The organism is Candidatus Roizmanbacteria bacterium CG_4_9_14_0_2_um_filter_38_17, from assembly GCA_002788855.1.
Classification (GTDB): Bacteria; Patescibacteriota; Microgenomatia.
Genome location: PFSB01000024.1, coordinates 1 through 44,598, shown reverse-complemented (window position 1 = coordinate 44,598; position 44,598 = coordinate 1). Strand labels below are relative to the sequence as shown.

Below are 44,598 nucleotides of genomic sequence, written 5' to 3'. Positions count from 1 at the left end.
TTCCCAAACTCTTTGCTATCAACTTCGAGAACCCGCTTCTCGAAGTGGTTGTTATTGAGTGATGTTTTCATAGTAGTCAATTGTTTCACTGGATAGGAGGATAGATATGATATCAAACTGGTATGAAGAATTAGTGTAGTTATGCTGCACGAGAAAAGCTTGGGCTGTGCGCAGGAGCTTAGCTAATTTACGCCGGTCAACTGCCTCATAACCATATCCGTGACTATTGCTTTTACGGGTTTTAACCTCAACAAAATGTAAAGTGTTATTTTTTAGAGTGATAATATCTATTTCACCAAAACGCTTATAGTGGTAGTTGGTTGCAATAATCTTATGATTTTGTTTAATTAAATATTGAGCAGCGAGTTTTTCGCCTTGCTCGCCTGTATTTTCAATGCTCATTTTTGCGGTATTGGAGGGCTTCGGCGATGTGCTCAGTTTCTATACTTGTGGACCCCTCCAGATCAGCAATCGTGCGAGATACTTTAAGAATGCGATTAATGGTGCGAGCAGAGAGCTTGTAAGTATTGCCGGCATCGGTGAGAATGGATTTTGCTGTATCATCGATGGCACAGTAGTCTTTAATTTTAGAAATTGGTATTTCTGAATTGGTAATTGCACGGTCTCGAGCAAAACGCTTCTCTTGATGGCGACGCGCCAGGCTTACTCTTTTACGGATCAAGTCTGAAGGCTCAGCGTGATTAGCATCATCAAAGTTTAGGAGCTTTTCAATTTTAACTGGGTCAAGGCTAATAAACATATCAATCCTGTCAATTAAGGGACCGGATACACGGGCGCGGTAGCGATTAACGGCAGAAAGTGAACAATGACATTCTTTGATGTTGGTGCCATAGTAACCGCAGGGACAGGGATTTTGACTGGCTACAAGCATAAATTTAGTGGGAAAAGTTATGTTGCCCATGACACGACTGATTGTTACTTCACCATCTTCCATAGGCTGGCGGAGACTTTCGAGAACTGCTCTTGGAAATTCAGGAAACTCGTCTAGGTAGAGTACTCCTCGATGGGCGAGTGAAATTTCACCTGGCTTAATGCGTGTACCTCCTCCAATAAGCCCAGCTTTACTAATGGAGTGATGAGGTGCACGCACAGGACGAGTAGAAAGAATACCATCCTTGTTCAATCCAACAATCGAATGAATACTAGAAACCTCCAATTGCTCCTCATGGTTTAGGTCGGGGAGAATGGTAGGAAGGGCTTTTGCGAGTAAACTTTTACCACAACCTGGAGGACCATCAAGTAGTATGTTGTGTCCTCCGGCAGCAGCAATTTCAATCGCACGCTTGGCAAGTTCCTGACCGTGAATATATTTAAAGTCTATATCATCTTTGGCAGATTTTACATAATTATGATTTTTCCCTGTTGCCTGGGCATATTCCAAAGTATCCTCTTTAAGGAAATTAACAAGCTCAGACAAGCTGTTTGTTGCAACATAGGTTAATCCACGTACTATTTCTAATTCGCTTAAGTTAGCTGTTGGGGCAACCATTGTTAACTGTTTTTGGTGGCAATACACGCTCGCTGGCAGTACCCCATGAATACCGCGAATATCACCGCTTAAGGAGAGCTCACCCAAAAAGACATGGTTATTGATTGAGGATTGAAACAGCTGTTCGCTGGCCACAAGAATTCCAAGGGCAATGGGCAGATCATAAATAGGGCCTTCTTTGGGGATATCTGCTGGAGCAAGATTGACTACGATTTTCTGGTTAGGAAACTCAAATCCACTGGACTTAATTGCTGAACGTACACGCTCACGTGCTTCTTCAACAGCCTTACCCGGTAATCCAACTATCTCAAAACGAGGAAGAGCTTTACTCTCAATATTCACCTCAACATCAATAAGATTAGGAGTTAGACCTACCACCGCAACCGAATTTACTTTGGCAAACTTCATAATATTATCTCACTTCGAGAACCCGCTTCTCGAAGCGGTCTATAGTATTAATTTTAGAACTGACAAATTTTTCGTAAACTTCTGGTTTAATCAAGCCCCAAAGCAGTTCATGATTGCATATTTTATTATCGCGCTTGCCAATTGCATCAAGATAAGAAGACCACGGATACTCCTCAATGCGGCGGATGTTTAGTTTGGTGCTCACGATGGGATTAAGGTGAATATAGCGGCTAACCTGTAAAAATGCTTCATCTGTATCAACTAATTTAGCCTTAAACCTCCCTAACCACAGAGTGCCGATACGGTTGGCGTCCTTGTTATAAATGTGAGTAAATGACTTGGATAATCTCTCAAGGTATTTACTAATGCCATTATCCGAGAGTTGCTTAATTAGGAGGTGATAGTGATTAGGCATAATGCAATAAGAAAGAATCTCAACAGGAGTCACTTCGAGAACCCGCTTCTCCATATTTTTGTAGCTTAAGTGCTCTGAGAAAGGAATATTAAATTTATTGTAGTGACCAACTAATTTTAGAAACAAACTAGAATTTCTCGAATTAGAAAATGGAGAAATACCATCAATAGTACAATTATAGACATGATAAATTCCGTCTACAGCAAGCGTGTCGTTACCGATACCTTGACCAAGTCGAGTGGGCATTATATATATTCTAGCACATATACCTCAACTAAGGATCTGATACTTAGTTACTTTGATGATAAACTAAAGTTTAGTGGTTTCACTATCTAGAGATTTTAGCTCGGTCTCATAATCACCAGCGTTGAGACTATTTAATTCTGCATCAATTACTTCTAAGCTTGTGTCATCGGATACCGTAGGAACTTGTTCAATCGTAGGCGTTGCCTGTGGCACTGGTGTACCCGTAGGTGGTATATCTATTCCTTCCATTGACTCATTATCAGATGAACCTACTCCACTAAATACTGTTTGTTGAAGTATAAAGTAGCCACCAACAAGTACAAATATTAACAGAACTGCTACAACCACCCAGATTAAAGGACTAATGCCTTTTTTTTCTGGAATTTCCTCAACAGAACTACTTTCCATTGGCTCTTCAATAATAGGTGGAGGAGGCTCCACGGGTCCAGTCTCTTCAACTGGCAAGGGTATTGGCTGAGTTGGTTCGACAACAGGGTTTAGATCTGCTTGGGAAGAAGGGGCAGTATCTTCTGCTATTTGTGGCTGTAAATTTGTTGGTGGGTTTGGTTGATTATTTGGATCCATATTGTTTATTTAATAATATCATCCACAGCTGACTCGCTGGCAGATGGTTGTATTGGTGCTTGTTTTATCAACGCTCTAGCAGCTTGAACCGCCTCTCTTGCAGACTTTACCGCTTCACGAGCTACTCCCAGATCTGATCTCAACTGTTGATTAGATACCTGCGCAGCGCTCCTTAAATTTGACTCATCAGTAATAGTAATCACATAGCTCTGCAATGATTGATTGTCCACAGCGATACGCGCTGAGGTAATCGCCTTGGAAGCTGCAGCTGTATCTGCACTATGAGTAGCAATCTTAGCTAGAACTTCTTCCAATCTATCTAAAACTTGGCTAAAGTGTGTCGTCCAGCGCTCGTTAATATTTGGGTATCTATTGTTTAAGTTTTCTAATATTGTGGCTTTTTGCTGGTCTTTCATCTCTGCCAGTTTAGCTTGAAAACTAGCTCTTCTAGCTTCTTGCGTAGTTTTTAGTTCTAAACGTTTTGCATCTATTACGACTTTTCGCTCATTTGCTCTTACAGCGCGGTTTGCTCGAACCTCATCCAGTTTTGCGGAGCGACTAGCTATACCATCTTGAGCGTAGACAACAGTTAAAATGGGAAAAGTAGCAAGAATCAATATAGTTAAAGATATAGGCAGAACTCTTCTCATGTATTCATGATAACAAAGTCTGACGGGTGAGTCAATAGGCTATTTTGTAACCATTCACGATTTAACAAAGAGAAGGATATTTCTCACTAACTCCTTGGCAAATTGCCTCTTTCAGTTGTACAAAGAAGTCAGCTTCTTTATCTCTGTAGATTGTCTGCACTACACTGGCTAGTATGGCTGTTGTCTCCATACCAGAGTAGGTATCTGATCCAAATGATACTTTCCTAGATAGTACCAGTTGGCGGAGTTCTCTTTCTGCTAGATTATTAGTTCCATTTGGGCTATAGAGAAGGGCATTTATTAGTCCTTCTTTTTGGAATCTTACTCTGTTTTGTACCTTTATTGCGGATTCTTTTGTGAGCTTCTTTTTAAGTACTGCTTCTATTCGTAGAAGTAATTCTGTCTTTTGTAGTGTGTTCTTAAGATGGTAAATATCTACCAGCTCATCTTTGAGTTTTACTACTTGTGAGCCTTTTTTTTCTTTGTATGCTTCCTCATGAGCAAAGCGTAATAGGTGGGACCAGCAGTACATAGTCTTATCTTTAGAGATTTTGCTATACGAGCAATATCCATCATGCATTGAGTAAGAAGAACTATTACCATACATATCCTCAAATATTCCCTTACCTCTGGATTCAGCAGAGTGGTAAATGGTGACATTTTCATTTGCCATTATCCAGATCCAGGCTGGTTTGGCTCTAACTTTCCAGCCTGTTTCATCGTTGTACATGATGTGTCCCTTTTTAACTATCTCTTTTAACTTGTTATATCTGCTTTTAAGATACCTCTTTGCTTGTTTAAGAAGACTTTCTACTCCTGATGTTGAGATGGTAAGTCCATAGCCTACTTTTAGCACCATTGCTATTTTTGACAGTGATAGACAGCATCTGTACCTTAGCAAGAGAACCATCATGAATGTATTAATGCCGTATTCCGTAAATGGAAGACTGCGCTCATCTCTGGCAGAAACCTCATTCTGGCAGTTCCCACACCACTGTCTTTCAGAATCTAGTATTAGTTTTACAAGGTTGGGATTTATTACTATATCTAAAAGGATTTTAGCTCTAGTACTGTTTGTGCGGTTTAAGGGATTTTTGCATTTAGTACAGTGGGTTGCAAACAATCGCTTATGCTGGTAACTGGAGTAATCCTCATGCATTTCTCTGTTGGTATTATTGTGCCCCTCTTGTCCTCCTTTTAATTTCTTTGAAATATTGGGGGTTTTAAAGTTGCCGTGGTCAAAGAGAGAAACTTGGTATCTGTTATTTGTTTTAGTTAGCTTTTCTATCTCTTGTTTTAAAAAATCATTTTCTTTGCGTATCTTACGTAGTTCTTCCTGGAGCTTCTTATTTTTTTCATCCAAGGTACAAGCCTTCTCTCTCCAGTGGTCTTGCCATCTTATGGCATCAGTAATCTGTCTTCGTAAGGGCTTTAGCTCCATTCTGTACTTATTCAGTACTCCCATACAATAGTTAACTTGCTCTTTTTGGGGAATATGACTTGGTAGAGTAAATGGAGTAATTTGCATGGCTTATTGAAGCCTAACACAATTTACCACAGGTCTGTCAAGTCTGCATTGGTGTTAAGGCTGATTTAAGGCTGGTTTTGTTAAATCGTGAATGGTTACGCTATTTTTTACTGTAGCGGGTGATCTTGAGCATTGAGAAGATCAGCACAACAGCGCCAATGATCTGGGTTGGTGAGAGAACTGTTCCACGGATAACAAAATCTAAAACTATAGCAGATAGAGGCCAGGTTAGCTCATAAATAGTAGATCGTCTTGCCGGAATTTTTTGTAGCCCCTTATAGTACAGCGTTAGCGCAACTAAACCAGTAGATAATGTAATTGCCAACAGCATCAATACTTGCATAACTGAGATCTGTGACAACATTTCGCTGGATCCTGTAGCAAAAACCAAAGCTAAAGCAATCGGAACAGTAAAGAAAAAACGCATGCCTGTCGCAAATACGAAGCTTGCTTTTTTGAGAACATGTTTAGACAGTGCCGTCGAGCTACCCCAAAAAAATGCAGCTACTAAACTTAAACCAGCTGCAATTAATGTTTCAGTTCCAGATCCAAGGTTAACGTGTAAGTTAGGAAAGCTTACAAAGTATACAGCTATAACTGCAAGTAGTGCATATTTTATAAAATAGGATGTTAATCGCTCCTTAAGCAAAATTGTTGCCAGTAGTATCGCAAAAAATGGCTGGGTTTGCTGAAGTAGAACTACGACAGAGAAAGGAATAAAATTAATTTTGACAAGTGCCGCTGTATAAGCTAGGGTACCAAGTGTACCCGAAAACAGTGCAATAGCTATCATTATAAGCCAGTCTCGTTTTGTAAATATGCGCCCACCATATCTATGGGGAATTAAAAAGGGCGAAATTATTATCGCGCCAAATAGTGCTTCATAGAAAATAATAATAGTAGGGGGCAGAACATATAGGGATTGGCGCAAAACTCCATCAAAGCTCCATAGCAAAGCCGCCAGTATAACTAGTAGTGCTCCAAAGATGTGCGGCATTTTAAATCTTTCTATCATATGTACTTATTCCAATTATGATTACATTATATGAAAGCTGAAATCCATAGTCAATCTAAGCGAAACAAGGCGAGGCCTTTCATGCAATGGATGGCCTCGCCTTAAGTTGAGCGTAAAATTATGTAAGTATAGGGAATTGCCCCTTCCAAATGGGTCTCTTTTGAGACGACGCTCCTAAAGGCGCTGTAAGGCGGGAAATAAGCATCAGCTGTAGGATCACTCATGTCCACCAATGTTAAAAATAACCGATCAGCCAGATCTATAAATTGCTCATAGACTTTAGCTCCACCAATCACAAATATCTCATCAAAGCCAGGTGATTGCTTGGCAATTTCAAGTGCGCTGCTAATATTTGTAGCAAATATCAAATCTTGCTGTTTGCTGTTTGCTGTTTGCAGTTTGCTAGTTAAAACTATATTAGTTCTTTCTGGTAAAACTCTTCCAATCGACTCATAGGTCTTTCTTCCCATGATAACTGGATGATGACTTGTAAGCTGTTTAAAACGTGGGAGTTCTCCAGGTATGTGCCATAATAATTTATTATCTTTACCAAGTTCGCGATTATTACCAATAGCTGCAATTATGTTAAGCATAAACGTATTTTATCAACATCTTTTTGAATTTGCTCAATTAAAAGCTCTGGAGAATCAAATAATTCAACTTTACGGATGAACTTAACAATCTCAACTTTCAGACTAATTGGTTTCAAATCGCTTTTAATATCTATTAAATGGACTTCCAAAGAAGGTTTTGTCTGGTCAAACACAGGAGCAGGTCCGTAGTGCAAAGCCCCCATAAAGTGTCTATCGTCACACCTCACCCAGCAAGCGTGTACACCTTCTGCAAGGTCAAACCCTGTTGGAATTTGCATATTTAAGGTCGGAAAACCCAGTTCTTTACCACGGCTTGCACCTTTTATTACCTTTGCCCTAAATTTTACATGCGCATTCACTATGTAAATTTACCACACATGGGTGATATAATAAACCCATGAGGAACTGGAATACAGATATAAGTAAATTTAAGTCCAAAAAAGATAAAAAAGTATGGGAACTTGTTCAGAAAATCGAGTATGGGCTTGAGGGAAAACCACTCTTAAAAAAGGAAGTTATAGTATACTGGAATAGTATTAAAAATAGCATTTCGTCTGAAAATAGACGCCTATTTGAATTTTATTTATGGGGAAAAGCATACTCACTACCAACCAATCTAAACTTTTGGAATCGGCCTCAACCTCTGAATTAATTACGTGGAAGTTTTAAAACCCGGTTTTAAAATTATGAACCCGCAGGGTCAAACCCTACGGAGTCAGTAAGCATATACATAGGCAAATTCAACCAGCCCTTTGATATCGGTCTCAACCTGTTTATCTATAATCGTTGATCAAGAAACTCAACATATTTCTCTATTTGCTCTGTTGTAAAAAAGTCCTTAAGATCAGTACCAGGATAGTCACCGTTCGGGTCAGTACAAAGCTGAAGTTCGCGCAGAACTGTTGCAGGATAAAAACAGGCGGGATGCGAGAATACAACAATTTCACCGACATCTGGACTCTGCATGACTCTGATCATTGCCAATGGCAGATCTGCTTGGTGAAGCTGTAAGCTTAAGTGGTGCCTTTTGCCTGCTCCAAGTGTCAAATTTTGATATTCCCAAGCGGCAACACAGTCAGGCATAAATTTTTTGTAATATTGTACAATATCAGGTCTCACTCTAAGTCCTTGAATCAATTTTTTTATATTCTGTGAATCTGGTGGCCTGCTTTGTTCTTGATTGAATACAAACAGTCTTGTTGAATTAGGCATCATAACAACTGTACTGTCTAGAGCAGCACTGTTAATAATGATATTGGCAGTGCGTCGATCATCTGGGTCTGCATACAGATGATCCATGAGCTTGGGTGTTTCAGGTGTGTCAATAATCCATGAATGAAAATGGTGTTTGTATCTTGCTACACGGTCAGATAGAGGGGCAGTATCAACACGATGCATATCTTTAAAAATTAATTGGGTAGCTCTATTCACTGAGTCTCCAACAGGAATAAGGTCAACATATCTATCGGGTTTGGGTATATCAACTAAAGTTGATTGAGATTTAATGTTAAATAACTCGATAATTTGTTGCACAAACACCGAATCGGTCTTAATTCTACTTTGCATCTCGTCAGAAGTCATTTTACCTAGAAGCGACACAAAATCACTTTGGATTCCAAGTACGTCAGGCAATCCAGATCTGATAAGTGATCCAAAAGCAAATACTGGATTAGCTGTCAAAGCAATCAAAACCTCCCGTGCTATGTCTATTTGTACTCCTTCAGTTAACTTTTTCTGTTTATAAACATCAATTAAGTTATGTATTAGTAATTGACGATATACTTCATCAAAAGTAGCACTTTTAACTCGCTCTGCTAGGTCTACAGGTGCTGGATTAAATATCTCTTGTCTAATAAGTGAAAGCAGTGCATAGACCGTTTGCTCAAAACTTCGATAGAATGGATTTCTTATTTGAGAAGGCAAAAGCGTAATGTCAATTTTTTTTATCAGAGATTCGAATGTATCAATTATCACAAAGCGTCCCAGATCTTCTGATTCTTTACTTGTGTCGACAGCTATATTTACATAAACACCGTCTTTTTTTAAACTCAAATGATCTCCATTACGAAAATCTCTATCTTGTTGATCTTTAGTTGGTAAATACGCAATATCAACATTACACGGTGTGCTTCCATCACTGGGATCTAAAGTAACTCTTAATATATCCATACCTTCGTAGACACGATAGATATGCGTCTCAACGCTAAAACCAGATTTTATAAGTTGAGCAAATCCGGGTCTGATTAAGTCTAACACTTCAGGTATGGTCGTGGACCATCTAGTTGGATCAAGTTTAATATCAATATCATGGATTCCAATTTTAAATCCACTAAGTACGGAAGTTACAAAGTCAGGGCTTCCCTTGGGCATATTCTCAGCAACATCTGCTAATACTTGCCAAGTTTGATCAACTATTCCTGGATCATAAAATAATTTTCGAGCAACACTTCCTTGCAGTTGAGCAAACTCTACATATTGATTATCTTGAATTGAGTTATTTTCTATACTAGGCGTCGAGGTTTGTAAAAAGTAATCAGCTAAAGGATTCAAGATAATCGCAGCAGCACTGCCCATCGTGTGTTTCCAGTTTTCTGATTGGAGAGTAAAAGCGTGATGAATAACTTCGTTAAGTGATAGAGGTTTTTCCGTAAAATCAATATCACCTTCAATTTGCTCAATATTAATCATACGGGCAACGTATGGATAGGGAGTGAACAACTCTTCAGATAGAATCATAGCTAAGAAGTGACCGCAAACTTATAACCTTTATTACGAACAGTTATGATGCAGGATTTGGGGAAGCTTGCTTTAATTAACTTACCTCTCAAACGACTAATTAACTGCTCAATACCCCAAATTGAGAATTTATCCTCTGCATTATCCTTCCAGATTAAATCAGCTATTTCATCCTTAGATAATATTTTCCCACGATTCTTATAAAGCTCTATTAACATTAATTGTTCATTTGTGGAGAATAGGCTTGTAATTACAATGTCATTTGCCTTAATTATTTTACCCTCAATGGATATTTTAGGTTCTTGTTTTTGACTTAAAACATATTCAGCTAGTATGGGGATAGTGAGCTTATTCTTGTCAACTAGATTTACTCTATGAGCAAATTTTTTAAAATCCTTATTAAAGTCCTCTTTACAATTAGCTATAAGAGCCAGATTTTTTTGTTCCTCCCTATTAAATGCGCTAAAAATCTCCTTCAAGCGATACTCAATTGACGGATATAATAAAAGCTCAGCTTCTGTTGTATATTTTTTATGTCTGTATAGCCGTAGGGTTTCCTTCAATAGCCACAACTGACCACCACAGATATTTACAATATGCTTACAAATATTTTCTGGCAGTTTCATGTTCCACTCGCTAGCTATAGCATTAAGAAAGCTAATTGCATCCTCTCTTGAATAATAGGGATAATAATAAATTCGGCTAAAGATATAAGACTGAATAAATTCTCTTGCGCGCTCACGATGTGTTAAGTCAGATTGAGCAAGAATAATCGGACGCATTTGGGGATATTCCTTCTGCCAAAACAATAAATTATCCAATAGAATCGTATTTCTGGTGTCAAATAAATATTCAATATTAGTTAAAAGTAATCCAAAAGGCTTTTTTGAATTTAGCATTTTTGCTTTTTTTAGTTCATTCTTAATATCCTCCAAGTCCTCAAACTGCGAAGAAAATCTAATGTGTATTAGGGGAGGAAACTGATCTTGGTAGTCCTGTACCAATTGTAAGGTTCTTTGTAAGATTCCATTCTGGGGAGCAGCAATGATTAATCCAGGCTCACCCGACTCAATTATAGTTTTACAGTTTTTAACAAACTCCGGATAGATAGAAGGGACCCAATATTTATATTTCACCTCCTGATTATACTATAAGCCTTTTCATCTGACAAAAAAGAGTCAGATTAAAAGTCAGGTGATTAATACAATTCGGCTATAAACTCAGTGTTAACAAAATGAGTCAGGAGGTGTATTAATATCAAAGATATATTACAAATTTTACCAGTTGCACGTTTAGAAGATTGCGTCTTTGTTAATCAAAGAAAAGTAGGTGGGACGGTTATTGCGGACATGTGGACAAAAGGAATAAAGAAAGTAGAAGCCCAAGCACTCATTGCGGGTCTAGCAATGAATAACTGCTATACCTGTTCAGGTCGAGAAGAAGGTTGTAAGCCAAAGTTTGATTATGACACAGATCCATGGTCAGTTAATCTAAATTGGAACACAAGTCTAATTGAATAGATAGGTAAGAACATTTAAGGACCGTCCTTATATGTTGGTGTTTTGGTAATTTTATCAAGCACGGCTTTTAGCATTTGTAGATATTCAGGAAGTCTGTGATAAACTATATCAGCAAGTTCCTGTCTATATATGTGAACTAGCTCATTACGATCTGTTATCATCTGCATCCAATTTTCATCATATCTTAATATACCTAACTCAAACATGGTGCGTATACATGAACGAGGCGAGTTGCACTCCAAACCTTCAGTTTTGGCATATAACTTCATCAGTTTCCATCCTAGATCAAAGCATAGTTCAAACCGTTTGATAGCTGAGTCGCGAATGTATTCGCTATCTTCCTGTTTGAGCGCATCGTCGAGTTTTTCAAGAGCTTTTTTTATATCACTAAGTATTTTTTTGTCCATGATTCAATCAATTAAGGTATTCTATGTATCGCTTAGCAACAGTTTTAAACTTATTATCAGCAGTGGTAAAATCAACCAAGTCTATTGAGTAAAGAATCGGAAGCTTGTCAATGGCTTCTAGAATCTTCAACCTGGTTTCAGGTGATATTGGTTTATATCCTTCAATGCCCAGATCGATATCAGAGCGTTCCATATTGTTTCCTTGCACTCGAGAGCCGAACAAAAAAATCTTGTGTTTATTAAGATCAAGATAATAACTCATAAGTTTGAGCAATTGACACTTTAATTCTTGCTGATCTATATATTTAATATTCACAAGAACGATTTTAACATATCACGACTAAATATAATAATAAAAGATCTGAGGACCAAGTTAGAATAGTTGAAAACTTTGGTTTATAAATGTTAAAATAGATATCATGAGTAAAACTACAAAGAAACAATCTAACGGTAGAGTTGCCACAAAAAAAGATATAGATCAGCTTTAGGCTAGAATGGCAACCAAGCGGGAACTTGAAGCTCTTGATGGTAAACTTGAAAACAGAATGCGAATGATGGAAGGGAATATAAGAGAAGATTTTGACATTAAGTTGGAGGAAAAATTTATTAAATATACTGATAAAGTTACTAGAGGACTAGATCAAGTGATGGGAGAGCTTGCCAACATTCGTACTGATTAGCCTATAATTATGTCTGATCAACATTCTGAATATCAATACCTAGAACTTCTCCAAGACATCCTGGATAATGGCGCCTGGAAAAAAAGCCACTCGACTGGGGTGGGCTTAAAAAGCGTCTTTGGCAGGCAGATTCGCTTTGATTTATCCGCCGGCTTTCCACTTTTGACAACCAAGAAAGTATTCTTACGAGGGATTATTCATGAGCTAATCTGGTTCTTGTCAGGTTCTTCATCTATCAAATATCTAGTAGACAATGACGTGCATATCTGGGATGACTGGGCATACAAAAACTATCAAACAGCCATGAAAGAAAAAAAGGTCAAAAAGATGGATCTAGAGGAATTTGCCGAAAAACTCAAAGAAGACGCTAAATTCTCAGATAAATGGGCAGATATTGGACCTGTTTATGGAGTTCAGTGGCGCAAGTGGCCCGCCGAAGGAGGTAGAAAGATTGATCAGTTAGGTTGGGCGCTAGAAAAAATAAAAACCAAGCCGATGAAAAAGCACTATGTTATCTCTGCCTGGAACGCTGGATCCATCTATGAAATGGCTCTTACTCGCAAGGCATCTATGGCTATTGCCCCTTGCCACACCATGTTTCATATAAACATTACAGGTGATAAGCTTTCGCTTCAGCTCTACCAGCGCTCTGCAGACATGTTTTTAGGTGTTCCCTTTAATATCGCAAGCTACGCATTATTAACTATCATGCTGGCCCAAGTTACTGGGTATAAGCCAGGGGATTTTGTGCATACTTTTGGCGACGCGCATATTTATGAAAATCATTTTGACCAGGTAAGGCAACAGCTAAAGCGTAAACCAAAACCTTTTCCCATCATGACTCTTGACCCATCTATTAAAAACATTGATGACTTCAAATTTGAGCATTTCAAGATCGAAAACTACAACCCTCACCCCCCAATCAAAGGCAAAATCACTGTGGTTGGAGGATTTTAATCAATGACAAAAAATAAGAAGGGAAAGCTGGTTGTTTTGGACGGGGGAGATGGGTCGGGAAAGAGTACCCAGGCAAAATTACTAGTAGCACGTCTTAAAAAGAGAAAGATACCTGTTAAATTTTATAGTTTTCCAAGATACGAAGAATCCTTCTTTGGTAAACTCGTTGGGCGTTACTTGCGAGGCGAATTTGGACAGATAGACCAAGTTTCTCCATACTTAATTGCCCTTGCTTACGCGGATGATAGAGCACAAACTAGAGTAGAAATGGAGGGGTTCTTAGAAAAGGGGGCAGTTGTGCTTTGTGACAGGTATACCACCTCCAGCCAAGCCCATTTGTCAGCAAATCTACCTGAAGCTGAGCGTAAAAAATTCATTAGCTGGGTTGATGAGCTAGAGTATGGTCAGCATAAAATGCCACGCCCTGACAAAGTAATTTATCTCTACGTACCCTGGCAGGTGGGTCGAAAAATTACTATTAAAGGCGCTAATTCTCGGGCGTACTCTAAGTTAGAAGATATTCACGAAAAAAATAACCACCACCGAGTAGAGGCAGAAAAAATGTATTTAAAGTTTGCCAAAGAGCATAAAAACTGGAACATGATAGATTGCGTTAAAAATGGTAATTTGTTACCAATAGAGGATATTGCAGGGAAATTAGACAAATTAATCAACTTGGTTGTATAATATAAATATTAGTCGGTGGGGATCTTTAAGGTCTACTAAAAGATACTTCTGCTAGATATAACTACTGGAGGTGAATATACTTGAATAATTCAAAACTTTACATTGGGAACATTGCGTATACCGTTACGACTGACATGCTTCGAAAACTATTTGAAGAGGTCGGTAAGGTAATAGATGCAATCGTTTTAACAGATCGTGAATCTGGTCGCTCACGTGGTTTCGGCTTCGTCGAAATGAGTACACCTGAGGAAGCAAAAGCTGCAATAGAGAAGTTTCAAGAACATGAGTTCGAGGGACGTAAACTAATTGTTAATCTTGCAAAACCTAGAGAAGATCGTTAATTAATACCAGACAAGACAGGGTCAAACCCTGTACAACAGGGACAACAGGGTTTGACCCTGTCCGGTATTATGTCATGATACAATAGTCCTGTGAATAGTATTCTCCGGATTATCAAAATAGCTAGGCCGTTTCATAAGCTTATTTATATATTAGGCTTATTGATTCTTGTTTCCTCCTTAATTGATGTTACAGCTTCAGTGCTTATTAAGTTTGTCATCGATGAACTTGAAAAACAGTTAACATCAGGAACTGGAAGCTTATCTATTGCTTTCAAACTGCTAGCATTAATGTTCTCCTTAAACGTAATTGCCGTAATTATTGAAGCAATTTCCCTTAGAATAGGTGACTATACAAGTGGAAGAATCGGAAAATTTCTAACAGAAAAATTTTATCGCAAAATATTTACTCTTTCCCAGTCGTATTTTGACTCAGAAATATCGGGTAAAATAGTTAGTCAATTATCACGTGGTATCCTGTCTTTAAAGGATTTCTTAGGTGCTCTAACTAACTTCATAGTCCCTGCACTTGTTCAGACAATATTTTCCATTGGAGTACTGGCTTATTTTAATATGACAATTGCTCTGTTGACATTTGCAACTTTTCCAGTTTATATATTCATAAGTCATATTTCTACAAAAAAATGGGGAGAGTATCAAGTAAAGAGAAATAAGATTGAAGACGTTACGCGCGGAAGAATTCAGGAAGTTATAAGCAACATTCGTTTAGTCCGAAGCTACGGAGCGCAAAATAGTGAATACAGCTTCATATCGGACAGCATGGGGAATAGCAACAAAATTTATGATAAGCAGTCATTAACATATCATGTATTTAATTTTCTGCGCAATTTAGGCCTGGAAACGGCCCTAATAGGCGTAACATTTATTATTATCCGCCAGACCTATCTGGGAATTATGACTTTCGGAGAATTGGTGCTAATTATTCAGCTTCTAAATAGAATGAGGCGCCCTTTGTTTGCAATGAGCTTTATTTTAGAAAGAGTTAAAACTGCTGAAACCGGATCCAAAGAATATTTTGAAATACTGGACCTTGAATCTGTCGAAGATTTTAATCTCGAAATAAGCCCAAACTCCTCAAAAATAGTCCTAAAGCCAACTATTGAGTTTAAGAATGTATCTTTTGACTATACAAAAGGAAAGGATGTTTTACAAAGTATCTCTTTTTCTGCCATAGGACCAGAAACTGTAGCATTGGTAGGCCACTCCGGGGCTGGAAAAACAACCATTACCAATCTAATTCTTAAATTTTATGAACCAACAAAGGGTAGTCTTCGCTTAAACGGGATAGATTACTCCAAGCTAACTCACGCACAGGTTCGTGAGCAGGTCTCACTGGTTTTTCAGGATAGCGAGCTATTTTCTACCACAATTCGTGAAAATGTTGCTTATGGAATGCCGTCAGCTCAAGATAGTGATATTGAAGAAGCGCTCAAACAAGCAAATGCCTGGGAATTTGTGAAAAAGTTTACCAAAAAACTTGATGAACAGATAGGGGAGCGAGGGGTAAAATTATCAGGTGGTCAAAAACAGCGAATACAGATAGCTCGTGCAATCCTTGCTAACCGACCAATACTAATTCTTGACGAGGCAACAAGCTCGCTTGACGCCAAGTCCGAAAAGCTTGTGCAAAATGCTTTAGATATCCTCATGAAGGATAAGCTCGTTCTAATCATAGCTCATCGTTTTTCTACCCTCCAGAACGCAAATCGAGTAATTGTTATTGACAAAGGAAGGGTTGTAAATATTGGCCAGCCAGGAGAATTAGCTCGTGGAAAAGGAGTCTACGCAGAGCTTCTCCGTTATCAGATTGAGGGTAACCAAAAACTGCTGGAAAAGTATGATCTGAGCGGTTAAGCCCGCAAACACAAGCTTAAGTAAGGCTAAGCCTTACTTAGTTAAATCCAAAAGGTGAGGAGATAGATTGTTGTTATTAAAGTTATCACTGTAACTAACTGCCAGACCACTTGGTAAAAAACCAAATTGCTCATGGCAGACACATTATACTATCCAACTCTTTATATCGGGTTATAATAGCCCTCATGTCCAAAATAAAAGTATTAATTCTAGCTGGGATTCTTGTTTTAATAATCGGAGCCGTAAGAGGATATACAGGTTATTTTGATGATATTGCTTCCATCAATACTATATACCCAACCACGACTCCGTCGCCCACGCCCACCCTAACCCCAACTCCTACCCCCACAATGACACCCACTCCCACCCCAACACTCGTGCCACCCACACCTACCTCTCTACCAGTAGTTAATTACGAAGAACTCTTTGAAACATACGCAAACCACTACAGTGTAGATAAAGATATTCTTAAAAGAATAGCTATCTGTGAATCTAAACTCAATCCAGTAGCAGCAAATGGAGACTACCTAGGGATCTTTCAGTTTGCTTCAATAACTTGGCAAGTAACAAGAGCTTCTATGGGACTAGATTCTAATCCAGAGCTTCGTAACAACCCAGAAGAATCTATCCGCGCCGCCGCCTTTAAGATAGCTAGCGGGGGAGAGCGCGCCTGGCAAAACTGTCTATAAGAGGTGCTATAATCTTTTTATGAAGTACAAAGCCATCGTCTCTGACTTTGATGGGACTCTTGTTGGAAAAGATCAAGATATTCCAGAACCAGTCATCCAAGCAATAAAAAGCTTCACAAACAAAGGTAATATATTTTCCATCGCTACGGGGCGCATGTATGCTGGACGCATTGAATCACAAGTAAAAAAGTTAGGTCTAAAATCACTCCAAATAACGAGAGTGGGCTCTGAAATAGTGGATATTATAGGAAAAGTCATCTGGGGAAAATATATTAAAGATAACGAGGCAAAAGAAATTGTTGACTATCTAAAACAGAAAAACCAAAAATTATATGTGGATAAAGACGTATCAATCTATACTGATGAAAACATAGGAACAGAATATGGTAGACAAGTAAAACCTTTAAGCTCGCTTGAATATCTAAAAATACCCAAAATAGGAGTGCTGGGTGGTAGCTTAACTAAGTTCGAGGCTGAAAATTTAGTCAAGGACATGGGTGATAAATTTCATTACATTAATATTTTTGCTGCTCATAATCCCAGAGGCTGGGGATTAGATATTACCGCAACCGGAGCGACCAAACAGATAGCTCTATTAGAGTGGGCAAAACTTAATAACCTAAAGCGGGAAGATATTGTGGGAGTTGGGGATAGTTATAATGATTACCCTTTGCTTACAGCTTCCGGAGTTGGAGTGGCTATGGGAAACGCGGTTGACGAACTTAAAGAAATTGCAGATTTCATAGCTCCAACACAAGAAGAAAGCGGAATATTGGAAGTTATCAATAAATATTTTCAAGATAAATAATATTAATTTGACAATATTATTTATCTACATTATAATAGAAATATGCAACATGTAGTTTCAATCACAGGTCAGGGTCAGATGACAGTACCTAAGCTGGTTCTTAAGCAGTTTAATATTAATGGAGCAACTAAGGCTATCCTTGAGCGGAAAGGTGATATACTTACAGTCCGACCTAAGAGAGATTTCTGGCAACTAGCTGGATCGCTTAAGACAAGTATTAGTTTGTCTAATCAGCAACTGAAAGAAGCACGAAATTCATTTGCAGTTAAATGGCCTCAAAAATAACACCAGAAATAGTAGACACAAATATATTACTTCGTTATTTAGTTGGAGATGAGCCTAAACAACATCTTCAGGCCGTCAAATGGTTTAAGGAAGCAAAAAGAGGCAAACGAAAATTAAGAATACCAGCAATTGTTATAGCTGAAACTTGCTTTGTTCTAGAATCATTCTACAAGCTAAAACGAGAGTCTATTGCAGAGGCGCTTGAGATATTAATAAGTCAGAAGTGGATTAAAATAACCGAGCGCAAAGTTTTACTTTCTCTCTTTGAATACTATCGGCAGGGTCTTCATTTTGTTGATAGTTATCTCCTTAGCTGGAGTAAGTATAACAATGAGCCAATTCTTACTTTTGACAAACAACTTCTCAAAAAGGTCAATTAAGCTAATTAACCTCCTAGCGTGTCATCAAGGCAAACATTGCAAGGATAGCTATGCCACCCAGAACTATGAGCAACACATCCTTTGATTGCGCTTGAGCCTTCTTAGTGTTTCTTTTGTGGACCGCAGTTTTTTTGCGTGCCACCTTTTTCTTTTTAGGCATAAACTCATTATACACATATTTCCAAAAAAATCGCAAGTTCTTATCAAAGGACTGTCCTTTGATGAATTTATCTTTTACCTTTTTCCCATGGGGCATTTTTTAGCAGTGGCCAGAAAATGTCTTCTTCTCTAGAAATTTTAAGTAAGGATAGCTCTTCTTGGGTAGGGTTTCTATCCTGAAACTTCACAAACGGAATATCTGTTATTAAAGCTAGGGGAGTCTGTTCACTTGCTCCACCCATCACTACATCAGAGGCAGCTGCTAATCCTTCGATATTGCTTTGATGGGTAACTTGCAGGTTATGGCCAAAAATATCTGGCTTACCAATATAGTTTCTAGTGGCTTCAAACCCGCTATGTGCAAGACATAACCCAATAACTCCCCAGACAAAAGGCACTACATGACTATCTGTGATAATCACCCCAATCTCTTTTCTGCCGAATCTAGTGGTTAAGTACTCACGAATTTTATTCGCTGACGCTTGTGGTTTTTCTGGCCAGAGAACAAAATAGCCATTCCCGTTAGACTCATCGATCCCAGCTGAAGCAATTAGCTTATTATGCGTGATAGATACACAAAATCCATAAGGATTATATTTTCTTGGAACAAACACTTGGGAGTCCATTGCTACAAGAGCGTCTTTTTGTAAAGAGTTAGACTCGTCAATCTTAACTAACTGCCCTTCACAGATAGCTACAATTTTGGAAGTAACAGCAAGTACGCTTTGTTCTGGGATATCATCAATATATTTATCCAGTACCTTTTCTAGCGAATCGTCCTTAGCTGTAATCTTATGAGTTTTAATTGTTCTAACCAGCATAGTTAGCATTATACTTTAAGTTTGACACAGCCACCTATATATATGTATAGTTAGCATATGAGATGGATTAATAGTTTCATTCATGCACTAAAGGGTACTTTTACAAGTCCAGCTTATTACAAAAAGGTAGTTGCTGCGCCATTTAGCTTTTCACTAAAATTTTTCTACTTTTTCTTTTTTCTCTATGCATTTATTGCAACTATCTTTTTTACAGTAAAGTCTGCACCAGGAGTTGAGAAATTCATTAATAACGTTCCCAGCGCCATAATTAGAGCTTATCCAGAAGAGCTTGCTGTAACTATTAATAAGGGTGAAGTAACCACAAATGTTGAAGAACCATATATAATCCCCATAAGCAGAGTGGAGAAAGCTTTTTCAGACGTTCTAGGAGAAACAACAGCCACATCTTTAAATTTACTAGTAATTGATACAAACGCTTTGATAGATAACTTTAAAAACTACGACACCTACGCCCTGCTAACCAAAAACAATCTTGTATATATAAACGATAACGGCAATATAGAAGTAATATCGCTTAAGGACGTTGATGGGGTAACTATAAATCAGGAACTCGTGCTTAAAGCTAAGAAAGCTGCCATTCCATATCTAAAATATATCACTCCAGTCTTAGCCCTTAGTATGTTCCTGGGAATTTTTGTATTATTTACATCTTTTAATCTTGTCTACTTACTATTTTTTGGCTTAATTGCCTTGCTAATTGGAAAAGTTATGAAATATTCTTTACCATATAAGAAGGGTTATCAGCTTGGCTTACATCTAGTTGTGGTTTATTCTACCTTAATGGGGGTGGTATATTTAGCACTTAGCTCTGTCGAATTTTCTCTAAACTATCCTTTTCAGCGCACAATAGTTCTAATAATCATGCTTATAGGAATCTTGAATAAGTTATCATCTAAGTCTCCAAAAGCTTAGAGCATAATTGGATTATGCAAGGCGAATTAGAACTGTAATATTTATTTAAGGACGGTCCTTAAATATTATCGATTGCTAATTCTCCGAGTTGACCAAAATCTTGGTCACTATTTTGTAAGAACTGTACAAGTTTGATGGAGTTAAATAATTCTTCGGGTAGCCTATCTTTTGAAATACCTCTAAGGTTTGTTTTATCCAGGTAATTCTTTATTGATGACCACTGATACGTTAAAATACCCCTAGGCGATACAAGACCAGCCTCAATTGGATTATGTAACACATATTTTATTAGTTGAATCAATTGTGCATCAGAAATTACAGGTACTGACTTATATATACCTTCAAACGCAGAACCAGAGAAGTCATACTTTAGATTTAAATACATAGCATACGCAGTCTGTAACTTTTTCATGTAAGTCATAATCCCCATATCAACATTTTGTTCAATTACTAGGTGAAAGTGATTTGGCATTTCTACGTATGCCAATATATTAATTAGTGGTGTTTGGTATTTATACTCCGTCTCTATTCTATTATTAAAAGCTTCTATCCGATGATTTTTCTCTCTATACTGCATAATTTGACTTAAATATAGACTATAAGGATAGTTATGCTTAGAAGACCAGAAGACTAACTCCTCCCAACGCTTATAATCAGATGGAGAATTATATATCTTACTTTTTCTAACACCACGGTTATAAACATGATAAATAGATCCAGTGATAAAATCATGCTTCCGTCTCATGCAAAAATTATATCACAATATTTAAGGACGGTCCTTAAATAAATACTTGCTTAGCCTAACAGTTATTATTACGCGCAAAGCGTAACCCGCTAGATAACCCATAAATGTACCAAACTCAGCTTTCATAGCCCATTGCCCCCACCACGGGTCCTACGATAATCCCTTTGCGCAAGGTAGCACACAACCATTGTAACAGATTTGTTACCCGGGAGAGTGGTTGGTATAATAGAGTCATGCAAAAAGCACTTAAGGTTTTTAGTTTTGTTTTCGCGCTACTCATCACACTTTCATTCACAACCCCAGCTTATGCCCAGCTTAGAGAGAATCCCACACCAACCTTAACCGTTCAAGAAGCAACCTTGTCTGCTGAAGCCCTTAAACTAAAAAGAGAAACAGACACCTTGAATGAAGCAACGCAAGCAGCCAAAGAAGCTAGCCCATCAGCTGAAGAGGCAAAAAAACTAGAAGCTATCAAAGGAGAGGACGTTACCCAACCTGAACAACCCGAAGAAAAAGTAGGGGTATTTGCATTATTTGCACAGCGCCCAGCCAAGGACCTTACTCCTTCAAACTTTATGGCTTACGCTGTACAGTATTCAGTCCGCAAGGGAGTTCCTGCTAATACAATAATGCTTATTCTCTTGCTCCCATTCTTAGCAACAATCATCGCTTTCTTAAGGCACGTTGTAGGCCTTCCAGGATTTGAGCTACTTGTGCCAATCGCTTTAGCTATAACATTTGTTGCTACAGGACTACCCGCTGGTCTATTGATCTTGTCTACAATTCTACTTGCTACTTTTGTGTCACGTTGGGTACTTGGACCTGTGCGCATCATGCATCTACCTAAAGTAGCTTTATCACAGCTAGTAGTGGCAGTCTTTGTCATTGGAATACTTACATTAAGCGCGGCCAACGGTATTTTGGTTGTACGCCAGCTTTCGATCTTCCCAATCCTGTTGCTCATTCTTCTTTCTGAGCAAATAGTACGACTACAGCTACAAAGCAGCTTACGAGATACTTTGTATACTACCGGTGTCACTTTAATCTTGAGCACAATTGGATTCTGGATATTATCTTCACAGGCATTGCGTAATTTTGTATTGCTATACCCAGAGGTAGCTCTGCTACTTATTCCAATTAATATATCTATTGGTCGTTACTTTGGTTTACGTTTATCTGAATATTTCCGCTTTGGTCAAATACAAGAAAAACGCCGAAGTTCATAAAAGCTCTACCAATCAAAACTAATTATGGCAGTAAGTCAAAATGTTCTTGGAATGAATGCTCGGAATTATCTGTATATTGGCAGGTATAATACCTCAGTTGGTATAAAAACAGCAGATAATAAGTTACTAACCAAAAGATTACTTGCTGAGCATAATCTACCAACGGCAAAACTACTACATCTATTTAACACCAGAAACTCAGTACGAAACTTTGACTGGAGCAGTTTATCAGAGGCTGGTTTTGTCATAAAACCAGCTCGGGGATATGCTGGAGCCGGTATCATATCTATTAAACGCTTTCACGGAGAATCGTTTGTAACTGTTTCTAATAAGCGTCTGAAAAAGAGCGACTTAGAAACACATATCTTAGATATTTTAGACGGTGCGCATTCTTTACAAAATGTTTCAGACTCTGCAATAATTGAGGAGCGCATAAAACTACACCCTTTTTTCCGCAAGCTTGTTCAGATTGGTATTCCAGATATACGCATAATTGTATTTAACCGCGTACCAATAATGGGAATGTTGCGGTTGCCAACTAATGATTCTCGAGGTAAGGCTAATGTGCACCTAGGAGCAGTCGGAGTAGGTATAGATATGCGCACCGGCATAACCACAGGAGGTGTCCAAAGAGGAATTGCTGTCTCTAAAATGCCCGATACGGGTCACAAAATTCGCGGAATCCGTATTCCAAATTGGAATGATATTCTCTCACTTTCATCAGATGTTCAAGCAATGAGTGATATGGGTTATGTTGGAGTAGATGTTGTTCTAGAGGATGAAAAGGGGCCCATGGTCTTGGAGATAAATGCGCGCCCTGGCTTAGCTATTCAAATTGCCAACATGGCGTCACTGCGCACCAGACTTGAGCGAATAGAGCACATGAATGTAAACTCATCTACTCGCGCAGTCGAACTTGCTCGCAGTCTCTTTGCTGAAGAATTCTCTGAGAAAGTTCAGATTAGGCCCATCGTTATTGAGAGGGTTGAAAATATAATATTAAGCTTTGGGAGTGGGGAAGAGAGAGGTTTAGCTGTAAAGATAGATACCGGCGCCGACCACTCATCTATCGATCACAAGTTAGTTAAAGAACTTGGGTTACCTTATTCAGATAAGGTTATTAGTATTAGATCGTCTCATGGACAAACACAGAGGCCCTCTGTGAAGATAAAGTATCGACTGCGAAACAAAGAAATTAAATCTCTAGCCACGGTTATTGATCGTTCACATCTAACTTACCCCATGATTATTGGCTACCCAGACCTAAAAGGATTTTTAGTAGACCCTTCCAAACCCACTAGTTGAGCAAATATATCGCCACCACACCTGCCAAGACCCAGCGGTAAATTACAAAACTAACTAAGCTATGCTGAGACACAAAACCTAGTAGCCATCTTATAGCGACTAGACCTGTAATCAAAGCAACGCTAAAAGCTAGTACAACTGGCAGAAGGTTGTAGTTTGAGCTTGTAATAAGATCGGGAATTTTCATCAAACCCGCCCCTAGGGTAATCGGCATGCCTAGTAAAAAGGTAAACCGCAAGGCCTCTCTTCGACCTAGTCCCACCATAAGCCCTGCAATTAGGGTGATTCCAGCTCTTGAGGTACCTGGTAGTAAAGCCACTGCTTGCATTGTGCCAATAAAAAGCGCTGCGCCCAGAGATAACTGTGTAAGTTTTTTTACTCCATTTCCATTATTTTTATCAACGACCAACATTAATAATCCTACGCCGATCAGCATAGCTACTACTACCCAAGGGCTACGCAGATAACTTTCTATTTCTTTTTCAAACAGTAATCCCACAACTACTGCTGGAATAGAGCCAATTATGACGAGCTTTGACAAAGAAGTTCTCCATTGGGTTAAGAGTGTATACCAGTCTTTCCTAAAATATATCAGCAGTGCCAACCCTGTTGCTAAGTGCAAAGTTGCATCTAGCACTAAGGTGTCCTGGGTCTCACCGAATAACTTATGAAATATTAATAGATGTCCTGAGGAAGAAACTGGTAAAAACTCAGTCACACCCTGTATTAAACCCAGTAGTGCTGACTGCAAATATTCTAACATGGGACTATATTAATATTAAGAGAGCTAGGAGAATTGTGGCAAAACCTGCTGAAATACCCATGATCGTATCTTTTAATCCTCCCGCAACAGGAACATCTGGAGATACCACATCACTATCAGCCTTGGGAGTAGGAGTTGGTGTGACTGAAACTGATGGATCCTGTTCGCAGTCTGAATCCACAAAACACGCATCCGCACCTAATCCTTCAACTTCAATACAAGCTCCCTCAAAACACTCTGAATGAGTCTGAGTGCCAGCCAGAGCCAAGTCACCAGCTCCTCCTACATCAGCACCCACAGTTGGCACAGCGGTTGGCTTAGTTGTTGGTTTAATCGTAGGAGTAGGTGTAGAAGTTGGTGGAATGAAATCTTCCTTAGCTGAAGCACCGGTATCCTGGGACACGTCTGACTGGGCAATATTATTGCGATCATTATATCCCTGGTAGATTCTCATTCCAATTGGAACATCTACAGCAATAAGAATTAGTACAATTGCCGCAATTAGAAGCTTGCCCGAAGTAAAGCGTTTTTTCTTATGTTTAGGTTTCCCAATAGGAACCGTATTAGGTTTTAGCTTTTCAACAACTTTTCTCCTAACCTTTTGGGATGGCGCGCCTTCTTGTGCCATCTGTTTATGAGTGATTACCTTAATCTCTGGCTTACTAGATAACTGAGTAGGTGACTGAGGCACAGCTTGCAAGTTCGAAGCTTCATGCTCGTCTCCACCAAAATAAACAGAAAGATCTCTAAGCTTGTTAACCATACACTAAATATAACCAGAAGTGAGGTGATTGTCAATTAATCAGACGAAGGGGAGCCGTTTATATCTAGTCCTAAAAGCCACAAAACAGCCTCTTTTTTGTATCGACGATCGCCACGTGAGTTAATTCTAATTGCCGGAAGCTTTCCTTTTCTACCCCAGCGTTTTATTGTAAGGGGAGAAACTCGCAAAAGCTCTGCCACTTCACGAACTGTTAATAAGTCAGGCAAACTCTCCAGAGAAAGTCTCTTTTTATCTATGGTTTTTTCATTCATACTATTGCTAACTATAACAAAATAGGGCAGACCTGTCAACAATTATTTGAGCTCAACCGTTGCGCCAGCTTCCTCGAGTTTTTTCTTTGCTTCGTCTGCGTCAGCTTTCTTAGCCTTCTCCAAAACTGCTACTGGGGCTGATTCTACTAACTTTTTTGCATCAGCTAAACCAAGATCAGGTCTAATTGTACGTACCGCTTTAATAACTTGAATCTTTTGATCTCCAATTCCGGCGATAACAACATCAAACTCTGTTTTCTCTTCTGCTGGTACAACATCTACGGGACCTGCTACTGCTGGACCTGCTACTGGTGTTGCGGATACACCAAATTTCTCTTCTAGTGCGCCTACCAAATCAGCTAGTTCCATTACAGTTAACTTTTCAACACTTTCAATTATTCCAGCTACTTTTTTATTTTCTGCCATTATTTTCCACCTCCTTTTTTTACCCTAACATTATCCATTGCTACTACTAGTCTTTGTATATTCCAGTTTAGTGAACGAGCCAAGCCGTACATCGGCGACGCTAACTGCATGACAAGTTTAGTTTTAAGAATCTCTGGGGAATCCATTTCTACTAGTCTATCTAACTTATCACCAATCATAAATTCACCAAATGCAATAGCTGCTTTTAGGCGATCTTTTGCAATTTTAGCAAACGACTGCAATGGCAAAAGGGGATCACTATGAGCAAAAATTGCAGCTGTTGCACCACCAAACTCTGCCTCAGGTCTACCAGCTTCTTTTAAAGCAACGCGAAAGAGGGTATTTTTAATAATAGAATATTCAGCTCCTGCTTCTTTAACCTTAGAACGAATCTCGCTCAATTCACCATAGGAAAGTCCTTGGTAGTTAGTAAGATAGATAGCCTCTGCTTCAGATATTTTCTGAGTAAGTCTTAAAACTTCGTCTTTTTTTAATTGTGTTGGCATGAATTTTTCCTCGGTAAGTATTAATTAAGGTCTCAAGACCGCTTACTATCTCTGGACAATAAGGATTATATCACAACACTTAAAAAGTTTTAAAACCGGGTTTTAAAACTTGCTATCGATGGAAATTGAATCAAGAGAAAGTTGTTCCTCGTCTGAAAAATCATCTAAAAGAAACTTGCTTAATTTATTTGGATCAGAAAAGAACGATGGTATACGCTCATATGTGATAATTTTTCGTAAGTTTGGATTAAGATATTCACGAATCGCTGACCATGGATAGTTTAAAAACATTTTCTTACTGACTAATTTTGCAACTAGAGGGTTTCGTAAAATATATTTTTGAACCTGCAGGAATTGTGGTTCGCTTATAACAGGAACATCCTGAAACCTGCCTTGGAATACTGAACCAATCAGTTCATATTTCAAGTTAAAATATTTAGAGTACGCAGCTTGTAATCTTTGCATATACTTTTGGACGCCATGTTTAGTAGACTGTTCAAGGAGAAGATGATAGTGATTAGGCATGCTAACAAAGCTCAGGATTTTAACCAGGGGAGTTTCCAGCTTATACATTTTGTCAATTTGCCCTATTAAAGGCTCTGTCTCTCCACTTGATATTTCTAACTTTGTCTTACGATCTTCAAATAAACTATACGGATAATTATAGTTAGCAGTCCAGTAGAGCAATTCCTGCCATCGAAGGTAGTCAGCTCGCGTAGTGAATATTTCGCTTTTGCGTATCCCTCGATTGTAGATATGATAGATCGATCCTGTAGCAAAGTCGGTCTTCCTCCGCATAACCAAAGTATAACATTATTTCAAAACTTATTTTAAAACCCGGTTTTAAAATAATAACTATGGCTAAAAACTGATATAATTTATGTAGAATGACAATTTCATATGTGTTCCTCTTGTTAAGCAGGGTTTAAGTGAGTGTGTGCAAGCAAGTATTACACATCTATAAGGTAGTTGACGGGAAGCCCCTGGGTACATCCTTGGGACATATGGGTTGCTATCTTCTTAAGCAGGGCTTTGAGGTTAAGTTTCATATTGTAGATGTAGAGATATTTGATCGTAGCTGGTCCAAGTTGTCTTCAGGGCAACTCGTTCATAAGTTGGGAGAGAGATTACAACATATTAGTCACACAAGATATGATAAAACCGCATTTGAAATAATATTTGATGGATATGTATCATTCATTAAATCAGGAGGGCTAATAGTGCTTCCTATAATAGATGAGATTTATCTTGTTAAACAGCTAATGATGGGACCTATCATAGCGATTGTTAACTATAATTTTTTTAACAATAATTCTAAGTATAAGTAGGATAAAGATAGAAAAGCCATGATTATATCAGACATAAACGGAATACCAACAACTCACGCAATTGTAGTATCGGGATACAAAAATGGTAAATTTACCATCGTGGATCCAGATAAGGACAATGGTGGTATAAAAACTGTTTCCGCAGGTCTGCTAATTGGATCAATCTACCTTGCAGAAACTGATTTTGACCCATTAATTATTACAGCTGTAAAAAACTAGCCACAACCTTTTCATTTTAAAACCGGGTTTTAAAACAAAATAAAAAGTAAGTAGCTTGGATTGGAGGGCCAAAATTCTATTTTAAAACCGGGTTTTAAAACAATTTTAGTTGAGCTTGAGCTGGATGGAGGGGCCCATGGTTGAGGTGATATAAGCTGTATTGATCGCCTTTGGTAAAAATGCATGTAGCACTGCATCAACATTCGCAGTTAGTTGAACGCTGGTCATATTTGCTTTTCCTATTACAGAGTGAATAACTGCAGCCTTACTTTCAGTTGAAAGAGTAATGTTGCCTTCTGTTAGTGATTTTAGCTTTTTAGCAACATCATCTGGATTAATAAGTGTGCCGTGCTTTGGGTTGGGCATCAGTCCTACGGGACCAATAATTTTGGCGATTTGTGAAAGCTTTGGCATTACTCCAGGATCAGCCCAGATTTGGTCAACGTCCGGGGCACTTGCCACGCTTTTAATTTCTGAAATTGCTTCTTCGCCTTTAATTACAAGCTCAACGCTATCAGTCTTAACCGCTGATTTTTTTGCTTTAGTTACATCCGAAGTAATATATAGTATCTTCTTTTTAGAAATTAGAGGATGGGGGAGTTTTACCTTTACACGCAACCCAATTTTTTCTACATTAATATGAAGCTCAATTGATTCTACAAATTTTGCCGTGGCGCTTTTTTTTACTTTCTCGACCGCATCTTCAACTGCTACAGCTTCATCAATAATTCCCTTTTTGACGCTTTTGTATCTGGCTGACCTGCCATGAGTGGAGGTGGGGTGAGTTGGCTTTTTCTCTTTCTTAAAAACCTTACCTTTAGTAGTTTTTTGGGGTTTTTTATCTTCCACAATATTTTCGTCAATTTGTTTTACGCGTATTTTTCCCATGATTATTTTATTTGAACTCCCATTGCGCGGGCTGTTCCCGCAATTATTTTTTTAGCCATATTTATGTCATCTGTATTTAAATCTTCCATCTTTATTTGCGCGATTTCCGTTAACTGTGTGTCGCTTAGAGTTCCAGCTGAAGCTTTTCCTGGAGTTTCGGATCCTTTATCTATGCCTAACTTTTTTCTGATTAGCTCTGCTGCTGGTGGTTTTTTGACTATAAACGTATATGTACGATCATCGTAAACCGTAATCACAGCCGGAAGAATGGTGCCCTTTTGATCTTTAGTTCGATCATTAAACTCCTTTACAAATTCCATAATAGGTAATCCGTGCTGACCCAATGCTGGACCAACTGGGGGAGCTGGCGTTGCGGATCCTGCTGGAAGCGTTAGTTTTAGGATTGTTTTTACTTTCTTTGCCATTATAATTTGGATATTTGTAAAAAGTCTAAATCAACTGGTGTTTCTCGACCGAAGATAGAAACCAATACTGAAACTTTACCTTTCTCTTCATCAATTTCCTTAATAGTTCCCAAGAATTCTGCAAATGGACCATCATTAATCTTGACTGCTTCTCCCACGCTAAACTTCACCTTAAACATTGGTGCGTCTAGATCCATGAATTTACGGATCGCATCAACCTCTTTGTTAGATATTGGCTTAGGCTCAGATCCTGCTCCTACAAACGCGGTAACTCCAGGTGTGGTCTTAACTGCTAGCCAAGAATTATCATTAATATGCATTCGTACCAAGATATATCCTGGAAACAGCCTTTCTTTTCTTTCAGATTTTTTACCTCTTCGAACCTGAATTACATTTCTAGTTGGAATTATTACCTCAAAGATATATTCTTCAAGTCCTAAGGATTCTACTCTCTGCATCAAAGCCTCTTTAGCTTTGTTTTCATGACCAGCATAGGTATGCACAACATACCAACGACCACTCTGCTTAGGATCATTTGACGGCATTTCTGCCTCATTCTCGGCTACCTTTTGCTCTCTAATAATATCTTTGTCTGTCATTATTCAACTAGTAATTTTAATACCTGACTTAAGATATAGTCAATTCCTCCAATATATATACTCACTACAACAGTAATCGCTATAACCAAGCCAGTCAGCTTAATTGTTTCAGCTCGACTAGGCCAGACGACCTTCCCGAGTTCTACTCTAGCTTCTTTCACAAACTTTATCGGATTGGCCGATCTTAACTGTGAAGCTTGGGACATGTACACGATTTTATCATGAACTAGAAAAGTCTACCAGTATCTGTTATTCTATTAATATATGGGATTACTTTCCTGGTTAGCTATAGTTATAACAGGTCTCTTTTTTGCAGGCTCCACGGGTCTAATTAATCTATTTCCAGATAAAGACAAAATTGATCAGTATGTATCAGGTGGCTCCTGTGCGCCTAGGGTGGAAAGTGATGTTCGTCTGGGTATTAATGTGTCAGTTGGTCAAGAGATTCATAATGATAAGGGATTGCCGGTTGAGTGGGTGCTAGTAAAAAAAGATGCAGGAATACCTGGTTGGAAAGTTAAAGGAAATAATGCTGGAGTAGACGCAGAGATGGGGGTAATTGGATTATCGGTGCCAATTGTAGGACAACTACCGAACCTAGATGCAGATGGAAAAGAAGTCTGGCTAGGAATAGGGCACTGCGACCAAGCAAATAAAGATACTGATCCAGACTGTAAAGATCCCGTAACCCAGGACGCAGTATTTATTCCCACAACCGCCGGACCAAGTCCGGGGGATCTAGAGTGGCCATCTTGCGCTAATGAGAGTTGGGGAACGGATATAGATGGTGATAGAACACCAGATATAATAGACGAAGAATGTAAGGATGAACCCGGGTATTGGTGGCTGTTTAATGTATATGTTCGAGCAGATAAGTTTGTTGATGAGGTCGGAGCTCCGGCAGAAGTATCTGATGAATTTATTCCATGCTGGGCTAAATTAGCTTGTGGAATAGGTGATATCTGGGGAAATGAGCGCAAAAGAGTATGGGAGAAATATCTAGATACAGGAGAATGCCTAGTCGATCAAGACGTAATAGGTGCTCAAGCTATTGGAGCTGCTGCCCTTGGAGGTCAGCCAAATTTCATTAATAAAGAAAATATTACTATTTCAGCCACAGCCGACCCGCAAATCGTTGCTCAAATACCTGATGCTCTGATCTTCGCCAATATTATGGATATACCACCAGACGGAACAGCGTCTGTGCTCGTGGGTACATATCAGTCAAAGTATGATGTCTATTACCTCACAACGGGAGCGATTTTAACATTAGTCAATCAAGATGGTTCTATTCCTTACTATAATTATAATGAGCTTGTAAACAGAGACATACCACAGGGAAGTTCACTTCAATTAGGAACATTTCAACCAGCCACTGGTTTTGCCTACGAATGGTGGACGCCAGCCTGTAAACCAGCCATCTATCTCTATCCCGAAGTAACAACAGATCTTAATGTTAAAGTGATCCCGCAAGGCAATCTAACTAAATCTATACCTTCTTATCCAACATCCGGCTGGGACGTAACTGCCAACCCATCAGGAAAAATTCAATCCCTGGGAAAAGACTATCCTTATCTTTTTTATGAAGCTAATATTGAAAAAATAAAAGTACCTAAAGAAGGCTGGGTGGTAGAAGTAGGCGAGCTTGATAGGTTTTTTAAAGACCTGCTTCCCAAGCTTGGCTTAAATAAACAGGAGCAAACAGACTTTATGTCCTACTGGGTGCCAAAGCTTTTGTTTCATAGTTTACCTACAGACTCCCCATACTACTATATAGGACTACTCGATCGAGAACAGCTAGATAAAGTAGAGGAAATTCAGTTTAGCCAAGAACCAGATAATTTTATAAGGTTGCGCTTTGTATTTGAAGCACTTAACGTTAGCCAGCCAGCACAAGCGCCAATACTTACCGGCAACCTTAAAAGATCCGGATTTACCGCCGTTGACTGGGGAGGAATCCTCTTAAATGGAACCTGTGAAGAGGGGATAGCCAAGGATATAGAAAGCAAATAACAACAGATAAGGACGGTCCTTATATGTATTAATGGTGGCTGACCCCATTACTCTTTGACATTCACTTTAAACAACAGGGGTTAATTAGAGTAGGGGTTGATAGTTGACTTATATATATTTTGTATGTATACTATCCCATAGTATGAATAGTGAACAATTAATTCAACAAGAATTTAGCCCAGCAAATGAAGAGATTAAAATATATCAGATAACTGTGAGCTGCTCAACATGTGGGTGGTCTCGGACATACCCGATACAAGACTCAAATCTGGGTGACGCACAAAGCAATGGATTACAGATGGGGTATTTTCAACACTCTGAGCACAGTAGTTCATTATCAGCCAGTTAACAACATATAAGGACCGTCCTTATATGTTATACATAAGTCAATGAGCGAAACAAGGCGAGATTCTTCATGAAATGGAAAGTCTTGCCTTAAGTAAGTGTGATTAATGGTGGCTGACCCCATTATCCATTATCAAAACTACTTTGAATTCAAGAAGGGGATAGTTTCAAAGAGAGCAATATATTCCTGATAGCGGTCCATCACAAGAATTATTCCAAATATTATCATTATTAGACCGGCAACTGTTGAAAAAATGTGCAACTGGTTGCGATGTTTTTGTAGGAAACTCATGGTTTGAGGAAAAAACAAGCTAATTATAATAAAAGGAGTTCCAATACCCAAAGCATAAATAAATAGGGTAAAGACACCTTGTGCAACCGAATCTGCCCGACCAGCAAGCAGCAAAATTGCGCCAAGTATTCCGCCAATACAAGGAATCCATACCAAAGCAGAAACAACACCAGTTGAAGTTGAAGTGATATATCCAAGACCAGTAAGACGGCGCTGAACATTCCAGGCATAGTCAAATCGAAGCGATCTAAATTTTATTACTCCCAGCTGTACCAATCCAAAAACAACAAACAGTGCTCCACTTATCTTTAAAAGAACTGGAAGATTAGTCTGGATAAGTTGGCCAATTGTACTTGCGACAGCACCAAATAAACTATAAACAATCGCAAATCCTAGTGCAAAAAATAAACTGGAAATGAAAAAACGTCTACGTAGCTTGCTAAAATTAAGCCCATACATATCTTTTAGAGTAAAACCGGTTATTGCTGAAAAATATGATGGTAAAAGAGGTAGGCAACAGGGGGCAAAGAAAGAGATTATGCCGGCAATATACACAATTGCAAGAATGGGAATTCCTGGTAGTGAATTAACAATAGGCAAGGAAGTTAAGCTTGTAACTTCCTGAGTCTGTGTAGCTCCACAACCCGAGAGGGAGGCTAGTTCCTCAAAATATTTCCCACCTGGGTATTGTCTCCCGTCCGGTCCTTCCCAGACAGGGTAACCCTTAATATTAGCCTGCTGGCAGACGGTGGCCCGTAGGTCACAATCTATCTCATTAATGTATGCAAAAGAAGACCCAAATAATTCTCGTTGATTCTTGCAGTTTGAGCACCACGAGGTCCCATACATCTTCCAACCCCGAGCTGTTAAACATTGCGCCAGCTGATCTGGCTGAATATTATCAACACCCGGTGTTGATGTGGGTTTGTCTAGATTACCTCCAGCCAAGATGATAAGTATGAAGATTCCCGCTATCATTAATAATGACTTTAATAACTTCATATTTACATCATAACAAATATAATAAGTATTCACGAGTTGCTAGGTCGATTAGTATTTGCTATAGTAGTAAGATATGGATAATTCGTCCAGATTGATTCTTATTCTAGACAAACTAAAAAATCTAACTAAGTTTCAGAAAATCATGCTCGTGGGGCTTATTATTTTGATAATTACCATTGGTGCTTTATTACTGCTTAATCGAGAAAAAAGTGAAGTTCTAAAGACCGTTGGTGAAGACAATATTTTAAGCACTGATATTTCTGCGATTAAGAAAATCCAATATGACCGCACAGAGGCTGAGATTTTAGATCAAGTTTCCAAAGAGTCTAAGATTCTTCAGGATGCAGTACAAGAGGGACTAGTCGAGGTACCTGCGGATTACTTCTCTGATAAAACACCCATTAATAATGCCGAGCGCCAAAAGTTTATTAGCCAAGCAGAAGAGGAGTATGAGAAGCAAAGCATGCAGGTTCAAGGGGCGATTATAAACGTCTTTTTCTACAACCAAAAGCCAGCTGACCAGCTGACATTTGACCAAGCCGATAGCAAGGCACTAGAGCTTATGACGGCAATTAGGGAGCGAATTATAAGTGGCCAAATGCAGCCAAGCACAGCAATAGCTGCGCTAGCCCAACACCCAGACGTTGCCAAGCTTGACTGGAATGGTAAATTTAATACGGGTTTTACATTCGACAAACAAGTAGCTTGGCGCCTTACGTCGGACAGTTTATATCTGGCAACTTTGCAAAAAATGACTCTGGGTAAAAATCGCCAGGTTTCAGAAATTGTTCGCTACCCAGGCCCTAAAGACCAATACCCGGAAAGCTATTTTAATTCTGAGGAGCAGAACGGCTATTACATGATTTTTGTATTGGATGATAAAGTTGATGGCTATACACAAAGTTTTTCCGAATGGAGTAAAAGTAATGAATAAAGTATTTTTAGTTTGTATTTCACTAATTACATCGGGCATACTATTTGCTAGTGCTCCAGAGCCAGTTTATGCTGGTGGAACTGTCGTTGCAAATATAACAGTTAACATTCAATATTCTGATGGCTCAAAAGTCCCTATTAATGGGGCAGAAGTAAAATACTGGGCTACAACCAGTCAAGGCTGGTTAGGGCAAGATAACGCCATAACCAATTCAAGTGGTATAGCTAGTGCAGCTCTTATATCTTGCCAAGGACAGTCACATCTAGAACTTCAGACTCCAGCTAATTTACCAGCCGGTGGTACCTGGTCAACATCTGTACGAAGACCTGCAGGAGCAGGCAATATTACTCATATTGGCTTTATTGATCTTAGTAAGAATCCAAGCGAGCAGAGCTCATATGATCCGTTTGAACGAGGCGGTGACCCAGCGCATCCAGAGACATATCAGCAAATAACGGGACTTTTACCGAGTCCAGACTCAATCTCTGATGTTTCAAATAAACGCGCTGTTGCAACTGCTATTTTAAATAACAACGCAACAGATATCTGGATTGACTGGGTATATGTATTACCACCTATAGCTACCCCAACACCCACTCCAAGAATAACCTGTAATCAAATCTGTGACCCAAATGATGGATTAGCCTGTAATACGGGAGAAGTCTGTACACTTGTAAATCCTGGACATAGTCCTATTCTTCCTGATGAAAACAGATGCCGTTTGCAAACTTATCCAAACAGCCTTACTTGTGAGTCTCCACAGTGTGGAGATACCTGTGACCCAACCAACCCTATCTGTCCACTGGAGTGCTCATCCTGCCAGCCAGATGGGAATGGGACTAATGTTTGTCAGCCACCTGCCACTCCAACGCCCACTCCAATTGCCACACCTACAGCCACCCTAACACCTACATTGCCACCTCAGTGTGGAAGTCCTTGTAATCCAGCTTCACCTCAGTGCCCCGAAGAGTGTGGCGCATGCTTACCTGGTGGTAATGGTAATATCTGTCAGCCTCCTCCCACCCCCACCCCACCATTATCTGATTGCCATTGCGATGGAATAGACGTTACAGCTCCTGATCCAAAAGTGGTCAAAAAAGGTGAAGTTGTAAACTTTACAATATTTGCCTACACTGATCCTTATGGTAATCCAGCCAGCTATCCGACTAAGGTAACACGTATTGTCTATTCAATATACAAGGATAATGTTCGAGTTGCCGGACCTATTGAAACCATGGCTGCTCTAGTAGGAATTCAGACTAGAGAAGGAAAGCAGGTTGAAGTATATAAAGTAGACGGCACCTACACAATACCCAATTTAGACAGTGCGATTGGGGTATATAAGATTGACGCAACAAATGGGAATGAAACAAATGGATTATTTTGTAGGCTAAAACACCTAGCATTTTCAACTGAGATTAGGGTTGCTCAGGCAAGCGATAGGAGCAATATCTTTGCCCGCTTTTTTAACTGGCTAATTGGCAGAAGCAGCTCAAGTCAACAAGTAACTGGTCAATCAACTATACCAGTTGTACCAACAGGCGCTGACAGTCTTCAGCTTGGAACTTTCTTCCCTGTGGATGATCTTCCACCAGATGGTTGTACCTTTGCCAACTTCCAGGTGCTAAGTCAGGGTTTCCCTGGAGAATAGATATGTGCTATATTAGTTATATGAAAACTGTCCTAATCATAGTTATTGCAAACTTATTATTATTTACAGCCAGCCAGCCAGTGAGCGCTCAAGTAATCTGTAGTAGTGCTGAAGGGGAATTTGGACCAACGTGCGCGGCAACTATCGTTCCTCCTACAAATACGCCCATTCCGCCAACCAATCCAACCAACCCAACCCTTCCACCAGCCAACACACCCATCCCTGAGCTACCCAGATCAGGAAACACCACTACTCCAGCACTTTTAATTTTTGGCGGGGGAGTGATATTCTTACTAGGTCTTGGCTCCCTAAAAAGTTTTAAAACCGGGTTTTAAAATAAAATCAAGCGAAACAAGGCTAGACCTTTCACGTAGTGGATGGTCTAGCCTTAAGTGAACGCCTAGTTGGAATTACCCTCAAGAATCTGGTATTGTAATAGTATGCGATTATTACTTACAGTTGTTGGTTTTGTTGCCATTGTTTTGCTTATCCCTCAGAGAACATTTGCTCAAGTTGCAAGGATTGACGATAAGCCAACCATAGTGCCCGGAGAATATATCGTTCAGTACAAACCAGATCATAATCCAGACCAAATTCGTGCTAAAGCAGCTAGCTGGAGTGAGAATGAAGACCAATTGATAGGCCAAGCCATTAATCGGTTAAAAACTATTCAGCTCCGCAACCAAGGCCAAGCACTTCCACCTGAAGTACTTAAAGAGCTTGAGAGCATTGAAGATAGCCTTAATGTTGTTCAGGAGAAAATAATAGGGGATTACTACTTGATGAAATCAACAGAAGCTATCTCACCAGCACTTGCAGCAGTAGCTTTTCGTCAAGCAGACATTATAGAAACCGCCGAACCAAATAGGTATGTTTATGCCGCCGCCGCACCAAATGATACATTCTATCCTAATCAGTGGAGTTTATCTAAGATGAACATGGAGACAGCCTGGGAAACTAATAAGACTAGTGGCAAGATTAAAGTGGCAGTATTAGACAGTGGGGTTAACTATAATCACGAAGATATAGATAGTTCAAAGATTATTAAGGGCAGGGATTATATTAATAATGATAATGACCCAATGGACGATATGGGACATGGAACCCATGTAGCAGGCATTATTGGAGCTGCCACGAACAATCAGAAAGGAGTAGCTGGAGTGAGCTGGGATGCTCAGATATTAGCTGTTAAGGTTTTAAATAGTGGAGGAACTGGTGACCTGACTAATGTCATTGAAAGTATAAATTCCATTGCAGATTCAAATCAAGCAAACATTATTAATCTAAGCTTAGACGGGGAAGGAACTTGTCCTCAAGCTTTACAAAATGCCATCAATTCAGCTGTGGAAAGAAATATTACAGTTGTTGTAGCTGCGGGGAATGAACATAATGACTCGGCTGGCTACTTTCCAGCAAACTGTCAAAATGTTATAGCTGTGGGGGCCTTAGGGCCAGATAGTGAGAGGGCGCGCTATTCAAATTACGGCAGTCTGGTGGATGTTGCTGCCCCCGGGGGAAATCCTAGTGTACCTTCGGGCAGTAGCTATGACTGCAATGCTAATGGAACCGACTGTATTATCTCAACCTGGTTATCTAACGAATATGCATTATCTGCGGGAACCAGTATGGCCGCGCCGCACGTTGCAGGCTTGGTTGCGCTTATGCTTGGGGTGAATAGTGGTCTAACTCCAGCTCAAATTGAGACTATCCTCAAAGATACTGGAACTACCATATCTACCGATCAACCAATAGGAAAATTAATTAATGCCCAAGCAGCTCTCTTAGCAATTAATACCGGAGATCCTACTCCCACACCCACAGGTACAGCTAATACGCCCACTCCTACCCCTACGCCCACATCAGTTCAACTTCCACCTGAAGCACCTACCCCGACAAGAATAGACAATGTATGTCCAGCAACTTGCGACGCAGGAGACGTTAACTGTAATGGAGCAATAAATGATGAGGATTACAATATCTGGAGAGATCAGTATGATCAATACAGGGGAGGGGTACAGCTTGAAGGTACAGCTCGAACAGGTGACCTTGACTGTTCACTGGATAATGCGGCGAGCCCAGGATATGTAACTCTTGCCGACTTTGAGATCTGGCGCAAACATAGCTTTGTGGTTAACCCAGGCACCGCCTGTGGAACTGCGGGGACTATTGAGGGGGAGAGTTATGAAACCTTATCAATAAACGGCAGTCCAGAAACAAGAGCTATTTCAGGACATCCAGACTACAACATTGCTCTGCGTGGCTGGGAAGCTGTACCCAATGCTAGAAAAGAAATATATGACATGGGCCCATCTGCCGACCCAGATCCCAATACGCCTCCGCAATTAAAGGGACTTTTTGCAGATAATCGCATACCACAAGTTTCCGGAACTTATCAGATGTATGACTGGAACTGGGGTGCAGGAGATAATATAGGGAGTAAAGGTGGGTTGTATTCAGCACCACCAGAGGTTCAACTCCTAGGTACTCTGGTAACAAAAGGAGAGGTCTTAAAAGTTCCAGATTCAGGATATGAGATAACATCAGGATACGAGGTGATGGTGCTTTATGCGGATGATAACAGTATCATGCTTAGTTATAAGGGCGAAGATACAGCAGCCACTGGATATGTGCTCCATGTTTTAGATGTATGCGTAGAACCTCGGCTACTTGCATTATATACGGCTTCAAACCAGGGTGGTGGCGCCAGAGTAAGACTACCAGCGCTTAAAGCTGGTCAGGCATTTGGTAGGTCAAAGGAAACCGAAGTTAAATTCACAATCCGCGATACGGGTAGTTTCATGGAGCCTAGAAACACCCAAAATTGGTGGAGGTAAGTGAGCCAGTCCCAGTAGTATCTAGCTATAATCTATAGTAAAATTTAGCTTAAGCGGCCAGCATAGCTCAGTGGTAGAGCATTCGCTTTGTAAGCGACAGGTCGGGGGTTCGAATCCTCCTGCTGGCTCACACAGGGTCCGTTCCGCCTGCAAGTAGGAAATAAATCAGTCTAGCAGAATGTCTTCAATAGGGCTAACGATGTTTTTCTTACTGCCAATATCATAAATGAAATCACTGTAGCTATTTATTGAGGATTGGGATGTATTAAACCATGCTAACACTTTATCTGGTTTAACCCAATTTTGTTTAATATGACCTAGATAATTAGGTAGAGAACTTGGTCTTTGAACTTGCAGGGTTTGACCCTGTAAGTCAAGGGTGGCCTGGTGGTGGATATAATACGATAAATAGATGAGTTGCTCATCAGTTAGTATGAGAGCCGCTTTATAAGTGCCTTGAAATAATGACCCAACCCTCTTATATTTAGTATTAAAGTACATAGTATAACGCGTTGATAGAGATTGCATAAAATATCTAATTCCGTCTTTAGTCTGTTGATGGAGCATTAAATGAAAATGATTAGGCATTAAACAATAAGCAAGTAGGGATAAGTCATCAGAATAATTTTTCACTCTACTTGATATTCTTGACTTAATATCCGCACTATCAATGGGGGATAAATAATCCTTTAAATATGATAAAAATACCGAATAATCTTGCTTATCTAGGAATATTTGCCTCTTCTCAACACCTCTATTATAGCAGTGATATGAGCTGTCTTCTATGTACTGTCTAATGCGATTTTTGGCTGGCATAATACGAGTATATCATATCAAAATGAACTTGCAGGGTTTGACCCTGTAGGTTAGAGGAGGAAGAGGAGGGAGAGGAGGATTAGGCTTAAGCCAGAGCCAACTAGTTTTAGGGTATCTTCGATTACTCCAGATTTAGGGAGTGCTGTGGGAGTTGCTTCGGTTAGGCCACCTTTGGATTGTGCTGCTATTATCGAGTAATTAGCTCCGGATGCTGATGATAAACTATCGTCAACTGAGCTCATGGCTGCAACATTTGAATCGCTCCTGACCCCTGGTGAGAAATCAAAGTCCACACTAGCTGCGCCAACAGCAATTCCTTCAAATACTACTGTAGCAAATGTTCCGTTTCCGGTATATCCTTTTGCATCATCCAGAGCTACAATACCAGACAAACTAAGTGAACCTTTGTCATTATCTATCTTTTGACTTATGTATTGACTAAATATCTCACCATTTTGAACATTGGTTATTTTTAGTATTGCTGGATTATATTTTAATAGCACATCCACACCAGCGGTGGCAGCTTCTTCAGTATCCAAAGTAATCTTTGATTGAAACTGTTGACCAACCGCGTAGGTGCCAGTAGGGGGATCAATTATGAGCTTTGCCGCTTGTATCTTTCCAACCCCAACAAAAAGCATGAAAAATAAAATCAGAAAGCAACATAAACTACTTTTCATTTTTAAGTTGCCTATACTTAGCTAAATCTAGGGTGTTTACTTGACCAGACCCATCAAGATCAGCGGAAGGATCCTTATTTTCAAACTTAGTCATGAATAAATAATCCTCATCACTTGCTGGTTCAGCGCTGGCTGGTTGGTCCTCAAACACGGGAATAGTTGGAAAGGTCTGGGATTCTGCCGCGCTTGTGGAGGGATTTTGCCCAATGCGCGGGGCAAAATATCCAACCGCAATTCCACCCACACCAACAAGTACTACCAATATAATAATAAATATCTGACGACCACTCATTATCTTAAGCATACCATGTTTCCACAAAAAAACTCTGCTTAAGACGGATATAGACAATTTCCTCGGATAGATTAAGTGGGTGAGCTGGCGGCAAGGCCAAAACCCTGCTACACTTTTCTAGAAGGATATCCGAGTATCCTTGAAGAACATTACACTCTCCCTTATGCCAATAAATATATAGAGAAAATTTCCCCTATATCCTTTACTCTATAAGCAGAGTTATAAGTTATCTTAAAATATGGATAAGCGAATGTCAAGTCAAGCATAGCTTGACGAATTATTGAGTTTTCTGCAGGTAAAGAAGGTAGTCTGTGGTGTTTACAACCCCATCTTGATTTACATCATATTCCGCATCATTAGAGCCAAATTTTTGCTTAAATATATCTGGATCTAGATTCTCAAGCTGATTTCCAGTTATACCACCAGGCCCTGTCTCTGCAGGTCTAGTTGTAAAGCTGTATGGTTGCCCGTTATTGTCATGCTCTTTTTCTCCAATTCGAATCTTATAGTAATAAGTTGTATTTGGTGACAAGAATGACAAAGTTACGCCGTGAGTATCGGTCTGGTCTGTCTCCACCGAAAATAACGATAATTGTTGAGGATCTGAACCATAGATTATTCGCGAAAAGACCGGTTTTGCGGTTGCAAAATTTATAATAGCGGAATTACTCGTTATTCCTGTTGTATCAACCCCCGAGGGTTGTAATTTACTTTCTGCTCCCACCAAAACTCCACGTAACTCATTTAATCCAAATACCAAAAGAACCAAGGCAACTAAGAACCCCACTACCATAAACAAGTTTTTTGCATTGCCACCCATACCTATCTAAAGGATAACTATTATCCCCACAATTGTCAATAAAATGCCTAAGCCAGCAAACATTAGCGTATTATTGATGCTCCCTGCCTGCGGGAGTGAATTGGGAGTAGGGGTGGGCGCGCCTGGAGTACCAGAATTAGAGATGGTATACACTCCGTTGACCAGCGCTGAACATTCAACAATATCAGCGCCATCACTAAGACGGGCAATATTAGTATCCGCAGTTTTTCCTGGTGCACATTTAAAGGCCATAGTATCCACACCCTCCTTTAATGCTTTAAATGTAATTGTGGCAACTTTACCCGTCCCTGTATATGATTCACCAGTTTGAGATAATGCACCGCTTAAGTAGGGCTCACCCGGAGTGAGCACATGATAAGTATTAGGAAAAAATGTTCCATTAGTTACAGTAATAGCTTCAAGCAAGGTTTTATCATGTGTAAAATAGACATCGGCAAATGTAACACTCTCACCCTTAGTATTGATCAACACATCAACGGAAAAAGTTTCCCCAGGCTTAATAAGCCTAGCTTGCGGACTTAAAGAAAGGGTCGCCGCCGAAACAGCACCAGGCCTAGCTAAGACCAGAGCCAACACCACAAGCATAAGCGAAACAAAACTCACAAGGTCTTGCCTTAAGTGAGTATGTCTAAACTTTTTCATATGTTTCATAGTTTACCTATATCTATTGTACCAATATTAAAAGATCCTCTACATTTGTTAAAATATTTTTGCCACTTGCCACGCTAATTGCTGTCGAGCCACTTTTTTCATCGCTTATTTCATGCACAAAACTAATACTTGAAGACTCAGCTTTAAGCCCAACAAACTCAACCACTGCAAACAAATCGCTATTTTGCTCACTTTGATCAATATTAACCCCTGTTACCACTATTCTTGACTTTGTCGGTTCACTTAAAATACGGGGATAATTAGGAAACATGTCGCCACTTTTGATCTTTTTTACTCCTAATATCGCTGGATCATAAGTAATAATTGCATCAGCGCCCAGTAAAAGTTCTGGTGAATTTAACTTAATTTTTACTGTAACAGTTCCTCCAACCGTAGTTGAGGTTAGGTCAGATTCCAGCGTAAACGTTGCCAAGCGTTTGGTCGGCCGATTAGGACCAGTAGGTGGTATATTAGATCTTGTATTTGGTCTGATGATCTTAACATTCTTCAAAACCTCATCTTCTTTATTACTTCCCTTATACAGATAACCAACCAGAGCTAGATTAACTACTAAAGCCAAGCCCCCTACAACAATAAATTTTCTAGTTCTCGTCATCATAATAAGTAGCCGACGATCTAAATAGAGTGTCCAGATCATAGGCAGATACAACTCCATCATAATTCAAATCAGCCACCATCACATCCACGGTACTTTTTGAGCCGATACGGTGCTTCATTAAAAAGACATCTCTTGCGTCAATAGCACCATTTTGCCGATAATCCTGATCGGGATCAGGCAAATCTCCGGGTGGCAATTGTTTTGCAATTGCCGTCCAGTCAAATTCTGGATTAACTCCCGGTTTAAGCTCAATTTGATCGGCCACTTTAATACGTATATGTTTTGGTCCTTTAAGTAATATGGTCTTCTTTAAGCCAGGTATAACACCTGTAAGCGTTAGAGGTGGTCTTGTCAGACGATAAACATGATTTTGACCAACTGTCAGTGGCACCTCAAATACTTTAGAAACTGGAGTAGTGGGTAGCTGGTCAACGACAGTTAGTTTAACTGTTATATCTGGCAAGGCTTTATCGTTTGAAGTGCGAGCTAATTTTGTTAAAAAACTAATAATTGGCTCACTGCCTGAAGGTGGAGTTTCGACTACGTTTACCTGCGTTGCAAGGCTTCCCTGTGGTGTTAATAGCGAATCATTTCCAGTTGCATTATAGGCAACTATTTCTTTTGGCCGCATTACAAATGGAGAAGCCCCAAGAGTTTTACCCTTAACTTTTATAGTCGCAATCTCTCTATCTCCCGACCCAAGTTCGAAGGTGGCAGTCTTTCGTACCAGAATTATCTGCATTGCACTAAAGGGAGCTGTATTTGTTGGAAGGTTTTTTTCGACGTGTAGGGGAGTATCAAAGTAGCTCGCGGATGTAATCTCTACAATCTCGATTTTGTCTGCATCATATATTAATGATATATCAACTCCAGATAATAATTTATCTCCAGTATCAACTTTTAAAGTTATTACAGTTTCCCCTCCAACACTAACATTGGGAGATCCAGGGTTAAACGAGAGAGTAGCGTTGCCAAATCCTGCGCGGGGCCGGAGATCAATCCTTCCCTGTGTAACTAAAAGTACTAGTGGCAGCGTAATAACCAAAAAAACTAGCGTAATACCCAGCACAATATTATCCTTTGTCATGCTTATTAATCTTAGCACATTAAGACTACTTAAATCAGCTGAATTGAAGATGGGATAAGTATGTTAACCAGAAACTTAATTGGTCCACTAATTAATCCTTGGATAAAAGGACCACCGGGACCTAGAGGTAATAGTAGCAGAATAAGGATAAAGATACCGTATCTTTGAAGCTCCATCCATTGACGATACTGATTCTTGTTTAGTAGTCCTGCTACTATTTTAAACCCATCCAGCGGATGAATAGGAATGAGATTAAAGATTGCAAGGATGATATTTAATAAGATTATTGGTTGTAGAATTGCGGCCAATAGCACAAAAACAACTGGTGACGTTGAGCCAATAACTCTCAAAAGCAGACTTGCAATAACTGCTAAGACAATATTAGAAGCTGGACCAGCAAGTGAGATTATCGCTGCGTCTCGTTTGGGATTTTCCAGATTAAAAGGATCAAACTGCACTGGTTTACCCCAACCAAATCTCACAAATAAAATCATCAGCGTTCCTAAAGGATCCAGATGGCTCAAAGGGTTGAGGGTTAGTCGTCCTTGAATCCGGGGAGTAGGGTCTCCGAGGCGATCAGCCGCAAAGGCATGGGCAAATTCATGAACAGTAATGGCTACGATTAGCGCTATAAACCAACCAAAAAATAACAAGGGGTTGGTAAATAAGGTTCCGATCATGTATAATATCTTACCATAATGGCAATTTGTCAGGTCTGTACTAAATCTAAGCAATACGGTCACAACGTTTCCCACTCTCACAGAGTGACAAATCGGACGTTTGATCCCAATATTATAACCAAGCGAGTTTTTGTAGATGGAAAGGTTACTCGGGTTAAAATTTGCAGCAAG

56 protein-coding genes and 1 tRNA gene are annotated in these 44,598 nt (G+C 39.4%); 23 read left to right on the top strand and 34 right to left on the bottom strand.

The genetic code is table 11. The annotated features are described in order from the left end of the window. Positions 1-51: 51 nt before the first annotated feature. The 9 genes from CO050_05480 to CO050_05440 all read right to left on the bottom strand — a co-directional run bounded on the left by CO050_05480 (position 52) and on the right by CO050_05440 (position 7,318). Positions 52-402, bottom strand: a complete 351-nt coding sequence (locus CO050_05480) for a YraN family protein (GenBank protein PJC30723.1) — start codon at positions 400-402, stop codon at positions 52-54. Continuing rightward, the gene (locus CO050_05475) at positions 392-1,918 is read right to left on the bottom strand and encodes a magnesium chelatase (protein ID PJC30722.1); all 1,527 of its coding nucleotides are present in this window, start codon (positions 1,916-1,918) and stop codon (positions 392-394) included. The genes CO050_05480 and CO050_05475 overlap by 11 nt, the downstream gene beginning before the upstream one ends. Positions 1,919-1,922: 4 nt before the next feature. Then, on the bottom strand, positions 1,923-2,579 hold the full coding sequence (locus tag CO050_05470) for a hypothetical protein (GenBank protein ID PJC30721.1): 657 nt from the start codon (positions 2,577-2,579) through the stop codon (positions 1,923-1,925). Positions 2,580-2,642: 63 nt separating this feature from the next. Further along, a complete protein-coding gene (locus CO050_05465) occupies positions 2,643-3,164 on the bottom strand; it encodes a hypothetical protein (GenBank protein ID PJC30720.1) in 522 nt (173 codons plus the stop codon). 5 nt (positions 3,165-3,169) lie between these two features. After that, a complete protein-coding gene (locus CO050_05460) occupies positions 3,170-3,814 on the bottom strand; it encodes a hypothetical protein (GenBank protein PJC30719.1) in 645 nt (214 codons plus the stop codon). Between the two features lie 61 nt (positions 3,815-3,875). Further along, a complete protein-coding gene (locus CO050_05455; GenBank protein ID PJC30718.1) occupies positions 3,876-5,342 on the bottom strand; it encodes a hypothetical protein in 1,467 nt (488 codons plus the stop codon). Between the two features lie 100 nt (positions 5,343-5,442). Then, positions 5,443-6,357 carry an EamA family transporter gene (locus tag CO050_05450; protein PJC30717.1) on the bottom strand — a complete coding sequence of 305 codons (915 nt, stop codon included), beginning with the start codon at positions 6,355-6,357 and terminating at the stop codon, positions 5,443-5,445. 101 nt (positions 6,358-6,458) lie between these two features. Then, positions 6,459-6,950: a diacylglycerol kinase gene (locus tag CO050_05445; protein PJC30716.1), complete on the bottom strand. Its 492-nt coding sequence runs from the start codon at positions 6,948-6,950 to the stop codon at positions 6,459-6,461. After that, positions 6,938-7,318: a hypothetical protein gene (locus tag CO050_05440; protein ID PJC30715.1), complete on the bottom strand. Its 381-nt coding sequence runs from the start codon at positions 7,316-7,318 to the stop codon at positions 6,938-6,940. The genes CO050_05445 and CO050_05440 overlap by 13 nt, the downstream gene beginning before the upstream one ends. A 29-nt stretch (positions 7,319-7,347) precedes the next feature. On the opposite strand from CO050_05440, the gene CO050_05435 reads away from it, so the two are divergent. Then, positions 7,348-7,602, top strand: a complete 255-nt coding sequence (locus CO050_05435) for a hypothetical protein (protein PJC30714.1) — start codon at positions 7,348-7,350, stop codon at positions 7,600-7,602. A gap of 125 nt (positions 7,603-7,727) precedes the next feature. On the opposite strand, the gene CO050_05430 is transcribed toward CO050_05435, so the two are convergent. The 4 genes from CO050_05430 to CO050_05415 all read right to left on the bottom strand — a co-directional run bounded on the left by CO050_05430 (position 7,728) and on the right by CO050_05415 (position 11,929). Then, complete coding sequence (locus CO050_05430; GenBank protein PJC30713.1) at positions 7,728-9,686, bottom strand: hypothetical protein; 1,959 nt, start codon at positions 9,684-9,686, stop codon at positions 7,728-7,730. A gap of 2 nt (positions 9,687-9,688) precedes the next feature. Continuing rightward, positions 9,689-10,822, bottom strand: a complete 1,134-nt coding sequence (locus CO050_05425; protein PJC30712.1) for a hypothetical protein — start codon at positions 10,820-10,822, stop codon at positions 9,689-9,691. Between the two features lie 398 nt (positions 10,823-11,220). After that, the gene (locus CO050_05420; protein PJC30711.1) at positions 11,221-11,613 is read right to left on the bottom strand and encodes a nucleotidyltransferase; all 393 of its coding nucleotides are present in this window, start codon (positions 11,611-11,613) and stop codon (positions 11,221-11,223) included. A 7-nt stretch (positions 11,614-11,620) separates the two neighbouring features. Then, positions 11,621-11,929 carry a nucleotidyltransferase domain-containing protein gene (locus CO050_05415; protein PJC30710.1) on the bottom strand — a complete coding sequence of 103 codons (309 nt, stop codon included), beginning with the start codon at positions 11,927-11,929 and terminating at the stop codon, positions 11,621-11,623. A gap of 178 nt (positions 11,930-12,107) precedes the next feature. On the opposite strand from CO050_05415, the gene CO050_05410 reads away from it, so the two are divergent. The 9 genes from CO050_05410 to CO050_05370 all read left to right on the top strand — a co-directional run bounded on the left by CO050_05410 (position 12,108) and on the right by CO050_05370 (position 18,312). Continuing rightward, on the top strand, positions 12,108-12,293 hold the full coding sequence (locus CO050_05410; GenBank protein PJC30709.1) for a hypothetical protein: 186 nt from the start codon (positions 12,108-12,110) through the stop codon (positions 12,291-12,293). Positions 12,294-12,302: 9 nt separating this feature from the next. After that, entirely contained in the window at positions 12,303-13,250 is a 948-nt protein-coding gene (gene thyA / locus CO050_05405; GenBank protein PJC30708.1) for a thymidylate synthase, read from the top strand. Positions 13,251-13,253: 3 nt separating this feature from the next. After that, positions 13,254-13,937 (top strand): hypothetical protein, encoded by a 684-nt coding sequence (locus tag CO050_05400; GenBank protein PJC30707.1) that lies wholly within the window; start codon positions 13,254-13,256, stop codon positions 13,935-13,937. Positions 13,938-14,071: 134 nt separating this feature from the next. Continuing rightward, a complete protein-coding gene (locus tag CO050_05395; GenBank protein PJC30726.1) occupies positions 14,072-14,278 on the top strand; it encodes an RNA-binding protein in 207 nt (68 codons plus the stop codon). Positions 14,279-14,368: 90 nt separating this feature from the next. Continuing rightward, positions 14,369-16,150, top strand: a complete 1,782-nt coding sequence (locus CO050_05390; GenBank protein ID PJC30706.1) for a hypothetical protein — start codon at positions 14,369-14,371, stop codon at positions 16,148-16,150. Positions 16,151-16,335: 185 nt separating this feature from the next. Further along, positions 16,336-16,839: a hypothetical protein gene (locus tag CO050_05385; GenBank protein ID PJC30705.1), complete on the top strand. Its 504-nt coding sequence runs from the start codon at positions 16,336-16,338 to the stop codon at positions 16,837-16,839. Between the two features lie 19 nt (positions 16,840-16,858). Then, the gene (locus tag CO050_05380; GenBank protein ID PJC30704.1) at positions 16,859-17,647 is read left to right on the top strand and encodes a hypothetical protein; all 789 of its coding nucleotides are present in this window, start codon (positions 16,859-16,861) and stop codon (positions 17,645-17,647) included. A 42-nt stretch (positions 17,648-17,689) separates the two neighbouring features. After that, positions 17,690-17,932 (top strand): hypothetical protein, encoded by a 243-nt coding sequence (locus CO050_05375; GenBank protein ID PJC30703.1) that lies wholly within the window; start codon positions 17,690-17,692, stop codon positions 17,930-17,932. Continuing rightward, a complete protein-coding gene (locus CO050_05370; GenBank protein PJC30702.1) occupies positions 17,917-18,312 on the top strand; it encodes a hypothetical protein in 396 nt (131 codons plus the stop codon). The genes CO050_05375 and CO050_05370 overlap by 16 nt, the downstream gene beginning before the upstream one ends. Before the next feature lie 227 nt (positions 18,313-18,539). Here CO050_05370 and CO050_05365 read toward each other — a convergent pair whose 3' ends face one another. After that, positions 18,540-19,301 (bottom strand): putative folate metabolism gamma-glutamate ligase, encoded by a 762-nt coding sequence (locus CO050_05365; protein PJC30701.1) that lies wholly within the window; start codon positions 19,299-19,301, stop codon positions 18,540-18,542. A 48-nt stretch (positions 19,302-19,349) separates the two neighbouring features. Here CO050_05365 and CO050_05360 point away from each other — a divergent pair, with 48 nt between their 5' ends. Continuing rightward, positions 19,350-20,225, top strand: coding sequence for a hypothetical protein (locus CO050_05360; GenBank protein PJC30700.1), 876 nt, complete (start codon positions 19,350-19,352; stop codon positions 20,223-20,225). Between the two features lie 58 nt (positions 20,226-20,283). On the opposite strand, the gene CO050_05355 is transcribed toward CO050_05360, so the two are convergent. Continuing rightward, positions 20,284-20,970, bottom strand: coding sequence for a hypothetical protein (locus CO050_05355; protein PJC30699.1), 687 nt, complete (start codon positions 20,968-20,970; stop codon positions 20,284-20,286). 233 nt (positions 20,971-21,203) lie between these two features. On the opposite strand from CO050_05355, the gene CO050_05350 reads away from it, so the two are divergent. Both CO050_05350 and CO050_05345 read left to right on the top strand, forming a co-directional pair. After that, a complete protein-coding gene (locus CO050_05350; GenBank protein PJC30698.1) occupies positions 21,204-22,196 on the top strand; it encodes a hypothetical protein in 993 nt (330 codons plus the stop codon). 24 nt (positions 22,197-22,220) lie between these two features. Then, positions 22,221-23,501, top strand: coding sequence for an alpha-L-glutamate ligase-like protein (locus tag CO050_05345; GenBank protein ID PJC30697.1), 1,281 nt, complete (start codon positions 22,221-22,223; stop codon positions 23,499-23,501). Here CO050_05345 and CO050_05340 read toward each other — a convergent pair. The 6 genes from CO050_05340 to CO050_05315 form a co-directional block, all read right to left on the bottom strand. Further along, complete coding sequence (locus CO050_05340; GenBank protein ID PJC30696.1) at positions 23,494-24,264, bottom strand: hypothetical protein; 771 nt, start codon at positions 24,262-24,264, stop codon at positions 23,494-23,496. The two genes, CO050_05345 and CO050_05340, sit on opposite strands and share 8 nt — an antisense overlap. 4 nt (positions 24,265-24,268) lie before the next feature. Then, positions 24,269-25,027 carry a hypothetical protein gene (locus CO050_05335; protein ID PJC30695.1) on the bottom strand — a complete coding sequence of 253 codons (759 nt, stop codon included), beginning with the start codon at positions 25,025-25,027 and terminating at the stop codon, positions 24,269-24,271. Positions 25,028-25,062: 35 nt separating this feature from the next. Further along, positions 25,063-25,263 (bottom strand): MerR family DNA-binding transcriptional regulator, encoded by a 201-nt coding sequence (locus tag CO050_05330; protein PJC30725.1) that lies wholly within the window; start codon positions 25,261-25,263, stop codon positions 25,063-25,065. A 78-nt stretch (positions 25,264-25,341) separates the two neighbouring features. Beyond that, on the bottom strand, positions 25,342-25,725 hold the full coding sequence (locus CO050_05325; protein ID PJC30694.1) for a 50S ribosomal protein L7/L12: 384 nt from the start codon (positions 25,723-25,725) through the stop codon (positions 25,342-25,344). After that, entirely contained in the window at positions 25,725-26,231 is a 507-nt protein-coding gene (gene rplJ, locus CO050_05320; protein ID PJC30693.1) for a 50S ribosomal protein L10, read from the bottom strand. Before rplJ ends, CO050_05325 begins: the two co-directional genes overlap by 1 nt. 102 nt (positions 26,232-26,333) lie before the next feature. After that, a complete protein-coding gene (locus CO050_05315) occupies positions 26,334-27,029 on the bottom strand; it encodes a hypothetical protein (GenBank protein PJC30692.1) in 696 nt (231 codons plus the stop codon). Between the two features lie 206 nt (positions 27,030-27,235). Here CO050_05315 and CO050_05310 point away from each other — a divergent pair, with 206 nt between their 5' ends. Together CO050_05310 and CO050_05305 are read left to right on the top strand one after the other, a co-directional pair. Further along, positions 27,236-27,559, top strand: coding sequence for a hypothetical protein (locus CO050_05310; GenBank protein PJC30691.1), 324 nt, complete (start codon positions 27,236-27,238; stop codon positions 27,557-27,559). Between the two features lie 18 nt (positions 27,560-27,577). Next, the gene (locus tag CO050_05305; GenBank protein ID PJC30690.1) at positions 27,578-27,778 is read left to right on the top strand and encodes a hypothetical protein; all 201 of its coding nucleotides are present in this window, start codon (positions 27,578-27,580) and stop codon (positions 27,776-27,778) included. A gap of 105 nt (positions 27,779-27,883) precedes the next feature. On the opposite strand, the gene CO050_05300 is transcribed toward CO050_05305, so the two are convergent. The 4 genes from CO050_05300 to CO050_05285 are packed head-to-tail and all read right to left on the bottom strand — an operon-like array spanning position 27,884 to position 29,896. After that, positions 27,884-28,666 carry a hypothetical protein gene (locus tag CO050_05300; GenBank protein ID PJC30689.1) on the bottom strand — a complete coding sequence of 261 codons (783 nt, stop codon included), beginning with the start codon at positions 28,664-28,666 and terminating at the stop codon, positions 27,884-27,886. A gap of 2 nt (positions 28,667-28,668) precedes the next feature. Continuing rightward, complete coding sequence (gene rplK, locus CO050_05295; protein PJC30688.1) at positions 28,669-29,091, bottom strand: 50S ribosomal protein L11; 423 nt, start codon at positions 29,089-29,091, stop codon at positions 28,669-28,671. Beyond that, the gene (locus CO050_05290) at positions 29,091-29,690 is read right to left on the bottom strand and encodes a transcription termination/antitermination protein NusG (protein PJC30687.1); all 600 of its coding nucleotides are present in this window, start codon (positions 29,688-29,690) and stop codon (positions 29,091-29,093) included. Before CO050_05290 ends, rplK begins: the two co-directional genes overlap by 1 nt. Then, complete coding sequence (locus tag CO050_05285; protein PJC30686.1) at positions 29,690-29,896, bottom strand: preprotein translocase subunit SecE; 207 nt, start codon at positions 29,894-29,896, stop codon at positions 29,690-29,692. Before CO050_05285 ends, CO050_05290 begins: the two co-directional genes overlap by 1 nt. Positions 29,897-29,954: 58 nt before the next feature. Here CO050_05285 and CO050_05280 point away from each other — a divergent pair, with 58 nt between their 5' ends. Both CO050_05280 and CO050_05275 read left to right on the top strand, forming a co-directional pair. Continuing rightward, the gene (locus CO050_05280) at positions 29,955-31,703 is read left to right on the top strand and encodes a hypothetical protein (protein ID PJC30685.1); all 1,749 of its coding nucleotides are present in this window, start codon (positions 29,955-29,957) and stop codon (positions 31,701-31,703) included. Between the two features lie 142 nt (positions 31,704-31,845). Continuing rightward, positions 31,846-32,052 carry a hypothetical protein gene (locus CO050_05275; GenBank protein PJC30684.1) on the top strand — a complete coding sequence of 69 codons (207 nt, stop codon included), beginning with the start codon at positions 31,846-31,848 and terminating at the stop codon, positions 32,050-32,052. Positions 32,053-32,187: 135 nt separating this feature from the next. On the opposite strand, the gene CO050_05270 is transcribed toward CO050_05275, so the two are convergent. Then, positions 32,188-33,342, bottom strand: coding sequence for a hypothetical protein (locus tag CO050_05270; GenBank protein ID PJC30683.1), 1,155 nt, complete (start codon positions 33,340-33,342; stop codon positions 32,188-32,190). A 73-nt stretch (positions 33,343-33,415) separates the two neighbouring features. Between CO050_05270 and CO050_05265 the strand changes: the two genes are divergently transcribed. The 5 genes from CO050_05265 to CO050_05245 all read left to right on the top strand — a co-directional run bounded on the left by CO050_05265 (position 33,416) and on the right by CO050_05245 (position 38,889). Beyond that, the gene (locus CO050_05265) at positions 33,416-34,276 is read left to right on the top strand and encodes a hypothetical protein (GenBank protein ID PJC30682.1); all 861 of its coding nucleotides are present in this window, start codon (positions 33,416-33,418) and stop codon (positions 34,274-34,276) included. Then, positions 34,230-35,927 (top strand): hypothetical protein, encoded by a 1,698-nt coding sequence (locus CO050_05260; GenBank protein PJC30681.1) that lies wholly within the window; start codon positions 34,230-34,232, stop codon positions 35,925-35,927. The genes CO050_05265 and CO050_05260 overlap by 47 nt, the downstream gene beginning before the upstream one ends. A 20-nt stretch (positions 35,928-35,947) precedes the next feature. After that, positions 35,948-36,262, top strand: a complete 315-nt coding sequence (locus CO050_05255; protein ID PJC30680.1) for a hypothetical protein — start codon at positions 35,948-35,950, stop codon at positions 36,260-36,262. Positions 36,263-36,367: 105 nt separating this feature from the next. Then, positions 36,368-38,761: a hypothetical protein gene (locus CO050_05250; GenBank protein ID PJC30679.1), complete on the top strand. Its 2,394-nt coding sequence runs from the start codon at positions 36,368-36,370 to the stop codon at positions 38,759-38,761. Positions 38,762-38,817: 56 nt separating this feature from the next. Next, positions 38,818-38,889, top strand: a tRNA-Thr gene (locus CO050_05245). A 37-nt stretch (positions 38,890-38,926) separates the two neighbouring features. Here CO050_05245 and CO050_05240 read toward each other — a convergent pair. The 8 genes from CO050_05240 to CO050_05205 all read right to left on the bottom strand — a co-directional run bounded on the left by CO050_05240 (position 38,927) and on the right by CO050_05205 (position 44,427). Continuing rightward, positions 38,927-39,577: a hypothetical protein gene (locus CO050_05240; protein ID PJC30678.1), complete on the bottom strand. Its 651-nt coding sequence runs from the start codon at positions 39,575-39,577 to the stop codon at positions 38,927-38,929. Positions 39,578-39,627: 50 nt separating this feature from the next. Beyond that, positions 39,628-40,257: a hypothetical protein gene (locus CO050_05235; protein ID PJC30677.1), complete on the bottom strand. Its 630-nt coding sequence runs from the start codon at positions 40,255-40,257 to the stop codon at positions 39,628-39,630. Next, positions 40,247-40,549 (bottom strand): hypothetical protein, encoded by a 303-nt coding sequence (locus tag CO050_05230; GenBank protein ID PJC30676.1) that lies wholly within the window; start codon positions 40,547-40,549, stop codon positions 40,247-40,249. The genes CO050_05235 and CO050_05230 overlap by 11 nt, the downstream gene beginning before the upstream one ends. A gap of 277 nt (positions 40,550-40,826) precedes the next feature. Further along, the gene (locus CO050_05225; protein ID PJC30675.1) at positions 40,827-41,369 is read right to left on the bottom strand and encodes a hypothetical protein; all 543 of its coding nucleotides are present in this window, start codon (positions 41,367-41,369) and stop codon (positions 40,827-40,829) included. A gap of 6 nt (positions 41,370-41,375) precedes the next feature. Then, positions 41,376-42,032, bottom strand: a complete 657-nt coding sequence (locus CO050_05220) for a hypothetical protein (GenBank protein ID PJC30674.1) — start codon at positions 42,030-42,032, stop codon at positions 41,376-41,378. 22 nt (positions 42,033-42,054) lie between these two features. After that, positions 42,055-42,720, bottom strand: coding sequence for a hypothetical protein (locus CO050_05215; GenBank protein PJC30673.1), 666 nt, complete (start codon positions 42,718-42,720; stop codon positions 42,055-42,057). Next, complete coding sequence (locus CO050_05210) at positions 42,644-43,747, bottom strand: hypothetical protein (GenBank protein PJC30672.1); 1,104 nt, start codon at positions 43,745-43,747, stop codon at positions 42,644-42,646. The genes CO050_05215 and CO050_05210 overlap by 77 nt, the downstream gene beginning before the upstream one ends. Positions 43,748-43,776: 29 nt before the next feature. Then, a complete protein-coding gene (locus CO050_05205; protein ID PJC30671.1) occupies positions 43,777-44,427 on the bottom strand; it encodes a site-2 protease family protein in 651 nt (216 codons plus the stop codon). An 18-nt stretch (positions 44,428-44,445) separates the two neighbouring features. Here CO050_05205 and rpmB point away from each other — a divergent pair. Beyond that, the coding region (rpmB, locus tag CO050_05200; protein ID PJC30724.1) for a 50S ribosomal protein L28 at positions 44,446-44,598 on the top strand (153 nt) is incomplete at its 3' end.

Coding starts and splice junctions, on each gene's coding strand:
- CO050_05380 (PJC30704.1), top strand. CDS start 16,859: ATGAAGTACAAAGCCATCGTCTCTGACTTTGATGGGACTCTTGTTGGA.
- CO050_05455 (PJC30718.1), bottom strand. CDS start 5,342: ATGCAAATTACTCCATTTACTCTACCAAGTCATATTCCCCAAAAAGAG.
- CO050_05310 (PJC30691.1), top strand. CDS start 27,236: ATGGGTTGCTATCTTCTTAAGCAGGGCTTTGAGGTTAAGTTTCATATT.
- CO050_05420 (PJC30711.1), bottom strand. CDS start 11,613: ATGGACAAAAAAATACTTAGTGATATAAAAAAAGCTCTTGAAAAACTC.
- CO050_05480 (PJC30723.1), bottom strand. CDS start 402: ATGAGCATTGAAAATACAGGCGAGCAAGGCGAAAAACTCGCTGCTCAA.
- CO050_05265 (PJC30682.1), top strand. CDS start 33,416: ATGGATAATTCGTCCAGATTGATTCTTATTCTAGACAAACTAAAAAAT.
- rplJ (PJC30693.1), bottom strand. CDS start 26,231: ATGCCAACACAATTAAAAAAAGACGAAGTTTTAAGACTTACTCAGAAA.
- CO050_05280 (PJC30685.1), top strand. CDS start 29,955: ATGGGATTACTTTCCTGGTTAGCTATAGTTATAACAGGTCTCTTTTTT.
- CO050_05385 (PJC30705.1), top strand. CDS start 16,336: ATGTCCAAAATAAAAGTATTAATTCTAGCTGGGATTCTTGTTTTAATA.
- CO050_05395 (PJC30726.1), top strand. CDS start 14,072: ATGCTTCGAAAACTATTTGAAGAGGTCGGTAAGGTAATAGATGCAATC.
- CO050_05275 (PJC30684.1), top strand. CDS start 31,846: ATGAATAGTGAACAATTAATTCAACAAGAATTTAGCCCAGCAAATGAA.
- CO050_05360 (PJC30700.1), top strand. CDS start 19,350: ATGAGATGGATTAATAGTTTCATTCATGCACTAAAGGGTACTTTTACA.
- CO050_05315 (PJC30692.1), bottom strand. CDS start 27,029: ATGCGGAGGAAGACCGACTTTGCTACAGGATCGATCTATCATATCTAC.
- CO050_05300 (PJC30689.1), bottom strand. CDS start 28,666: ATGGGAAAAATACGCGTAAAACAAATTGACGAAAATATTGTGGAAGAT.
- CO050_05375 (PJC30703.1), top strand. CDS start 17,690: ATGCAACATGTAGTTTCAATCACAGGTCAGGGTCAGATGACAGTACCT.
- CO050_05450 (PJC30717.1), bottom strand. CDS start 6,357: ATGATAGAAAGATTTAAAATGCCGCACATCTTTGGAGCACTACTAGTT.
- CO050_05325 (PJC30694.1), bottom strand. CDS start 25,725: ATGGCAGAAAATAAAAAAGTAGCTGGAATAATTGAAAGTGTTGAAAAG.
- CO050_05305 (PJC30690.1), top strand. CDS start 27,578: ATGATTATATCAGACATAAACGGAATACCAACAACTCACGCAATTGTA.
- CO050_05205 (PJC30671.1), bottom strand. CDS start 44,427: ATGATCGGAACCTTATTTACCAACCCCTTGTTATTTTTTGGTTGGTTT.
- CO050_05445 (PJC30716.1), bottom strand. CDS start 6,950: ATGCTTAACATAATTGCAGCTATTGGTAATAATCGCGAACTTGGTAAA.
- CO050_05370 (PJC30702.1), top strand. CDS start 17,917: ATGGCCTCAAAAATAACACCAGAAATAGTAGACACAAATATATTACTT.
- CO050_05225 (PJC30675.1), bottom strand. CDS start 41,369: ATGGGTGGCAATGCAAAAAACTTGTTTATGGTAGTGGGGTTCTTAGTT.
- CO050_05235 (PJC30677.1), bottom strand. CDS start 40,257: ATGAAAAGTAGTTTATGTTGCTTTCTGATTTTATTTTTCATGCTTTTT.
- CO050_05475 (PJC30722.1), bottom strand. CDS start 1,918: ATGAAGTTTGCCAAAGTAAATTCGGTTGCGGTGGTAGGTCTAACTCCT.
- rplK (PJC30688.1), bottom strand. CDS start 29,091: ATGGCAAAGAAAGTAAAAACAATCCTAAAACTAACGCTTCCAGCAGGA.
- CO050_05240 (PJC30678.1), bottom strand. CDS start 39,577: ATGCCAGCCAAAAATCGCATTAGACAGTACATAGAAGACAGCTCATAT.
- CO050_05340 (PJC30696.1), bottom strand. CDS start 24,264: ATGTTAGAATATTTGCAGTCAGCACTACTGGGTTTAATACAGGGTGTG.
- CO050_05400 (PJC30707.1), top strand. CDS start 13,254: ATGACAAAAAATAAGAAGGGAAAGCTGGTTGTTTTGGACGGGGGAGAT.
- CO050_05355 (PJC30699.1), bottom strand. CDS start 20,970: ATGAGACGGAAGCATGATTTTATCACTGGATCTATTTATCATGTTTAT.
- CO050_05430 (PJC30713.1), bottom strand. CDS start 9,686: ATGATTCTATCTGAAGAGTTGTTCACTCCCTATCCATACGTTGCCCGT.
- CO050_05230 (PJC30676.1), bottom strand. CDS start 40,549: ATGAGTGGTCGTCAGATATTTATTATTATATTGGTAGTACTTGTTGGT.
- CO050_05335 (PJC30695.1), bottom strand. CDS start 25,027: ATGGTTAACAAGCTTAGAGATCTTTCTGTTTATTTTGGTGGAGACGAG.
- CO050_05365 (PJC30701.1), bottom strand. CDS start 19,301: ATGCTAACTATGCTGGTTAGAACAATTAAAACTCATAAGATTACAGCT.
- CO050_05410 (PJC30709.1), top strand. CDS start 12,108: ATGGCAACCAAGCGGGAACTTGAAGCTCTTGATGGTAAACTTGAAAAC.
- CO050_05290 (PJC30687.1), bottom strand. CDS start 29,690: ATGACAGACAAAGATATTATTAGAGAGCAAAAGGTAGCCGAGAATGAG.
- CO050_05260 (PJC30681.1), top strand. CDS start 34,230: ATGGCTATACACAAAGTTTTTCCGAATGGAGTAAAAGTAATGAATAAA.
- CO050_05270 (PJC30683.1), bottom strand. CDS start 33,342: ATGAAGTTATTAAAGTCATTATTAATGATAGCGGGAATCTTCATACTT.
- CO050_05470 (PJC30721.1), bottom strand. CDS start 2,579: ATGCCCACTCGACTTGGTCAAGGTATCGGTAACGACACGCTTGCTGTA.
- CO050_05460 (PJC30719.1), bottom strand. CDS start 3,814: ATGAGAAGAGTTCTGCCTATATCTTTAACTATATTGATTCTTGCTACT.
- CO050_05210 (PJC30672.1), bottom strand. CDS start 43,747: ATGACAAAGGATAATATTGTGCTGGGTATTACGCTAGTTTTTTTGGTT.
- CO050_05435 (PJC30714.1), top strand. CDS start 7,348: ATGAGGAACTGGAATACAGATATAAGTAAATTTAAGTCCAAAAAAGAT.
- CO050_05250 (PJC30679.1), top strand. CDS start 36,368: ATGCGATTATTACTTACAGTTGTTGGTTTTGTTGCCATTGTTTTGCTT.
- CO050_05285 (PJC30686.1), bottom strand. CDS start 29,896: ATGTCCCAAGCTTCACAGTTAAGATCGGCCAATCCGATAAAGTTTGTG.
- CO050_05465 (PJC30720.1), bottom strand. CDS start 3,164: ATGGATCCAAATAATCAACCAAACCCACCAACAAATTTACAGCCACAA.
- CO050_05220 (PJC30674.1), bottom strand. CDS start 42,032: ATGAAAAAGTTTAGACATACTCACTTAAGGCAAGACCTTGTGAGTTTT.
- CO050_05215 (PJC30673.1), bottom strand. CDS start 42,720: ATGATGGAGTTGTATCTGCCTATGATCTGGACACTCTATTTAGATCGT.
- CO050_05255 (PJC30680.1), top strand. CDS start 35,948: ATGAAAACTGTCCTAATCATAGTTATTGCAAACTTATTATTATTTACA.
- thyA (PJC30708.1), top strand. CDS start 12,303: ATGTCTGATCAACATTCTGAATATCAATACCTAGAACTTCTCCAAGAC.
- CO050_05350 (PJC30698.1), top strand. CDS start 21,204: ATGCAAAAAGCACTTAAGGTTTTTAGTTTTGTTTTCGCGCTACTCATC.
- CO050_05345 (PJC30697.1), top strand. CDS start 22,221: ATGGCAGTAAGTCAAAATGTTCTTGGAATGAATGCTCGGAATTATCTG.